The organism is Microcoleus sp. Aus8_D2 (genome assembly GCF_036702665.1).
In the GTDB taxonomy this organism is placed as follows: domain Bacteria; phylum Cyanobacteriota; class Cyanobacteriia; order Cyanobacteriales; family Microcoleaceae; genus Microcoleus.
Genome location: NZ_JAUBUN010000008.1, coordinates 52,680 through 110,350 on the forward strand (window position 1 = coordinate 52,680; position 57,671 = coordinate 110,350).

Annotated in this window: 45 protein-coding genes, 1 tRNA gene and 1 pseudogene (1 of these 47 only partly in view); 26 read left to right on the forward strand and 21 right to left on the reverse strand. The window is 46.0% G+C overall.

Annotated elements, in window-relative coordinates:
* Nucleotides 1–142: 142 nt before the first annotated feature.
* Entirely contained in the window at nt 143–574 is a 432-nt protein-coding gene (locus QUB64_RS08645) for a VOC family protein (RefSeq protein ID WP_333268393.1), read from the reverse strand.
* Between the two features lie 11 nt (nt 575–585).
* On the opposite strand from QUB64_RS08645, the gene QUB64_RS08650 reads away from it, so the two are divergent.
* On the forward strand, nt 586–1,461 hold the full coding sequence (locus QUB64_RS08650; RefSeq protein WP_333268395.1) for a DUF92 domain-containing protein: 876 nt from the start codon (nt 586–588) through the stop codon (nt 1,459–1,461).
* 226 nt (nt 1,462–1,687) lie between these two features.
* On the opposite strand, the gene QUB64_RS08655 is transcribed toward QUB64_RS08650, so the two are convergent.
* The 5 genes from QUB64_RS08655 to QUB64_RS08675 all read right to left on the reverse strand — a co-directional run bounded on the left by QUB64_RS08655 (nt 1,688) and on the right by QUB64_RS08675 (nt 6,719).
* On the reverse strand, nt 1,688–1,888 hold the full coding sequence (locus QUB64_RS08655; protein ID WP_333268397.1) for a hypothetical protein: 201 nt from the start codon (nt 1,886–1,888) through the stop codon (nt 1,688–1,690).
* Nucleotides 1,889–1,905: 17 nt separating this feature from the next.
* Nucleotides 1,906–2,811: a heterocyst differentiation master regulator HetR gene (gene hetR / locus QUB64_RS08660; protein WP_333268688.1), complete on the reverse strand. Its 906-nt coding sequence runs from the start codon at nt 2,809–2,811 to the stop codon at nt 1,906–1,908.
* A gap of 870 nt (nt 2,812–3,681) precedes the next feature.
* A complete protein-coding gene (locus tag QUB64_RS08665) occupies nt 3,682–3,909 on the reverse strand; it encodes a hypothetical protein (RefSeq protein ID WP_333268399.1) in 228 nt (75 codons plus the stop codon).
* A 544-nt stretch (nt 3,910–4,453) separates the two neighbouring features.
* Nucleotides 4,454–4,681, reverse strand: coding sequence for a heterocyst-inhibiting protein PatX (gene patX / locus QUB64_RS08670; protein ID WP_333268401.1), 228 nt, complete (start codon nt 4,679–4,681; stop codon nt 4,454–4,456).
* Between the two features lie 94 nt (nt 4,682–4,775).
* Nucleotides 4,776–6,719 carry an FAD-dependent oxidoreductase gene (locus QUB64_RS08675; protein ID WP_333268403.1) on the reverse strand — a complete coding sequence of 648 codons (1,944 nt, stop codon included), beginning with the start codon at nt 6,717–6,719 and terminating at the stop codon, nt 4,776–4,778.
* A gap of 455 nt (nt 6,720–7,174) precedes the next feature.
* On the opposite strand from QUB64_RS08675, the gene cysC reads away from it, so the two are divergent.
* The 3 genes from cysC to QUB64_RS08690 all read left to right on the forward strand — a co-directional run bounded on the left by cysC (nt 7,175) and on the right by QUB64_RS08690 (nt 12,042).
* Nucleotides 7,175–7,699: an adenylyl-sulfate kinase gene (gene cysC, locus QUB64_RS08680; RefSeq protein WP_333268405.1), complete on the forward strand. Its 525-nt coding sequence runs from the start codon at nt 7,175–7,177 to the stop codon at nt 7,697–7,699.
* Nucleotides 7,700–7,762: 63 nt separating this feature from the next.
* A complete protein-coding gene (locus tag QUB64_RS08685) occupies nt 7,763–9,571 on the forward strand; it encodes an SLBB domain-containing protein (protein ID WP_333268406.1) in 1,809 nt (602 codons plus the stop codon).
* Between the two features lie 143 nt (nt 9,572–9,714).
* Nucleotides 9,715–12,042, forward strand: a complete 2,328-nt coding sequence (locus tag QUB64_RS08690; RefSeq protein WP_333268408.1) for a GumC family protein — start codon at nt 9,715–9,717, stop codon at nt 12,040–12,042.
* A gap of 210 nt (nt 12,043–12,252) precedes the next feature.
* On the opposite strand, the gene QUB64_RS08695 is transcribed toward QUB64_RS08690, so the two are convergent.
* Genes QUB64_RS08695 through QUB64_RS08705 form a run of 3 tightly spaced genes read right to left on the reverse strand, consistent with a single transcriptional unit; the run spans nt 12,253 to nt 16,078 of the window.
* Nucleotides 12,253–14,865, reverse strand: a complete 2,613-nt coding sequence (locus QUB64_RS08695) for an ABC transporter substrate-binding protein (RefSeq protein WP_333268410.1) — start codon at nt 14,863–14,865, stop codon at nt 12,253–12,255.
* Between the two features lie 56 nt (nt 14,866–14,921).
* Nucleotides 14,922–15,539 carry an AAA-like domain-containing protein gene (locus QUB64_RS08700; RefSeq protein ID WP_333268690.1) on the reverse strand — a complete coding sequence of 206 codons (618 nt, stop codon included), beginning with the start codon at nt 15,537–15,539 and terminating at the stop codon, nt 14,922–14,924.
* Between the two features lie 26 nt (nt 15,540–15,565).
* On the reverse strand, nt 15,566–16,078 hold the full coding sequence (locus QUB64_RS08705) for a hypothetical protein (RefSeq protein ID WP_333268412.1): 513 nt from the start codon (nt 16,076–16,078) through the stop codon (nt 15,566–15,568).
* Nucleotides 16,079–16,894: 816 nt separating this feature from the next.
* On the opposite strand from QUB64_RS08705, the gene QUB64_RS08710 reads away from it, so the two are divergent.
* The 11 genes from QUB64_RS08710 (at nt 16,895) to QUB64_RS08760 (ending at nt 31,572) form a co-directional block, all read left to right on the forward strand.
* The gene (locus tag QUB64_RS08710; protein WP_333268414.1) at nt 16,895–18,262 is read left to right on the forward strand and encodes an NAD-dependent succinate-semialdehyde dehydrogenase; all 1,368 of its coding nucleotides are present in this window, start codon (nt 16,895–16,897) and stop codon (nt 18,260–18,262) included.
* 143 nt (nt 18,263–18,405) lie between these two features.
* The gene (locus QUB64_RS08715; RefSeq protein WP_333268416.1) at nt 18,406–20,043 is read left to right on the forward strand and encodes an acetolactate synthase large subunit; all 1,638 of its coding nucleotides are present in this window, start codon (nt 18,406–18,408) and stop codon (nt 20,041–20,043) included.
* Nucleotides 20,044–20,624: 581 nt separating this feature from the next.
* Nucleotides 20,625–20,762: a 50S ribosomal protein L34 gene (rpmH, locus tag QUB64_RS08720; RefSeq protein ID WP_193974120.1), complete on the forward strand. Its 138-nt coding sequence runs from the start codon at nt 20,625–20,627 to the stop codon at nt 20,760–20,762.
* Between the two features lie 42 nt (nt 20,763–20,804).
* The gene (rnpA, locus tag QUB64_RS08725) at nt 20,805–21,209 is read left to right on the forward strand and encodes a ribonuclease P protein component (RefSeq protein WP_333268418.1); all 405 of its coding nucleotides are present in this window, start codon (nt 20,805–20,807) and stop codon (nt 21,207–21,209) included.
* The gene (locus QUB64_RS08730) at nt 21,181–21,573 is read left to right on the forward strand and encodes a PH domain-containing protein (protein ID WP_333268420.1); all 393 of its coding nucleotides are present in this window, start codon (nt 21,181–21,183) and stop codon (nt 21,571–21,573) included. Before rnpA ends, QUB64_RS08730 begins: the two co-directional genes overlap by 29 nt.
* 338 nt (nt 21,574–21,911) lie before the next feature.
* Nucleotides 21,912–23,060, forward strand: coding sequence for a membrane protein insertase YidC (yidC, locus tag QUB64_RS08735; protein ID WP_333268422.1), 1,149 nt, complete (start codon nt 21,912–21,914; stop codon nt 23,058–23,060).
* An 8-nt stretch (nt 23,061–23,068) separates the two neighbouring features.
* Complete coding sequence (locus QUB64_RS08740) at nt 23,069–23,542, forward strand: Jag family protein (RefSeq protein WP_333268425.1); 474 nt, start codon at nt 23,069–23,071, stop codon at nt 23,540–23,542.
* A gap of 106 nt (nt 23,543–23,648) precedes the next feature.
* Entirely contained in the window at nt 23,649–24,164 is a 516-nt protein-coding gene (locus QUB64_RS08745; RefSeq protein ID WP_333268427.1) for a YceD family protein, read from the forward strand.
* Between the two features lie 352 nt (nt 24,165–24,516).
* The gene (locus QUB64_RS08750; protein WP_333268428.1) at nt 24,517–26,025 is read left to right on the forward strand and encodes an AAA family ATPase; all 1,509 of its coding nucleotides are present in this window, start codon (nt 24,517–24,519) and stop codon (nt 26,023–26,025) included.
* A 253-nt stretch (nt 26,026–26,278) separates the two neighbouring features.
* Nucleotides 26,279–26,740 carry an SH3 domain-containing protein gene (locus QUB64_RS08755; RefSeq protein WP_333268430.1) on the forward strand — a complete coding sequence of 154 codons (462 nt, stop codon included), beginning with the start codon at nt 26,279–26,281 and terminating at the stop codon, nt 26,738–26,740.
* A gap of 500 nt (nt 26,741–27,240) precedes the next feature.
* Nucleotides 27,241–31,572 (forward strand): amino acid adenylation domain-containing protein, encoded by a 4,332-nt coding sequence (locus QUB64_RS08760; RefSeq protein ID WP_333268432.1) that lies wholly within the window; start codon nt 27,241–27,243, stop codon nt 31,570–31,572.
* A gap of 455 nt (nt 31,573–32,027) precedes the next feature.
* Here QUB64_RS08760 and QUB64_RS08765 read toward each other — a convergent pair whose 3' ends face one another.
* Nucleotides 32,028–32,798: an SGNH/GDSL hydrolase family protein gene (locus tag QUB64_RS08765; RefSeq protein ID WP_333268434.1), complete on the reverse strand. Its 771-nt coding sequence runs from the start codon at nt 32,796–32,798 to the stop codon at nt 32,028–32,030.
* 584 nt (nt 32,799–33,382) lie between these two features.
* On the opposite strand from QUB64_RS08765, the gene QUB64_RS08770 reads away from it, so the two are divergent.
* Together QUB64_RS08770 and QUB64_RS08775 are read left to right on the forward strand one after the other, a co-directional pair.
* The gene (locus tag QUB64_RS08770; protein WP_333268712.1) at nt 33,383–33,610 is read left to right on the forward strand and encodes a hypothetical protein; all 228 of its coding nucleotides are present in this window, start codon (nt 33,383–33,385) and stop codon (nt 33,608–33,610) included.
* Between the two features lie 384 nt (nt 33,611–33,994).
* Entirely contained in the window at nt 33,995–35,569 is a 1,575-nt protein-coding gene (locus tag QUB64_RS08775) for a peptidoglycan-binding domain-containing protein (protein WP_333268436.1), read from the forward strand.
* A 296-nt stretch (nt 35,570–35,865) separates the two neighbouring features.
* Here the strand turns inward: QUB64_RS08775 and QUB64_RS08780 are convergent, their stop codons facing one another.
* The 3 genes and pseudogenes from QUB64_RS08780 to lipA form a co-directional block, all read right to left on the reverse strand.
* Nucleotides 35,866–36,393 carry a transcriptional repressor gene (locus QUB64_RS08780; RefSeq protein WP_333268438.1) on the reverse strand — a complete coding sequence of 176 codons (528 nt, stop codon included), beginning with the start codon at nt 36,391–36,393 and terminating at the stop codon, nt 35,866–35,868.
* Nucleotides 36,394–36,878: 485 nt separating this feature from the next.
* On the reverse strand, nt 36,879–38,147 hold the full coding sequence (sigC, locus tag QUB64_RS08785) for an RNA polymerase sigma factor SigC (protein ID WP_333268440.1): 1,269 nt from the start codon (nt 38,145–38,147) through the stop codon (nt 36,879–36,881).
* A 1,029-nt stretch (nt 38,148–39,176) separates the two neighbouring features.
* Nucleotides 39,177–40,049 (reverse strand): annotated as a pseudogene (gene lipA / locus QUB64_RS08790) (lipoyl synthase); the annotation flags it as partial.
* A 103-nt stretch (nt 40,050–40,152) separates the two neighbouring features.
* Between lipA and QUB64_RS08795 the strand changes: the two are divergent.
* A tRNA-Pro gene (locus QUB64_RS08795) sits at nt 40,153–40,226 on the forward strand.
* Between the two features lie 423 nt (nt 40,227–40,649).
* Entirely contained in the window at nt 40,650–41,771 is a 1,122-nt protein-coding gene (locus QUB64_RS08800) for an EAL domain-containing protein (RefSeq protein WP_333268443.1), read from the forward strand.
* 230 nt (nt 41,772–42,001) lie between these two features.
* Here the strand turns inward: QUB64_RS08800 and QUB64_RS08805 are convergent, their stop codons facing one another.
* From QUB64_RS08805 to QUB64_RS08815, 3 genes are all read right to left on the reverse strand, one after another.
* Entirely contained in the window at nt 42,002–42,877 is an 876-nt protein-coding gene (locus tag QUB64_RS08805) for an SDR family oxidoreductase (RefSeq protein ID WP_333268445.1), read from the reverse strand.
* 192 nt (nt 42,878–43,069) lie between these two features.
* Nucleotides 43,070–43,855, reverse strand: a complete 786-nt coding sequence (gene xth, locus QUB64_RS08810) for an exodeoxyribonuclease III (RefSeq protein WP_333268448.1) — start codon at nt 43,853–43,855, stop codon at nt 43,070–43,072.
* A gap of 275 nt (nt 43,856–44,130) precedes the next feature.
* Entirely contained in the window at nt 44,131–45,507 is a 1,377-nt protein-coding gene (locus QUB64_RS08815; RefSeq protein ID WP_333268450.1) for an ATP-binding protein, read from the reverse strand.
* Between the two features lie 215 nt (nt 45,508–45,722).
* On the opposite strand from QUB64_RS08815, the gene QUB64_RS08820 reads away from it, so the two are divergent.
* Nucleotides 45,723–47,216, forward strand: coding sequence for an SHOCT domain-containing protein (locus tag QUB64_RS08820; RefSeq protein ID WP_333268452.1), 1,494 nt, complete (start codon nt 45,723–45,725; stop codon nt 47,214–47,216).
* A 174-nt stretch (nt 47,217–47,390) separates the two neighbouring features.
* Here the strand turns inward: QUB64_RS08820 and QUB64_RS08825 are convergent, their stop codons facing one another.
* From QUB64_RS08825 to QUB64_RS08845, 5 genes are all read right to left on the reverse strand, one after another.
* The gene (locus tag QUB64_RS08825; protein WP_333268454.1) at nt 47,391–47,747 is read right to left on the reverse strand and encodes a hypothetical protein; all 357 of its coding nucleotides are present in this window, start codon (nt 47,745–47,747) and stop codon (nt 47,391–47,393) included.
* Nucleotides 47,748–47,761: 14 nt separating this feature from the next.
* On the reverse strand, nt 47,762–48,160 hold the full coding sequence (locus tag QUB64_RS08830) for a hypothetical protein (protein ID WP_333268456.1): 399 nt from the start codon (nt 48,158–48,160) through the stop codon (nt 47,762–47,764).
* Nucleotides 48,161–48,289: 129 nt separating this feature from the next.
* The gene (locus QUB64_RS08835) at nt 48,290–48,607 is read right to left on the reverse strand and encodes a helix-turn-helix domain-containing transcriptional regulator (protein ID WP_333268459.1); all 318 of its coding nucleotides are present in this window, start codon (nt 48,605–48,607) and stop codon (nt 48,290–48,292) included.
* A 367-nt stretch (nt 48,608–48,974) separates the two neighbouring features.
* Complete coding sequence (locus QUB64_RS08840) at nt 48,975–50,657, reverse strand: HlyD family secretion protein (protein WP_333268461.1); 1,683 nt, start codon at nt 50,655–50,657, stop codon at nt 48,975–48,977.
* 166 nt (nt 50,658–50,823) lie between these two features.
* On the reverse strand, nt 50,824–51,294 hold the full coding sequence (locus tag QUB64_RS08845; protein WP_333268463.1) for a MarR family winged helix-turn-helix transcriptional regulator: 471 nt from the start codon (nt 51,292–51,294) through the stop codon (nt 50,824–50,826).
* A 423-nt stretch (nt 51,295–51,717) separates the two neighbouring features.
* Between QUB64_RS08845 and QUB64_RS08850 the strand changes: the two genes are divergently transcribed.
* From QUB64_RS08850 to QUB64_RS08875, 6 genes are all read left to right on the forward strand, one after another.
* Nucleotides 51,718–52,380, forward strand: coding sequence for a class I SAM-dependent methyltransferase (locus tag QUB64_RS08850; protein ID WP_333268465.1), 663 nt, complete (start codon nt 51,718–51,720; stop codon nt 52,378–52,380).
* Between the two features lie 125 nt (nt 52,381–52,505).
* Nucleotides 52,506–52,634 carry a DUF433 domain-containing protein gene (locus QUB64_RS08855; RefSeq protein ID WP_333268467.1) on the forward strand — a complete coding sequence of 43 codons (129 nt, stop codon included), beginning with the start codon at nt 52,506–52,508 and terminating at the stop codon, nt 52,632–52,634.
* Nucleotides 52,635–52,786: 152 nt separating this feature from the next.
* Entirely contained in the window at nt 52,787–53,497 is a 711-nt protein-coding gene (locus QUB64_RS08860; RefSeq protein ID WP_333268469.1) for a M15 family metallopeptidase, read from the forward strand.
* A gap of 342 nt (nt 53,498–53,839) precedes the next feature.
* The gene (locus QUB64_RS08865) at nt 53,840–54,913 is read left to right on the forward strand and encodes a glucose-1-phosphate thymidylyltransferase (protein WP_333268470.1); all 1,074 of its coding nucleotides are present in this window, start codon (nt 53,840–53,842) and stop codon (nt 54,911–54,913) included.
* Between the two features lie 171 nt (nt 54,914–55,084).
* On the forward strand, nt 55,085–55,615 hold the full coding sequence (locus QUB64_RS08870; RefSeq protein WP_333268473.1) for a hypothetical protein: 531 nt from the start codon (nt 55,085–55,087) through the stop codon (nt 55,613–55,615).
* A 155-nt stretch (nt 55,616–55,770) separates the two neighbouring features.
* Nucleotides 55,771–57,671 carry the 5' portion of a glycosyltransferase gene (locus QUB64_RS08875; protein WP_333268475.1) on the forward strand. It continues 229 nt past the right edge of the window, so only the first 1,901 of its 2,130 coding nucleotides appear in the window; it begins with the start codon at nt 55,771–55,773; its stop codon lies beyond the right edge, outside the window.

Below are 57,671 nucleotides of genomic sequence, written 5' to 3' on the forward strand. Positions count from 1 at the left end.
ATCTGAGGACTAAAGTCCTCACTACGAACCTAACCTATTTTGATGACAGGTTTGTAGTGAGGACTTTAGTCCTTTTCAAGAAAAGAGATTGATTCTCACTTATCGAAAAAATAACTCTATGCTGACGCACCCTACCAGGCGACTAAACTGCATCGCCGACTTCAGCGTATTCGCTGCGCCCAAAAATTGCCTCAGCTTCGCAGTAATACTTGAACTCCAGTATATTGTGGAAAGGGTCTTCTAAGAAGAAAGTGCGGTGCTCTGTGGGCAAACCGACAAATCGCCTTCTCGGTTCTTGATAGAAATTCAAGTTGTTTTGCTGGGCTTTTTCTAACAACCCTTCCCAATCTGCTTCGTCGGTAAAAATCAACCCAAAATGCCGGGGATAGATGCCTCGCTGAGGTGTCAAAGGTTCGCGGCTGACGTGGGCGACTATTTGATGGCCGCACATACGCATAATCGCCGAATTCGGTGATTCGCGACCTAATTCGCAGCCGAGCCCGTCTACGTAGAAGGCTTTGGTTTGCGCAATATCTGTCACGGGGAAGGCAAGATGAAATAAGACTTGGCTCATGGAGGTACTAGATGCAAAATTCAGAATTGTTCTTTAATTATTTATCTTGGTCTAATCCTTGGTTGGTGGCGATCGCCCTGAATACATTTTTACTCGCGATCGCCACCCTTGCTCCCAAAAAATTGCTTACTCCGGCTGGACAACTCCACGGTTGGCTGCTGGGTGTCATCATCTGGGGCTGTTTGGGATGGCGAGGCTATGCTGTGGTCATGTTCTACTTTCTTGTCGGATCGGGAGTTACCCGCATCGGGAAAGCCCAAAAAGAAGCAGAAGGGATTGCTGAAAAGCGATCGGGCGCAAGAGGCCCGGAAAATGTCTGGGGTTCGGCTTTAACGGCTACTCTTTGTGCTGTGGCAGTTTTGGCATTATCTATTTTCGGAGACACAGGCGGTATTTTCGGAGACACAGGCGGTATTTTCGGAGACACAGGCGGTATTTTCGGAGACACAGGCAAGATGCCTGTGCCACAAGATTTAATTTCCCTGTTGTTGCTGGGTTATGCGGCGAGTTTCTGCACCAAACTTTCCGATACCTGTGCTAGCGAAATCGGCAAAGCTTACGGCAAGCATACGTTTTTGATTACTACGTTGCAGCCTGTACCTAGGGGTACCGAAGGGGCCGTCAGTTTGGAAGGAACGATCGCAGGTATTGTCGGCTCGATTCTGATGGCGCTTGTGAGTTGGGCTGTCGGTGTAATTGACTTGACAGGAATTGTTTTTTGTGTTATTTCAGCTTTTATTGCTACGAACATCGAGAGCGTGATTGGCGCGACGGTGCAATCAAAGTTTGAGTGGCTGACGAACGAGGTAGTGAATTTTTTTAATACACTCATCGGAGCGATCGCAGCGATCGTCCTAGCCTCCGCTTGGAGAGCTTTTTTAGCTTAGTCCAGCTTGGACGCAATCTCACCCAAGAAACCGGGTTTTGCACGATAATTCAAGGAATTAACGCAAGATTTTCGTACAAAACCCGGTTTCTGCGCCCAGAAATATTAGTTATTAATCGTTAGTCATTAGTTTCAAGCGATCGACCAATCACCAATGACCAATCACCAATGACGGCAGGACCAATGACCAATGACGGCAGGACCAATGACCAATGACCAATGACCAATTACCAATGACGGCAGGACCAATGACCAATGACCAATGACCAATGCCCAATGCCCAATGCCCAATGACCTGTTTGAACAATGACCAATGACCAATGACGGCAGGCCCAATGCCCAATGACCAATGCCCAATGACCAATGCCCAATGACCAATGACCAATGACCAATGACGGCAGGCCCAATGACCAATAACCAATAACCAATGACTACTGACTACTGACTAATCGTCGTCTTGCGGCCCAAAAACCATTTGTACAATCATCGTTGGTTCGCCCCGCTTGTGATAGCGATCGGCCCAATGGCGAATAATTTCATCTAATTCCTCAACAGCTTGGTCGAGCCGTTCCGGCGGAATATCCAAAGTTTCCATAACTCGCATCACCTTCGGTTGTTTTTCCGCCCAATCCTTCATCAGCCGGAAATATCTAGCCGTATCCTCGACCATCGTAAATGTCCGCTCTTCCTGCTCTGCTGGAGAGTAAGTAGCGCGGGTGAGGGCATAAAAAGGCATTCCCCAAGGAGAATCGATCCGAGTCACCGTTCCGGAATATATCAAGCGGCGCTTGATGTGTTCTGCTAGAGCTTCGCTCAAAGGCATTCGCCTTTCCGGAGACATATCTTCTTGCGATCGCCTGTGCAGAAACTCGATCAATTCCATAAACTGAAAAGAATTGATCAGTTGAGCGTCAGGCGGATTTGGAGGAATCTTGCCTTCGAGATATTTTTTTTCATCCGCTGTCAAGCTGTTTCCCGGAATGCGAGGGCGTCCCGGAAGCCAAGCATACTGTTCCAGCCAGACATAAGGAAACTGAATCAAATATCTAGGTTCTTGGGAACCCAACATTTTCAGCAATTTTCCCGTAGTCAGAGCTTCCCGGACTTCCTCAACAATCACTTTCACCCGTTTAGGCTCAATGTGATGCAAGTGTCCGGTCATCCGCAGGTTGTTGTCCTGCTCCATATAGGTCATATAAATGGCACACTTAGCCGCCGTTGCGGCCGCGTCTAGAAACGCCCCGTGCCTGTGTCCACTGGTTCTCATGGCGCTAAACGCCAGATATAGCATGATCTGATCCATTGCACTAGGGCTAAGGCTTTTGACCAGATCTAAAGAGTCATTTTTCATCACAATCTCCGAAATAGTAAAACTTGGAGGCATCTTTTCATCCTCCATTAAAAAAATATTGCGAGACCGCCGAATCAAGCATAGCCGACTGTCGCCGGAAAGCTTGGCAGCTACCCTAATATTCAGGCCAGTTAATTTTCCTGAGGTAACAGGGGCATTGGCCCAAAGGCGATCGACACCGAATAAGTGGTTCTTATTGGCTAATTTAAGTCGAGTTGTGCACCCTCTGCACTCTGGGTGTACTTATATATCAGTTAGTTATCGCACGTTAATTATAGTGCAGCCGTTGAAAATTCAACCCCACCTGCGGGGGGAGAACGTAAATAAGTATTGCGATCGGAGGAATTTGAGGCGTCTCCGAGCCGATCGTTCTTGAATACTCCTGGACGGCGAAACCCGGTTTGATGGACTAAAATACGGTGTGGAGGGCCTGGGATATCGGTTGAAAAACCCGGACAATCAGAGTCATGCGGGTAATTCCTGTTTAATTAAAGCGTTTTCAAGACAAAACCGCCACATACTAGAGTCTATCTCTAGGTAGATGGCGGTTCCAGGTTTATATACTAACATTTATTACACCCAAAAAATCTTTTCAGGAGTATCAACAAAAAGTGCAGTTGCCGTTTAACCTGAAAAACTAGAATCCCAGAAAATATGAGCGATCGACACGGGCGGCCTCGAAACCAGCCTCGAAACAAGTCAGTCGATTTTCCATTTGAGATTTTCCATTTGAGATTTACTTGTAGCATTGAATCAGGGAGCAGGAACAGGAGTCTAAAATTTGGGGATCGACCAGCGATCGCTCGCGTCGGAAACTTGTATCCGTTTTTGGGTGCGCTCATTTGCGAAACTAGCTTTCTGGGAATGCGATTAAAATTGTTGTAGTGAGCCAGTGTGAGTGCCAGGCTCCCTAAAATCATGCCGTCCGTTGCCAGGGCTGGGAGGGCGATCTCGTCTTTGTTGAGTTTGGGCTGCCAACATATATTGAGCGGTGGCAGTTTCTAGTTGTTCGACTGGGGATTGTATGGAGAGAGCGGCGCTGGCACTCAAGGTAACGCCCAACAGGCTCAGTAAAGCAATTGCAGTGTAGGTTTGCATGGGTAGTATCCGTGTCAGTGTCTATTTAGAGATACGGACTTTCCCCTTGCTAATCAGGATAGATTTCCCTGAAATTGCCAGACTATCCAAAAAACATGATGCGAGAATTATTTAACTTTTCCAATGGTGTCACCCACCGTAAATTTTAGTTGCCTAACTTGACAGGGTGAAAAGTATCTCAAGCCTTGAACATACAAAACCGCCAAATATCGCAAGAGTAAATCTCGCGATAGATGGCGGTTGAAGCTTGATCCGATCATTTTTTACACACAAAAAATATCTATCATGACTGTCAGTCGATTTTCCATTTTTCGATTTGAGATTTTAGATTCACTCCACAGATTAATCAGGGAGCAGGAACTAGGGTCTAAAATTTGGGGATCGACCTGGACGGCTTACGTGGCAAGGTACCCGTTGATTGCAGGTCAACAAGCAGTGCAGTTGCCAGACGAACCTGACTTTCCTAGAATCCCAGAAAATCAGATCGATCGACACGGGCGGTCGAAACCAACTCATTTGCGGAACTCCCTTTTGTCCCATGCCATTAAAATGCTGGTATCAGATGTGTGTAAAGATCGGGCTGAATGAACTCTCTGCGTCCGCTGCCTCTTTCTGGAGAACGATCGCCTTTGTGTTGTTGAGTTGGCGCTAAGAAAATATAATCAGCGGTGGCAGCCAGCAGTTCGACTAGGCTTTCAAAAGCACTCTGGGCGCTGGCACTCAAGGTAACGCCCAACAGGCTCAGTAAAGCAATTACAGTGTAGGTGTGCATGGGTAGTATCCGTGTCAGTGTCTATTACCTGATACAGACTTGCCCCCAGAGATCAGGATAAATGTCTGGGAATTTCGGAACTTTGCAAAAAACCTCACCCATTCCATGCTACTGCTCCAGCCAGGAGCCAACCACCGGCAAAATTCAGGCTACCCCATACCGTCAGAGGCTTTTCGGTTTCGCAACTCTCTAAAAATCTGTCGGTTTCCGAGTCCAAAGTCACGAGTTGCCAAGTTTGACCGGCTAAGGATGCGGGACTTGTCAGCGTGAGTGTCCAGTCTTGTGCGCCCTGACGGCGGAAAATTCCCGAAAATGGGCTTTGGGTATTTGCTGTTTTACTGCTGGGATTTACACAGAAACCGGGTTCAAATGTCAAGGTTCTGGGTTCAAATACAGGGCTTTTCTGGAGAAACCGGGTTTTTCGATCGCTTTTGACTGACAAAGCACATTCGCCGCTGGCGGGATATGCTTGAGGTCGATCGAGATAATAGCGCTGCCAATGTAACCAATCCGATCGCTCCGGTGTCAAATTAAATAAAGGAACAACTGCGGCCCTCGCCTCAGAATCTTGCAGCAAAGCTTCCTGCAAAACTCTGACAGACAAATCGCGCGGCCCACATCCTGCTTCCGCGCACAAAGCCGCCGCCATCCCCGCCGCCTGTCCGATATTCATCACAACAGGCTGCAAGCGAGTTGCACCGTTGGCGATGTGAGAGACAGAAATATTTTTTTCGCAAACCAGCAATCCGTCTGCACTCTCCGGAATTAGCGCACTGTAAGGAATTGTAAACGGACTCCCAGTCCAGCGGCCGCCCCAGCGGATGGATTTGGGCTGCAAGGGAATGTCGCCACTGGGATAATGGTGGTCATTTGCATAGTTGCCGATCGCAATTGTCTCGCAAATTCCCTGAGAATTTATCGGCAACTTCGCTACTCTGCCGCCGACAATCGGTAAAATATCTTGTTCTGTGACTGTACTTATTCCTCGCAAACGGCGGCTTTCTCGGTAGTACGGGTGCAAGGCGAAGGCAGAAGTCCGAGGGAAGTTCGGCAACGAGCAATGTACGGGATGTAACGGATGGAAGTCAGAAGGAAAAAGGGGAGAATTTTGTGGATTTTCTGTGTGTGAAATGGGGAAAATGTTCTCTGCTAAGCCGTAGCGGGGGCCGAGTTGGGTTTGAATGAAGCGGGCGAAACTTTGGCTGTGCCAGAGACTTTCTTGGAGGAATTCTTGTCGAGATGCTGTCGATCCAATTAGTCGATCGACCTTTTCACCATAATCATTACCACGAATCGGCCAATTAATCATCAACAATCCCCCAGGCAGTCTGCCGTAATTGAGAAATTGCTCAGGAGTGTAATCTTTCCAAGCGCCGGAAAATCGATCGGGATTGTCAACAGGCGGCGCAGGAATTTCTGGCGCCACCGCACCTTCCCCAAAATCCTGCATGACAACCACCCAAGTCGGAGCTTGCACCGAATACCTTTGTGTGAGATCGTTAGAGGATCTCGGCGCGCTGGGTTCTCCCCACTCAGCTTGGAATTCCCAACCCCAGCGGTGCGGCACCTCCGCTAAAGCCAGCAAATCTCCCAATTCCGTTGCATCCAAAGTGATTTTCGCCGCCACCGTAAAATCTGCAAACCGAACGCCAGAAATTCTGTTGCCTTCGCATAGCACATCTTGGGCTGTTTGTCCAGAAATCCACTGCAAATTCGGTAAACACTTAACCCAAGCAGCAAAAATTTCAGCACCGATGCGGGGATCGTAAGTAAAAAAACTGACCCAGCCCCAATCCAAACCTCCCGGCTGTCGCTGCTGGAGTTCCCGGAGAAACGCGCCCCACAAACCCGTCTGAAATGCTGCTAATTCGTTGCCGTCGGGGGCACAAACACCTGCTGTCGTCAGCATTCCTCCCAGCCAGGGGAATTCGCTGACTAAAATAGTTTTGGCACCTCGGCGGGCTGCTTGCACGGCTGCTGCGGTGCCGCCGGTGCCGCCACCGACTATCAAAACATCTGCTTTCAAAACGGAAGACATAGGCAATAGGATTTTAGATTTTAGATTTTAGATTGCTAAAGGCTCAGTCTGGTGCTACGGGATAGATGTCTGGTGTTGGCGATCGCAAATTAAATTTTAATGTGTAAAGACTTGACAAATAATATATCGGTAATTACGTAGCGAATGCACATTTTTGTTACTGCAAGAGAGCGCCAGCGATCGCAAATTTTGATTTCTCCTTTGTGGCGCGCAAATATTGCCCATATGACCCACAAAAAACGGCTACCGTGCCCCCTACGGCTTTATGGATGCTCCCAAAATTTTAGACTCCTGTTCAAGTTCCTAGATTCACTGCGCTGCAAGTCAATCTAAAATCTCAAATCGAAAAATGGAAAATAGACTGACATCCCGAATCACGATAATATACAAAAGGGGAACCGCATCTATAAAGTTTGAGAGCGTATAATTTTCCAGTTACTTATTAAGGGCTGAAAATGGAAAAAGGTTTTATTTTGTGGTTCACCGGGCTGAGTGGTTCCGGCAAGACAACTATCAGCAAAGCTCTCGAACCCGAATTGAAGGGCCGAGGCTGCAAAGTTGAAATATTGGATGGAGATGTCGTTCGCACCCACTTGTCAAAAGGCTTGGGATTTAGCAAAGAAGACCGAGATACTAATATTCGGCGGATTGGATTTGTCGCGAACCTACTTAGCCGCAATGGAGTTGTGGCAATTACGGCAGCTATTAGCCCCTACAGAGCAATTCGCGACGAAATTAGAGTAATGGAGCCAAATTTTGTAGAGGTGTATGTCAAAGCACCGTTAGAAGTGTGCGAAGCGCGCGATGTCAAAGGGCTGTACGCTAAGGCCAGAGCAGGAGAAATTAAGGGTTTTACGGGCATTGACGATGCTTATGAAGAACCGCTCAATCCTGAGATTATTTGTTACACAGAGCGAGAAAGTGTGGCAGAAAGCGTTAAAAAAGTTCTGAGTAAGTTAGAACAGTTGGGTTACATTTGATGTTGGCGGGGTAGAAACAGGATAGGGCAAAAAGCGATGGTGGTGAAAAGTTCTTCGCGGGGCGTGCAACTCGAGCAAAAACCTCTCCCTTGGGCCCCCTTTGCGGAGAGTCCAAGGCGAGAAGTTATCCCTTCTCCTTGCAGGAAAGGGGCTGAGGGTGAGGTTTTCAGCAAAAGCTGCAAGCTGGGTTATTACGTAAGTAATGCCGTCAAAAATTTAATTGTCCAAAGTTTAACAGTGTCAGTGCTGGCGGCGGCTGTGGGTTCATCTCCGGCGGCGGGCCAGTTTTTGCCTCCTCCTCCTCCTGCTTCTCCTGCTTCTCCTGCTTCTCCTGCTTCTCCTGCTTCTTATCCTCCTCTTCCTCCTCTTCCTTCTTCTCCTCCTCTTCCTTCTTTTCCTCCTCCTCCTCCGGCTTCGGGTGCTCCGATTCCCGTACCGGTACCGGCAGCGCCCGGATTTCCGTTAGTTCCGGCAAGTGCACCTTCGAGTGTACGATCGGAAGTTTACACTTTGGGCGCGGGCGATCGCATTCAAATGGACATCTTCAACGTCCCAGAATACAGCGGCCCCAACGGTCAACACCAAATACAGGCCGACGGTTCCCTGAGTTTGCCGTTAATTGGCAGCCTGGGAGTGGCAGGAATGACCTTAGAACAAGCTTCTAATGCTGTCAAGGAGCGATACGGCAAATACCTCAAACGTCCTTGGATTACGCTGAAACTGCTGGCTGCGCGTCCTTTGCAAATTGCGATCGCCGGCGAAATCAACCGCCCCGGAGCCTATACAATATCTTCAGCAGCAGGCCCCGGAGGCACATCAGAGCAAATCGGCACTCAAATGCCGACAATATCGCGGGCGCTGCGACTAGCTGGCGGAATTACCCAGTCAGCAGACGTGCGGCAAATCAAAATCCGCCGCCCCCAGCGCAACGCACCGGAACAAATTATTAGTGTGGATTTGTGGGAATTATTGCAAAACGGCGATTTGCGCGCCGATATGACTTTGCGCGACGGCGACACGATATTTATTCCCACTGTAACTAGCCTCAACCGCCAAGAAGCACCCACTTTAGCAGTAGCTAACATTACCGGGCAAAGCACTCAACCAATTAATATTGCTGTAGTGGGCGAAGTAACTCGACCCGGTACTTATACTCTGGCCAAAGAGCTTCAAAGTAGGTTACAAGAGAATGAATCGGGTGCAGATTCTGGTTTGTTTGCTGCTAAGGAAACTCCCGGTGGAGGGGAAAATGTTTTGCAGCAAACTGTAACCAGAGCAATTAAAATGGCGGGCGGCATTACGCCGGTAGCTGATATCAGACAAATACAAGTTCGCCGCCAGACGCGGGCGGGCACGGAACAAATTATTAATGTGAATTTGTGGCAACTTTTGGAAGCGGGAGATGTATCCCAAGATTTAGCGCTGCAACAGGGAGATACGGTAATTGTTCCCAAAGCCGAAAATCTGGCCGATGCACTCGAAGGCACACAAGTTGCTAATTCTAATTTTTCACCGGATTCGATTAAGGTGAGTCTGGTGGGAGAAGTCGTGAAACCGGGGGCTTTTGCTTTAGTGCCCAACACTACTTTAAATCAAGCGCTGGTAGCAGCGGGAGGTTTTAATAAATCGCGCGCAGAAATGGATTCGGTGGATTTAATTCGCCTCAATCCTAACGGCACTGTTTCGCGGCTAACTGTTAAGGTGAATTTTTCTGCAACCGCCAATGAGGAAACTAATCCCAAACTGCAAAATAATGATGTAATTATGGTAAGGCGATCGGGCCGCGCTGCGTTCTCGGATAATGTAGGCGGGACTCTCGCTCCTTTAAGCCCACTGTTGGGAATATTCCGGTTGTTCAATATTTTTCGGTGATTTGAATAGACTAGCGCTAAGGCCTCATCAACCCGGTTTATACAAAAAATTTCGGTTGGGTAACGAGATATCTAGTCAGAAACCGGGTTGATGAAACTGCGCCAGCCGTACAGACGTTTAAACTAATAAGTTGTAGCAATCAAATGAAACCAGGTAAAAAATCTCAAATAGCAGTGTTTAATCACAATAAAAAACTCGTTGGACAGCAAAAGTTATCTTCCGTGCTTTATGAAGAAGAGCAATTTTTTGGGAGGAACCAAACAGAGGAAGAACAGTTAAGTTTTTGGGAAGTTTGCCGCAGTCGCTCCATCTTAGTCATCGGCGTAGCAGCGGCAGTGACAACCGGGGTTTTTGCTTGGACGCTGAATCAAAAAAGCGAGTACGAAGGGCGTTTTCAATTATTAGTAGAACCGGCTGTTACGCAAAACACTTTAGCAAAAGTCTACTCCGGCGAGCTGAAACTGCAACCAGCGACTCCCGCGACGCCAGAAAGTCCAGGTTTTGACTACGAATCGCAAATTCAAGTTTTGCAAAGCCCGCAAGTAATGTCGCCGATTATTAAACAGTTGCAGGCGAAATATCCCGAAATAAATTACAACTATCTTTTGAACCAAAAAGCCGATAATTTGCCGTTTTCTCAGGGAACCAGGCTGTCAATCAATCGGTTCAAAAATACCAAAATCATCGAAGTTAGATATCGGGATTACGATCCGAAAAAAATTCAGTTTGTTTTGGAAAAAGTTGCACTAGGTTACCGCAACTACAGCGTGCAAGATACCAAAACTCAAATTAGCCAGAGTCTGGATTTTGTGAAATCGAAAATTCCCAACCAGCAAAAGCGCCAACAAGTTCTGCAAACAGAAATTCAAAAGTTGCGCCAGCAGTACAATTTCATCGATCCGCAAATTCAAACCCAACAACTGGCGCAGCAAATCAGCCAACTTCAAGCGCAAAGATTGGACGCGCAAACGCAGCTAAACCAGCAGAGATTGCTCTATGCAAACTTGCAAAATCAGCTCGGATTAACCCAGCAACAAGCGCTGATGGCCTCGGCTCTGAGTCAAGCTCCCCGCTATCAAGGAATGCTGACTCAATTGCAGCAATTGGAAGGGCAAATTGCGATTAATTCGGCGACTTTTACAGACCAAACTCCACAAATGCAATTGTTGCGAGATCAGCGCAAGAATCTGATTCCTTTGTTGAATAAAGAAGCCCAACAGGTTCTGGGAACAGATTTAGCTAAGGTGAATTCGCAAGTGCTGGCTTTTCAAGATCCGGTGCGGATTAAGTTAATCGAGCAGTTGATCGGTACTGCTAATTTAATTCAGGTGCTGGGCGTGCGGAATCAGGTTTTGGAACAAGCTGCTAAGCAGTTGAATCAATACTCTCAAGGATTCCCGGTGATTTTGCGGCGCTATGGAGATTTGCAACGGGAGGCGGAGTTGACTAATAATACACTAAATAGTTTGTTGGCCAAACAGCAAGCTTTGCAACTTGAAGCTGTGGGTAAAAAAGAGGTGGCTTGGGAAGTTATTGCTAAGCCGGAAATTCCGCGCTACAAAAATGGCGAGTTGATGGCTGTTGCTCCGATTATGCCTTTGAATTTGGCTTTGGGAGGATTGGCTGGTTTGCTGTTTGGTATGCTGGTGGCGCAGTTGGCGGAACGGTTTAATAATAAAACTGTGTTCAACTCTCCGGAGGATGTCAAACATTCGATTCGGCTACCTTTGTTGGGGGTGATTCCTGCTAGCGATAAAATTTTGAGACTGCCACCTGCGGAGACAACTACTATTGATGTGGGAAGTTCGCCGGTGCCGACGGATGCTTTTCAAGAGGCTTTTCGATCGCTCAATGCTAATATTCGGCTGTTAAACGTTGATACTCCGATAAATTCTTGCGTAATTACGTCTTGTCAAGTAGCTGACGGCAAGTCTACTGTAGCCGTAAATCTGGCGCGGGCGGCGGCGGCAATGGGCCAGCAAGTGCTGTTGGTGGATGCGGATTTGCGGAGGCCGCAGGTGCACGAAATGCTCGGTTTGCCCAACTGGCAAGGGTTGCACAATGTGATTGCTGAGGATTTGGATGTGGAAGAGGTGATTTTGCGATCGCCCCGCGATGAAAATCTGTTTGTGTTAACATCCGGCCCGGTTCCTCCCGATCCCACAAAGGTGCTTTCTTCGAGAAAAATGCAGCATTTAATGGCAGCTTTGGCAAGTCATTTTGACTTAGTTATTTACGATACTCCGCCGCTGTTGGGTTTGGCAGATGCGAATTTGTTGGCGGCTCATACTAGCGGATTGATGCTGGTTGTCGGGCTGAATCAAACAGAGCGGGAGGCGCTGTTGTTGGCTTTTGAGGATTTAAAAATGGCGGGGATTCCGCTGTTGGGAATGGTGGCTAATAACGATAAGGGCAGCAGGTATTACTATCAGTCTTACGTGCAGAATTATATAGAGGAAAAATCGGTTTGAGGTAGGGGAATAGCTAATTCTCGTAGCGTGCGTCGCTGCGAGATTTTCGCTCTTTTTTGGGATTTTTGATGGCGACGCACCTTATGCCTAATTCTTGCAAGGTGCGTCGCTGCGAGATGTTCGCTCTTTTTGGGGATTTTTGATGGCGGCGCACCCTACGGCTATACTAGGGATTGCTTCCAGGTTTTTGACAATTGCTTTAGTTCTTTACTATTTCACCAGCTCAAATTTACCTTTAACTACGTTGACTAGAACTGGTTCTTGCCCTTGGCGCTCACCGTCTTTAAACCGGAGTGGATTTCCTGAAGTTTCATTTGCTGTAAGATTAATAGATTTGAGGTTTTCCAACACAGTTTGGCGGGAGAGATTGTTAGACACAGACAGAGCTTTAATGAAAGCTTGAGTTGCATCATAACTGGTTGCTGTAGTCCAGCTAACCCGGCCTTCCCATATTTTCTCAGCAGCTTTAGCAAATTTTTTTGAATTGGGTTCATCTCGAAACCAAGGTACAGCTATAACCAAACCTTCAACAGCCTTTCCGGCTTTTAAAATCTCTGGAGCGTACAAAACATCCGCTCCCAGTAGTTGTAGCCTTTTGGTTCCAGCATTGTTTAGGTTGTTTGCGGCGCGGGCAATTCCCATAACCACAGGAATTTTCTTTGTGTTTGGCAGTAATACAACTGCATTAGCTTGCTTACTCTGATCGTAGATTTTTGCAACTTCGCCATCAGGATTCAGTCCAGAGGTGGTCAAATCTATCGGATCTCCTACAACTGTTCCACCTTGGTTCTTAAATGAAGTTTGAAACGCCGTGGTTATACTATCACTATATGGATCGTTACTGCTCTTGAAAATAACAACTCTCTTGTAGTTCTTGCTTATGGCATAACTCGCTAACTTTTCACCAGTTTTTTGGTCATTTGGTACGGTTCGGAAAAAAACTTTATTCTTCAGTGAAGTACTGGTGCTACTAGGAGAGATTGTCGCTATATTACCTTTTTCATACTCAAGCAGTGCAGCTTCCGTAGTTTCACTGGTGTGGTTTCCAATTACTCCCATAATGCTTTGGTCTTTGATTAGTCGCCGAGCAACTTGTTCAGCTTGTTTGGTTTCATTGCCATCCTTAGCGATTACAATCTTCAATAACCGACCTTTCGCTCCACCTGAACTGTTGAAAGTATCTTGTGCCTGTGCAACTCCTCGCAACATTTCCGCAGCAGTTTCGTCTTCCTTATCCAGAGGTAGAACTACTGCAAGAGTTACTGGGTTACCATATTTCAAGGCTTGGGAATTATTAAAATATATTCGTGATTCTGGATCGTTAGGATTAGCTTTTTTAGCTTGTTCAAAAAAATCAATAGCCTTAGAATAATCATTTTTTTTGAAAGCTTCAATACCTAGATCTCGATCGGGATTTGGATTTGCAGGAAACAGAGTTCTGTTACCGTGGCTAAATAATTGTTGCTCCAACTGATCGATATGCCATAAATACGCGCCGACTCCCGAAACAACAGCCAGCAAGCTTGCAGCAATCGTTGAGATCAAGTTGCGCTGGTTCCTTCGTCTTTCCAATTCTAGGCTTGCCGTTATAAAAACATTGTCTTCTGGGCTCAAGGTTTTACCCTTACTCCATAGGAGTGCCTCATTTAATTTTTTTCCTCGCAACAGTTTGGATGGGAGTTGGTCATTAGCAAGCCATTCCGTTATTTCCTGTTGGTAAGGTCGCTTATTTTGTAGCTGATTTTCAACCCATTCAAGATTAAAAATAAGCTCGTAAATCCGATTGTAAACTTTTAACTTGCCATTCTGTTTAACAACTAACCCTGATAACACCAATTCTTGTTGTTCATAACTGTCGTCAGCTTTGATTTCTCCCTTTTGTAAAATTTGCTGATATAGCCCCAGCAATCGAGTTACACTTTGCGGACTGGAGAGGGAGTTAAAAATGCGATCGCGTATAGTCGTAAAATGCTCCTGGTGATTCTGGGATTCCCAATTTTGAACAATTCGCTGTTGCACCAACTGTTCTACCTCTGATGCCTCCATATCGTTTGTTATAAGTTTGCAAAGTTTTTGGGTAAGAAAAGGTTGCCCACCCGTCCAATCTAAGACTGCTTGCAGCACCGCATGGGGATTGCTAACTTTCCGCTGTAATTCCTGAATCAAGGGTTTAGCTTCATGCAGATGAAAGCCGTTAAGCTCGATGTTCTTACCAATATTAAACGGCGTCTTGTTTGGATCGCGGATCAAATCTGAGGGAATGGCTACCCCTAACAGCGCAAAAGTTATACGGTTGAATTCTGGTTTGCGAGCGCGTCGGTTATAGCAACTTCGGATCAAAGCAAAGAAATCATCTAGCTTGCCCTTCAGACTGGGACTGAGAACACAGTTTATCTCATCTACAAAAATGACAACTTTTTTTGGCAGAGTCACCAATTTATCTTCAATAAACTTGTTCAATTGCTGCATCGGCGACCGAAATTCATGACACTTACACCAGGTGTCTAAATCAAAATTATCTAAATTTATATCCTGCTCTATAATATCCTTCACCAGACACTCAATCACTGATCGATACCATTGCTCTTTAGAAATATCCGTGCCGATCTCAGTAAGGTCAATCGCAATACAAGCAAACCCTTCTGTCCTCAACCGTTCCATTGTTCTCACCATCAAACTGGATTTGCCCGTTTGCCGCGAATTCAGGACATAACAATATTCCCCATTATTCAAAGCTTTGTACAAGCTTTCATCTGCTTCCCGCTCGACGTAGGTAGAGGAATCAGCAGGTAAAGTTCCTCCGACGCAGTATTGAGACATCATCAATTAATTCTCCACTAATAAAATACTATGGACACAAGTCGTGCAAAAACAAAGTATTATTGTCCCGCTTCTGGCTCAGGAAAGTAAATCACGTCCCCTACATTGAATGGCGGATCGGTTCTGATATCTTGAGAATGCACAATCACCAACCGCAATTTTTTCAAAGTATCGTTGTTCCTGAGATTCTGTTTCCAAGAGCGCAGCAATCCAAAAAAGTTGTTGGCGATCGCTTGCTTTTCAAGAATCAACTCCACGTTATACAAGACTAAAACAAGGGCAGTTTTGATCTGTGCGTCTGCTAACAGGTGTGTTTCAAAGTAGTTAATACATTTGATGTTGCTGAATATTACTCTCTGCCAACAATCAGCTAGTGTATTGTTTAGCTGAAGTTGCGATGTAATTTCAGTACATAACCACTTCAACAATTGCTCCGAATTGGTAAACACATCTTTGTTTGCCTGCTGAAAGTCCACGCTCACTGTGTGATATCTTTCAGGAATTTCTTTATTCATAATCTGCTTTATTAAAGAGGTTTTGTCCGTTTGTGGGGAAATCTTCACACAGATTAATGCCCTTGGCTGCTTAATCACTCGATAAATTTTCGAGCGTAAAATTGGTGGTTTTGGGCTGATTAAGTTCTCTGGTTCATCGCTACTCGGATCGGGATCTGATATTTCTGGTGAAACTGGTAGTTGTGGTTCTACTTTTTTTTTTCATCTATTGCTTTCTTAAATAGTTGTCTCATTCGCTCAAATACCCTTCTCAACAAGATTTCTGTATCTAGTTCCAGCTCATAATTCATAATGAAAGGTACAAGAGGTAGAGCGGCTTTCAGCTTAGCTGCCACAGGTGTCTTCGGTTCATTCAGCTTGTAGAGAATCTCCTGCAATTTCTGCATCAACTCATCGGGATACTTGGTACTAGATTGGTTCACAATTCGTTCAATTTTCGGTACAACCTCAACGAGCGCATAACTGGCGTCCACTTCTGCTACTTCTACTTCACAAGTACGTACCTCTTCCGCAAGCAGTTCCCAATACTCAGCCTTACACTGGCGAAGTTCTGGTAGAACTTCTTCCCGAATTCTTAGCTCTATAGCGTTTTTTGCAAAAAATTCGTCCGTCATGGCAAGACGTTTTTTCACCTTGCCAAGTGTCTCGTATCGCAATTCTAAGGCTTTTTCTAAATCAGCTAATCTTTGGCTTGGGGGCATTCGAGTCTAACTCCTATAAAATTAATGAGATATCTTAGTCAACTTGACCATTACTAGAAGCAATAGCTGCCGATCCCCTTGTTTTTTGTTACGAGCATCTTTCAGTATTATCACTGAGCCTCATAACTCATCCGGAATATTTAGAAGGTTTTTAGCTAATATTCCTCTGACACTGGGTTCTGCCCGATCGCATCCATGCCGATTTGAGATTTGAGAATTACTCACGTCGCAATCCTTCCCCCGACTGACGATGCGAAGGAATGAATCTGGGGGCTTTGTACCCTGGATGCTTTCAGTCAGCAACGCCTGCGCTCCATTCTGCGATCGGATTTCGCGATCGACATCAGTTTTATTCGTTACCAGGCTCTGCCTGGTAACGCAGATGGGGAGGCTCTGCCTCCATTGTCCCAGGCGAGGCAGAGCCTCGCTTATATGGGTTCCCAGGCTCTGCCTGGGAACGAGTTGCCACTTCGATCGCAAATATAAACTTTAAAAACAAAATTTCTTAAGATTTGCCATTGAGTCCCTGCACTATAATTAAAAGTTTATATGGGTTCCCAGGCAGAGTCGGGGAACCAGTTGTCACTTCGATCGCAAATATAAACTTTAAAAACAAATTTTCTTAAGATTTGCAATTGATTCCCTGCACTATAATTAGACGTAGAGAGATTTAAACAAATCCCGGCACTTGCAAGTTAGCAAGGGCAAAAAGTATGGCTGGTAAATCCAAATTTTCTAATACATCGATACAGCAACTCCCGAGCTAGCTTCAAAACTATAAGGGAGTTTTGTGTTTTTTGAAAAGGAGATCGAATAATGGCTATTGCTACTATCAACCCGACAACGGGAGAAACGCTGCAAACTTTCGAGCCGATCGCAGATGAAGCAATAGAAGCTAAGCTGGAATTAGCACAGCAAGCTTTTAACAAATACCGCCACCTGCCCTTTGAGCAGCGAGCCATCTGGATGCAGAAAGCTGCCGATATCTTGGAGCGCGATCGCGAAATTTACGCGGAAATGATGACGCTGGAAATGGGCAAAACGCTCAAATCGGCGATCGGCGAAGTAGAAAAATGCGCCTTAGTTTGCCGCTATTACGCCAAAAATGCCGCTCAATTTATGGCAGACGTACCGGCAACAACCGACGCTAGCAGCAGCTTTGTCCGTTACCAACCATTGGGCGCTATTTTAGCCGTCATGCCCTGGAATTTCCCATTTTGGCAAGTTTTCCGGTTTGCGGGGCCGGCGCTGATGGCGGGCAACGTCGGCTTGCTCAAACACGCTTCCAACGTGCCGCAGTGCGCTCTAAAAATTGAAGAGATTTTCGCCGAAGCAGGGTTTCCCGAAGGAGTTTTTCAAACCTTGTTAGTGGGCGCCGACAAAGTACCTAAAATCGTTGCGGACGATCGCGTCAAAGCAGCAACTCTCACCGGTAGCGAACCAGCGGGCGAAAGTTTAGCAGCAAATGCGGGGAAAAACTTGAAAAAAGTAGTGCTGGAATTGGGAGGAAGCGACCCATTTATTGTGATGTCCAGCGCCGATTTACCAGCAGCTTTATCCACAGCAGTCACATCGCGGATGCTGAATAACGGTCAATCTTGCATCGCAGCAAAACGCTTTATTTTAGCAGAAGAAATCGCCGACGAATTCATCAAAGGATTTGTCGAAAAATTCGAGCAATTAAAAGTAGGCGATCCGATGTTGCCAGAAACCGATATCGGCCCTTTGGCTACCCCGACAATTCTCAAAGATTTGGACAATCAAGTGCAAGCTTGCATCAAATCGGGAGCAAAACTTCTCACAGGCGGCCGCCCCTTGTCAGAGAAAGCCGGCAATTTCTACTTGCCAACTATTCTGGCAGATATTCCCCCGGATGCAGAGGCGCGCCAACAAGAGTTTTTCGGCCCGGTAGCCTTAGTATTCCGGGTTGCGGGCATCGATGAGGCGATCGCCCTCGCAAACAGCACATCCTTTGGCTTGGGTGCCGCTGCTTGGACTACAGTAAGAGAAGAGAGCGATCGGTTTATTTCCGAACTAGAAGCAGGCGCCGTATTCATCAACGGTTTAGTAAAATCCGACCCCAGATTGCCCTTTGGCGGCATCAAACGCTCCGGTTACGGACGCGAATTAAGCATCCAAGGAATTCACGAATTTGTCAACATTAAAACAGTGTGGGTAAAATAAGTAAAACTCGATACACTGCTCGTAAAAATCATCAATTAATCTGCGTTAATCCGCGTTCATCTGCGGTTTAAAAAAATTAATTGAGTATTTTTACGAGAAATTGACCCCGAAAAAAAACACACTTACCGAGGAAAAAAACGGAAATGAACACAGCTCAACTCTTGGTCAAATGTTTAGAAAACGAAGGCGTAGAATACGTCTTCGGACTTCCCGGAGAAGAAAATTTAGAAGTTCTAGAAGCCCTAAGAAACTCTTCAATTAAATTTATTACTACTCGCCACGAACAAGGCGCAGCCTTCATGGCCGACGTTTACGGCCGCCTCACCGGCAAAGCCGGCGTTTGCTTGTCCACCTTAGGGCCGGGCGCAACTAACTTAATGACAGGAGTTGCTGACGCCAACTTAGACGGTGCTCCTCTCATAGCAATTACCGGACAAGTCGGCACAGACAGAATGCACATAGAATCGCACCAATATTTAGATTTGGTCGCTATGTTTGCGCCAGTTACTAAATGGAACGCTCAAATTGTTCGCCCCGGGACTACGCCAGAAATCGTCCGCAAAGCCTTTAAAGTTGCTCAAAGCGAAAAGCCGGGAGCAGTTCACATTGACTTACCAGAAAACATCGCAGCAATGCCTGTGGAAGGAGAGCCACTCACTAAAGACAACCGCGAAAAAACTTTTGGTGCTTACCAAAGTCTCAATAAAGCCGCGGTGGCAATTTCCAAGGCAAAAAGTCCTTTGTTGTTAATCGGAAATGGAGCTATTAGGGCTAATGCTAGCGAAGCGGTGACAGAATTTGCAACTCGATTGAATATTCCAGCAGCTAATACTTTCATGGGCAAAGGTGTAATTCCTTACACTCATCCTTTGGCACTTTGGACAACGGGATTACAAAAACGGGATTACATTAGCTGTGCTTTTGAAGAAACGGATTTAGTGATTGCTGTTGGCTACGATTTGATTGAATATTCCCCGAAAAAGTGGAATCCTGACGGCAAAATTCCGATTATTCACATTGGAGCTCGGCCAGCAGAAATTGACAGCAGTTACATTCCGATTGTAGAAGTTGTGGGGGATATTTCTGATTCGCTGAATGAAATTTTGCAGCGTGCCGATCGCATGGAGAAAACTGACCCTTTTGCTAAGCAGTTGCGGGCGGATATTCGCGCTGGGTACGAACAATATGCAAACGATGATGGTTTCCCGATCAAGCCGCAAAAAATCATTTACGATTTGCGGCAAGTCATGGGCCCGGAAGATATTGTCATATCTGATGTGGGAGCTCACAAAATGTGGATCGCGCGGCACTATCATTGCGATCGCCCGAATACCTGTTTGATCTCCAACGGATTTGCAGCGATGGGTATTGCGATTCCGGGGGCGGTGGCTGCAAAACTCGTTTATCCCGATCGCAAAGTAGTAGCAGCCACCGGCGACGGCGGTTTTATGATGAACTCTCAAGAGTTAGAAACTGCGTTGCGCGTCGGTACTAATTTTGTCACTCTCATCTTTAATGACGGCGGCTACGGGTTAATTGAATGGAAGCAGGAAGATCACTTTGGTCATTCACATTTCGTCAAATTTGGCAATCCCGATTTTGTAAAATATGCCGAAAGTATGGGTTTAAAAGGCTATCGCGTGGAATCCGCCACCGATTTTATTCCTATCCTGAAGGAAGCCCTGGCTCAAGATGTCCCCTGCGTGATTGACTGCCCGGTAGACTATCGGGAAAATGCTCGTTTCAGTCAATTATCTGGGGATATGAGTTGCCATATCTAAGGAATGAGAATTAAATAACTTCCACAAGTTTGTGGGGTGGGCGGGAGATCCCGCCCTTTTTGGACGGGCTCCCCCGCCCATCCCACATAACAATTAAAATTGTAAGTTATTTAATTCGCGATTCTAAGTTAGGAAACGAGCATTTTTGTGTTCGCGTAAATCAACGTAGTTCACTTACCTGAAATCCGCTGTATTTCGGGTAAGGGACACTCTTCGATAATTAATTGAGAACCGCTATAGCGTCGGCTTCTTAATTTATACCAAGCGTGGAAAATCAATGCAACAATATTGGTAGGGTGTGGAGCCATCGCTCTTACCCAAAAAAAGACAGAAAATAAGCTAGAGCGACGCAAAGCGAGCGACAATATTTGGGTAAATAACCTCAATTAAGAGTGTTGTAGCAAAAAAAAAATTTTTGGAATTAAATAAAATAGTTGTCCTTGCCCTTCCCTAAAAACAACAAGATTAAAACATCGTCATATCAAAAATTGAAAAAATCTTGCCAATAAAACAACTCTATGGTATAATAGAAGATTGTGAATATTAATCAAAAGTAAAGTAACAAGCCCGGAGAAATCGAAATGACACAGCAAACCCTGCACGGAACCAGCCGCAAAAGAAAAAGAACATCCGGTTTTCGCGCCAGAATGCGCACCGTAAACGGTCGATTGGTAATCAAGGCCCGCCGCAGCAAAGGTCGCCACCGCCTCGCAGTCTAGCACTGCATTCAGGTTGAGAAGCCTCAACGATCGCCCAACGCCATGTTGCCTCCTACAAACCGACTCAAGCACCGAAAAGACTTCAGCGCCGTTTACCGCAAGGGAATGCGCCGCAACGGAGCTCATTTCAGCTTAAGAGCTCTGCGCAAACCCAAAAGCGTCGAATTAAGCAAACCGACAGCCGAGAAATCCTTGCAGCCGACTCGCACAGGCATTTCTATCAGCTTGAAAGTCAGCAAGCGCGCCGTAGTCCGCAACCGGATCAAGCGCCAGATTCGCGCTGCTTTGCGACAGCTATTGCCCAGATTAAAATTCGGCTGGGATTTAGTAATTGTCGTGCGTCCGATCGCACAAGAGTGCAATTATGCAGAAATTCTGCAAGAATTAGAGCAGTTGTTGGTAGAAGCCGAGGTACTAGATGGGAATTCGAGAGGAAGTATATTATGAAGGCGGCCCCGCGCTTGGAGACTTGATTATCAACTTACTCCTGGGGCTGACTGTCGTGGGAATCCCCCTTGCAGTAGGATCAATTGTCCGGGCTCTGTGGCTGCGCTACCGGATCACCAGCCGCCGAGTGTCGGTAACTAGCGGTTGGATGGGCCGCGATCGCATAGACGTTATCTACTCAGATATAGTCAAAATCGTCACAGTACCTCGCGGTTTCGGGAGTTACGGAGACATGGTGCTGACCATGAAAAATGGCAGCCGTTTGGAACTGCGATCGATTCCGAAATTTCGAGCCATGTATGACTACATTAACGAAAAACTGCCCGCAGCAGCTCAAAAAGCTAACGCGGCAAAAGCTAAATAACCGAACCGCTTTCACCCTGATTTGAGGGCGAAGTCAGTCGATTTGAGATTTGAGATTTGAGATTTGAGATTTACTCCACAGATGAATCTGGGAGGTTGAACAGGAGTCTAAAATTTTTCGATCTCCACGACGAGAGTCGGGGGGCTTGTGTCCGTTTTTTGGGTGAAGTCTGTGCGATTAGTGGCAAATTCATTACCAAAAACCTGGTAGCGGGCGGTCGATCGACGGGCAATGTCCTAAGATAGAGACAAAAGCCTAAAAGTTGAGACGGCCCGCATTCAGCGGGTAAAAATAGTTCTCAACAGCAAACAAAGAGCACCTAAATTAACTCAAAGCGAATGGATTTTGGTATCTCGTTTCTCTCCAACAACCTAATGCTGCCGATCCTAGATTTTTTCTACGGGATCGTGCCAAGCTACGGTTTAGCGATCGTAGCCCTGACGCTCGTGATTCGCTTTGCTCTCTATCCTCTAAATGCAGGATCTCTTCGCAATATGCGGCGCATGAAAGTAGCGCAGCCGTTGATGAAAGAGCGAGTAGATCAAATTCAAAAACTGTATAAAGAAAATCCTGCCAAACAGCAGGAGGAAATGAGCAAAGTATACAAAGAATTCGGCAATCCTCTAGCAGGATGTTTCCCGCTGGTGCTGCAAATGCCGGTGCTGTTTGCACTGTTTGCAACGCTCAGGGGTTCGCCGTTTTCTGACGTAAATTACAGCGTCAACGTCCAAGTTTTGCCCAAAGAACAAATCGAAACTGTTCAACCGCAAGCCTTTGCTACGCCGCCACAAAATATTTACGTGACGGGTACATTTCACGCTCCAGTTGTGGGATTGATTCCCAGCGGCGACAAACTCGCAGTCGGCGATACAACCAAGGTTGAATTTAAGACCCCAGACGGCAAATCTCTCCAAGCCCTAGCGGCAGAAAATAAGAGCGAAATAGACTTTGTTCCCAGTTGGAAAGTCATCAAAGGCGAAGAATTCGTCAAGGTAGACGAACAGGGCAACATCGTGGCTTTAGCGCCCGGTGAAGCCACAGTTCAAGGCACAATCCCCGGATTGGCTACTAACAAAGGATTCCTGTTTATCGAAGCTCTAGGCCGCGTCGGCGCGATCGACCCAGACGGTACCATCCACTGGGATATTTTGGTGATGATCCTCGGCTTCGGTATCAGTTTGTATATCAACCAAACTCTGTCGGGACAAGCCCAAGGGCCAAACGACAACCCTCAACAGGCTACAGTCAACAAACTGACGCCAGTTATATTTTCGGGGATGTTTTTGTTCTTCCCGCTGCCCGCAGGCGTGTTGATGTATATGCTGATTGCTAACATCTTCCAAACAGTTCAATCGTTTATTTTGTCCAGAGAACCGCTGCCCGAAAACCTCCAAAAAATCGTGGACGAAGCAGAGGCGAAAACCAAAAAAGAACAGGGATTAGATGCACTTCCCTTCGAGCCGGGCCGTTCTAAGAAAAAGGCTTGATTGTTAAAATGAAAGACTCTGAAATGCAGCGCGGACAGCAATGGTTAGAAGAACTGTTAAAACTGTCCGCAATTCCCTCAAACGTGGTAAGCCAACAGCAAGAAGATTGCTATTGGATGACAATAGATGAAAGCAATCTGACTCCAGAACAAGTAGCCATATTAATCGGGCCAAACGGTAATGTACTAGATGCAATTCAGTATCTCTGCAACACAGTTGCGAACATCGCTCACGAATCAGATGAACCGATTGCTTATACAGTCGAACTGAACGGCTATCGCATCCGCCGACAAGCAGAACTGCGATCGATGGCAGAGTACGCAGCAGAGCAAGCGCGATCGACGGGAGGTGAAGTTGAACTCAAATCGCTGTCTTCGGCAGAACGCCGTCAAGTCCACAGCTTTTTGAGCGAATGTGAGGATATAGAAACTTACAGTCAAGGACAAGATGCCGATCGGCGTTTGGTAGTGCGGCTGCGCTGACGGTGAAAAAGGAAAAAGGAAAAAGGAAAAAGCGAAAAAATAGCTATTCCTTTTGACTTTTAACTTTTACCTTGAAACGAAGATAATAAAACGGCGAAAGATGATTATGGAGACAATTTATATCCCTCATCTACTCACAAAAACCGAGCGGAAAGAGGTCATTGATTTTGAAGAATTTATCCCCGATTTAGAAACTCTTACTCCGGTGCGGGGGCGACTGCAAGTTAGTCACAAAGGGAATTTTATTGAGGTGAAGGCGAAAGCAGAAACAATTGTGACTCTCACCTGCCACCGATGCCTGAAACAATACAATCACCGTTTGAAAATTCAATCAGCGGAAATAATTTGGCTGGAAGAAAAGCCGAGTCAGCTTGATGCAACTTCAGGAGAATTTGAAGTTGATTTAGAAGATTTGGTGGAAAATTTGTCGCCTACGGGTTCTTTCTCTCCCAGCGATTGGGTTTACCAACAAATGTGTTTGGAACTGCCACACAAACAGCTATGCGATACTGAATGTCCGGGAATAGATTTAAATGAGGATGCAGAAGAGACCGAAAGCCCAGAGACAGTCTCTGACAGTCGCTGGGCATCTCTGGCAGCACTTAAACGGCAATTGCCTTAGTCAATAGTCAATAGGCAGTAGGCAGTAGGCAGTAGGCAGTAGGCAGTAGGCAGTAGCTAATACCAATTTAAAAAAGTATTGCTACAATCCTGAATCTTATTCTTATACCAATTTAAAAGTCCCAGCTACCCGCGCCGGATACGGCTCCATGCCGTGTCCCTACAGATATCATCATCGCGCCTACAACAATCTATATGTAGCCACACTTTTCAGAATTGGCAGAACAACGAATAACTGTGCAATAACCAGGGCAAAAAAATCACACCAGTTAACTAATGACTGCTGACAACTGACTGCTGACAACTGACTACTGGCTACTGACAACTGACAACTGACAACTGACAACTGACAAATGACTATTTTTAGCGACGAGTTTGAACTGCTGCTACGATCGCGCTACCCCCTAATCTACATTCCCACCCGGGAAGAAGAGCGCGTCGAAGTGGCGATCGCCCAATGCGCCAAAAAACAAGGTTCTCGCGCCGTCTACATCTGGGATTTTGTTGACGGCTACCAAGGCAATCCCAACGATGCGGGTTTTGGCAAGCGCAACCCGCTACAAGCTTTAGAATTTCTCGAAAAATTGCCCGCCTCCGCACCAGCAATCTTTATTTTGCGAGACTTTCAGCGATTTTTAGAAGATGTCTCGATTTCCCGGAAACTGCGAAATTTGGCGAGACTCCTCAAATCTGTGCCCAAAAATATAGTCATCGTATCTCCGATAACTTCGATCCCCGAAGATCTCAGCGAAGTCATCACAGTTTTGGAGTTTCCCCTGCCTGCGGCGGCGGAAATCAAAATTGAGGTGGAAAGACTGTTAGGGGCTACCGGACAAGCCATAGAGGGGCGTTTGCTGGACGAATTGGTGCGCTCATGTCAAGGTCTGTCGATCGAACGAATCCGCCGAGTTTTGGCAAAGGCGATCGCCACCAGAGGCGAACTGCATCCCGACGACGCCGAACTGATTTTAGAAGAAAAACGCCAAACCATCCGCCAAACTCAAATTCTCGATTTTTACCCAGCCCGCGAAAACATCTCCGATATCGGCGGTTTGGACAATCTCAAGGAATGGCTGCTGCGGCGCGGCGGTGCTTTTTCCGATCGCGCCCGCCAATACGGTTTGCCGCATCCCAGAGGCTTATTGTTAGTCGGAATTCAAGGCACCGGCAAATCCTTAACTGCAAAGGCGATCGCCCACCACTGGCATTTGCCTCTACTGCGATTGGATGTCGGGCGCTTGTTTGCCGGATTAGTCGGGGAATCGGAATCGCGCACCAGACAAATGATTCAGCTAGCGGAAGCCTTGGCGCCCTGCGTGCTGTGGATTGACGAAATTGACAAAGCTTTTTCGGGATTAGACGGTAAAGGCGATTCGGGGACAACCAGCCGCGTGTTCGGAACTTTTATTACTTGGTTGGGCGAAAAAACTTCGCCGGTTTTTGTCGTCGCAACCGCCAACAACATCCAGTCTTTGCCGCCGGAAATGCTGAGAAAAGGCAGGTTTGACGAGATATTTTTTGTGGGTTTGCCCAGTCAGGAGGAACGGCGGGCGATTTTTGAGGTACATTTGTTGCGGTTGCGATCGCACAGCATCAAAAACTACGATCTAGAGCGCTTGGCCTACGAAACTCCCGATTTTTCAGGAGCCGAAATCGAGCAAACTTTGATTGAAGCCATGCACATTGGGTTTAGCCAAAATCGAGACTTTACCACAGATGATATTTTAGAGTCAGCTAGTCAGATGGTGCCATTAGCCCGAACGGCGAGCGAGCAAATCCAATTTCTCCAAGATTGGGCTGCGGCGGGGAAAGCTCGCCTTGCTTCCAGATACGGCAGTTTGAGCCGCCGGATTCAGGGATAGTCGATCGAAGACATTGTGCAGATAGTCAGTATTCGGCATTTACCCGAATCTGAAGTTGTCTTCCCAGAGTCTATCCCACCCAGATCAAATTTTTCCATTCCCGATTCCCAATTCTCGATTTCCCGATTCTTTATTCTTTCGATCAACTTTCAACTCTTCCTTGTTCCTTCGGTTAACTGTCAAGTGTCAACCCTTCTCTAAGCAAACTGTCAACTGTCAACTGTCAACTGTCAACTGTCAACTCTTCCTTCATATGAACAGTGTGTATAGCATTTTCAAGTTTTTAGTGGGTTTTCTGCTGGCGATCGTCCTCATGGCAGGTGCTAGCGTGGCCGCTGCACTTTACTTTGCCGCTAAGCTAACTACTGTGCCTGAAAGACCTGTTTTTTCCAACGACAAAACAGCAGCTCAGATTGCCGGCGCTGGGGCGAAGTCAACAGCCAAGGCCAGCCCTGTTTCTACCTCTAGCGATGCCCCGTCTCCGAAACCGCTGGAACCGGGAGCTTACCGAGCTCTAGTTACTCAGCCGATCGGCTTAATTCTCCGGGATAGCGGCAACCGAGACTCGAACCGCATTGGCGGTGTTGGTTACAAGGAAAAAGTCGTGGTTTTGGAAGATTCGCCGGATAAAGAGTGGCAGCGAATTCGGGTTGAGGATGGCAATCGCGAAGGTTGGGTCAAGGGCGGAAATACCGAAAAAGTTGAAGGCGAATAGAACCAGCGCAGTCCAGATCAAAGAGTTAACGGTTGAACAGTGTAGCGTTTGGCAGGATAGAAATGTTGTGACTGCAATGATACGCTCAACTCGCTCATCCACGGCGTTTTATAAGCATCGCAGACTTCTCGGACGATGAAATGAGACGGCAATGCCTCAAAGTCTTAATTACCTGTGCAGATCGATCGACCCAATTGCGAGAGCAGGATAGTACAGCCCTACCCCTGACAGGTGTAGGTTTTTCCCTAGTAAAAAGGAGCAAATCTAGACAGTTGAACAGTTTTAGGCTTTTGCCTTGCGAAAATCTCAAACTCTTATGGGATAAGGCTTTTACCAAAAAACCTACATCTGTCAGCAGCCCTCCCCCCTCGCAAAATCGGGACGCTTCCCCTGGCTATCAGTCTTGTGAGAGATAGATGTCTCGACAGATATATGTCTGGAGAGATAGATTATTAATACTGGGTGCAGCGACATTTGACACAACTTTTGGAGTATAAAAAATGACCAAAAACGTATCAGTAGTAATTCCCTCCTATAACAGCGCCCAATTTTTGCCGGAAGCAATTGAGAGCGTACTTGAACAAAGCTACCCTCATTTTGAGGTCATTGTAGTAGACGATGGCTCTACTGATGAGACGAAAGAAATCTGCGATCGCTACCCGACAGTAAAATACTTCTATCAAAACAACCGAGGTCATGCTACTGCACGCAATACTGGTCTGCGGATTAGTACGGGAGAGTATCTTCTCTTCCTGGATAGTGATGACTGCCTTTTGCCTGAAGCGATTGAGATTGGAGTCAAGCATCTCAACGCCATGCCAGAGATGGGCTTGGTATTTGGTCGTTATTTCTTCTATTCCATTCAACCCGATGGCTCATACAAAGTAGAAGAGAAATATGAGAATCAGCCTGAAGTTGCTAATTATGAAACCCTTTTGGCTATCCGCCATAGGGTTCAATGCGGTTGTATTATGTTTCGCCGTGCTGCCCTCGATACTGTCGCCATTGAGTCTATCGGTGCATTTGACCCAAGTGTATTAGCGACCGAAGATTACAATTTATGTCTGCGAATTGCCCGTAATTTTCCTATCTATTTCCACGGTCAAGTCGTTTCTCAATATCGCTACACTGGCAATAACATATCCAGTAAATCGACCTACTTTCTGATCCATGCAATCCGAGATCATTATCAGCAATGGAGTTACGTTCAACAAACTGAAAAAGAAGAATATATAGTTGCCTATGAGCAGGGAAAAAAACACTGGACTAAGCTTTTTGGCAATCGATTGCCTTACGAAATCCTGAAATATATAGCAGCTAAAGAATGGGTCGCAGCCTTGGGGATTCTGAGATTAATCTTGTATTACGATCCCAAATTGCAATGTATCGATCGGGCAATCTACGAAACATCCTATAAAACTCTGATGTCAGAGCTACGAAAGCTCCCCCTTCAAGAATCCTTAGCCTATTGGAAAAAACAACTTGCTGGAGCCCCTCCTTTATTACCCCTACCCACTGACCGACCGCGCCCCCCAGAGCAATCCTTTCGGGAAGCTTCTCTGTCTTTTGGCATTTCTGGGGAAATCACGACTGCCTTAGGTCTATTGGGCGGGCAGGAAGGGGTCACTCTCTCAACAACCCTGTTAGCCGCCTTTAATATTTTGCTGTATCGCTATACAGGTACGGAAGACGTGATTGTTGGCTCCCCCTTTGTGAGCCGTGTGAATTCAGAAAATTTTGTGAATGCTGTCCCCCTCCGTACAGATATGTCCGGCAATCCCACCTTCCCAGAGTTTCTGGGACGAGTGCGGAAAGTCGTTTTGTTAGGCCAAGCCTATCAAGATGTGCCCTATTGTTTGTTGGTCGATGAATTTTGTCCCGAGATCGACTCGAGCTATTCTCCTCTGTTTCAAGTGACCTTTGTCTTTGAGGAAAATATTCCCTTCCAAAGAATTGATCTGTCAAGATTAACAGCAAGTCCTTGGGTGATTGAAAATAACGAAGGGAAGTTTGACTTAACTTTGTACTTAAAACCAACCAGCGAAGGATTGGAGGGGAGTTGGTCTTACAGCAGGGATTTGTTTGATGCAGAAACCATTGAACGAATGAACGAGCATTTCCAGATTTTGTTGGCAGGGATTGTGGCTCATCCAGAACAACCGATTTCTGCATTGCCGTTGTTGCCAGAGAAAGAGAAAAATCTGTTGCTTGTGGAATGGAATCAGACCCAAACAGATGAGTCACAATATCGATGCCTCCACCACTTAGTGACTCAACAAGCAGAAGCAACTCCAGAGAAAATTGCGGTTTCCTTTGAAGGTCAAACATTGACTTACCAAGAACTCCATCAACGGTCTAATCAACTGGCCCACTATTTACAAAAACAAGGGGTAAAACCAGATGATTTAGTCGGCATTTGTGTTGAGCGTTCTCTGGAAATGCTGGTGGGATTATTAGGTGTGCTGAAGGCGGGCGGAGCCTATGTTCCCATAGACCCCAACTACCCGGACGATCGCGTGGAATACATGATCGAGAATTCCCAAGCCAAAGTATTGTTAACACAACAGCAGCTTGTCAAGAACCTGCCTGCTAAAGAAGCAAAAAAATCATTGGTCATCTGTTTGGATGCGGATTGGTCTCTCATTGCCCAAGAGAGTCAGGAAACACCGATCGCCAGCGTTACGCCAGAAAATATGGCCTACGTCATTTACACGTCTGGTTCTACGGGTAAGCCCAAAGGCGTGCAAGTTCTTCACCGCGGGGCAGTCAATTTTTTACGTTCGATGCGCGAGCAACCGGGAATCAGTGCGACGGATATTTTGCTGTCTGTCACCACCCTCTCTTTTGATATTGCCGTCTTAGAACTGTACTTACCCCTGACTGTGGGAGCGCAGGTTGTCATCCTGAGTCGGGAAGCTGCCATGGATGGCAGAAAGTTATTAAAGACGATCGTTGACTTAGGGATTACGATCCTGCAAGCAACCCCAGCGACTTGGCGATTATTGCTGGAATCGGGCTGGGAAGGTCAGTCCCCGATGAAAATGCTCTCCGGTGGGGAAGCCATGCCCAAAGAATTGGCTGCCCAATTGTTAACCAAAGGTACGGAACTTTGGAATATGTACGGGCCGACAGAAACAACAGTTTGGTCAACGGTTTATCAAGTCAAAGATGCCCAACAACGAATTTTAATTGGTAAGCCGATCGCCAACACCGATATCTACATCTTAGATCCTCTGTTACAACCCGTTCCCGTTGGGGTGGCTGGGGAATTACATATTGGTGGTTCAGGATTAGCCCGAGGCTATTTGCAACGTGACGATTTAACGACAGAGAGATTTATTCCTAATCCCTTTCGGGAAACCGAACGAATCTACAAGACGGGGGACTTAGCGCGTTATTTGCCAGATGGAAATATTGAGTGTTTGGGTCGCCTAGATTTTCAAGTCAAAATTCGCGGTTTTCGCATCGAACTCGGTGAAATCGAGTCGGTTTTAGTCAAACATCCCAATGTGCAGCAGGCGGTGGTCATCGTCAGGGAAGATGTTCCTGGCGACAAGCGTCTAGTGGCTTATATTGTCGCCCTCAACAATCAGAACCCCACCATCCAAGAACTGCGAAGTCTGCTCAAGGAGTATGTACCAGAATATATGGTGCCGTCTATGTTCGTTTTCTTGGAAGCTCTACCTCTAACACCTAATGGTAAGGTCGATCGTAAAGCTCTACCTGTACCTCAACAATCTGGCAAACAACCAATCACACCCGCCTCTCCAAAGGCTATAGATCCGCCCGCCGCTAAAACTCAAGCAAAGCAAGAACAGCAAGGAGAATTGGGTACTCCCCAGGATGATTTGGAACTTCAACTCATCAATATTTGGGAAAAAGTATTGAATATTTCACCCATCAGTACGACAGATAATTTCTTCGAGTTGGGAGGACATTCCCTATTAGCGATATCCCTAATGCGTGAAATAGAGGAAACCTACAAGCAAGAGCTACCTTTACCTATCATTTTCCAATCGCCAACGATTCAGCAGTTGGCTAACACCCTTCGCGAACAAGAATGCTTGCCTTCTTCGCAGGCTTTAGTCACGATTCAGCAAGGCAGTTCCAAACTACCTTTATTCTTCATTTACGGCATATTCCTTTACTATGATTTGTCAAGACACCTCGGCGAAGACCAGACCTGTTATGGAGTCTATCTCAACGAGGAAGTCAGTATGTTCCAAAGGGAGGAACGTGACAAACCGTCAACGCAAGTGAGTGTTGCAGATTTGGCAACTCGCTACCTCAAAGAAATACAAACACTTCAGCCGACAGGCCCTTACCTCCTAGCGGGTGAGTCATTGGGTGGCTTAGTAGCCTTTGAAATGGCACATCAACTTCGTTTACAGGGTGAGGAAGTAGCTTTACTGTGCCTTTTGGATAGTGCGATTCCAGGGAAACACCAACTGTCATTGAGTCAGAAGCTGGCTTTTCATGCCAAAAATCTGCGCCAAGAAGGGCTTTCCTATGTTTTCCAAAAGCTACAATTGAAGACTAAATCGACTTCTAACATTAATCATGATAATGATTATGTAGATCCTCGATTAGAGTTTCGGGATTACGCTTTCAACAATTACAGGCCACAGCCTTATCCAGGCCGGGCCATTTTGTTCCGGGCGATGGATGAAAGTCACTTTAGCACTTTGGAAAACTGGAATGAACTGTTGCTTGGAGGATTAGACATATATGATATCCCTGGAAATCATTTAAGTATCCTTCAAAAACCCAATGTCCATCTGTTGGCGGAAAAAATGAGAGTGCATATCGATCGAGCCTTAGCAAAACTTTAGGCTGCGATCAGAGCTGCTATCAGCCTCTGGTATGCAGCAGCTCATACCATTTCTCTATTAAGCTGCGCTTAATAGAGAAAGTGGCGATCGCATCTTTAGGATCGCGAATTAAATAATTTACACAAGTTTGTGGGATGGGCGGGGGATCCCGTCCTGAAAGGGCGGGCTACAAGAGCCCATCCCACAAGAACCATCACGCATTGTAAGTTATTTAATTCTCATTCCTTAGCTGGATAGGACGATCGCCTCTGGCGTACTTGTGGTGATAACGTAAGCTTATACTCCAATACGGTTCACTTAACACTATTTATGGCCCGGAGATCCCCCTCGCATCCCCCTCTCCCTTGGGGGACGAAAGAGAGCTTTCTTGTCCCCCCCCGCATCTCCCGGGGGGTGCGGGGGCGATCTGTCGATCGTGAACTGTATAAGCTTATAATCTAGCAGTATCAAGGGTTTCATTTGTCTCGCCCGGCTTTCAAGTTGGTTGTCACCCCCAGTATTTTTAATAAGGCTCCTCGATATGTTTTTCTACCTTCAGAGTTTAGATGCACGCCATCTTTTGTTGCATTTTCTTTTAAGACTGTCCCTTCATAAAGGGGCTGAAGTTCTTTTTCTACTATCACAACTTTTTCTGTCGCTGCCACTTGACTCGTCAAGGCTCTAATTTTTTCCACTCTTTCCAAAGGGCCCGCTAGTGTGAGATCGTGGCTGGCTGCAACCGTTGAGTAAAATGAAGGGATTAACAGCACTTTTTTGGCGTTCATTTTTGTTCTAATAATGCTGATGATTTGCTGCATATTGTGAACAAATTCTGCATCCGTCGTTCGATAAATCGCATCATTAGTACCGAGGGCAATAATGGCTTTATTACATTTAACTTGAGCAGCAGTTAATTGTTTTAGCTGTTCAAGCTGAGAAATTGTTGACATACCGGGCAAGGCAAAATTAAAAGTATCATTACCCATGGTATTCCCCAGCCCATAGGTAATAGAATCGCCAAAAAAGCAAGTATCAATTTTAGTTTGTTTAGTCAGTTCGAGTTGATACTTAACTTCATCCTCCCACCAAGGGTTATCACTGAGGGTGTCTGTGGGTAATGCGATATAAGTTTCATTAAACATGATGAGGATTCTACCTAAATACCCCGTCTTGATCGCCCATCCTAAAATCCCTGTTAAGACAATGACATTCAATAGCAGTGAAATGGTCGCGAGCATTTTTTTCATACAGGTATCATCCTGGAAACTAACCGAACTTATCAATCAATACGCTACCAGAACGTAATTCATAATTATCATCAGTTGATCTGATCGCGAATTACGAATTAAGCGATCGCAGTCCTCCATCTTGTTTGAGATGAATCGGCTGAAACCATTGTATAGCTCAATCAGGTTCAGTTAAGAGATTCCAACAGATAAAACCCATCAAAAGTAGACACGCTCGATTGCTTCGTTCCTCTCGAAGGACAAGGCTAAGTGAACCGTATTGTTGTATATAGCGGTTCTCAGAAAGATGAGGTACGACTGGGCTCCGTGGCCTCCGTGGCCTCCGTGGCCTCCGTGGCCTCCGTGGCCTCCGTGGGCTATCCTCACCACGCGATCGAACCGCTATAGCTTGGCTTTCAAGTTGCTTGTCACCCCGTCAGCAACAGACAAAAGGTTTCAATAGCTAAAACTCAACAGAAAAACTCATGAATAACATAAGTTTAAATTATGTGATTAATGAGAGTATGTTAAGAAACTTAGCAAAATTTTAAGCTTAGTTGCAAAGCGTAGGTTTTTGTCACCGCAGCAGAGGCAAGAGTGGTAGCTTGGATCGCATATCTAAGTTTTCGGCTTCACAGCTATCAACCATAAAAAATATGTACGACAAACGTCCCGATCGAGATTTGGCGACTGCTGCTGTAACTGCGGCTTTAGGAGCTGGGGTGGTCACTTCTTTTGCTGTCAGCAGAGGGCAAAACCCGCTGGTAGCCCTGGGAATTACTGTTTTTGCAGCGGGAGTAGCTTTGATTTGCGATCGGTTCGGCTTAATTTAAGTTAAATCCCATTTTTACAGAATAGTTAACCAATAAAATCCCCGCCCTGTTTGCAACTAGCAAGGGTGGGGATTTGATTGTCGATCGTCCACAACCAATATTTTATCTAAAACAAAATTACTTTTTAGCCAATCATACCCAAAAACTGGTCATTTTTCCCTCATCAAGGCTAAGATTGGGCTGCAAACTATTTTCCTGACATTCGCGTCTGTAGAAACAGCGATGCTATCTTGGTTGTTGCCTGTAATTATTTTTGAAGACAATTTTTTTTTCAGAAACGGGTGCTTCGCGCAAACAGGTAAAAATTAGCCTTGATAGAGCAGCAGCCTAAAGCTCAGCTTGAGTTGGCTCGTACACCCAGCCACAATTTCACACTAAAAATTTATGGAATCCCTCGCCTACCTCGAACTTGCTCTTGTTTGCGAAGCACCCGCACCAGAGTCGAAAATTTTTGATACACCCAAGTGGCAAAACCTATCTAGTCAGACTTATGTGCGTTTGCTGTCTCTGGCTTTGATGCTGTCGGTTTTGAGTGCAGCCAGTTCGGCTTTTGCTCAAATAGATCCGGGAAATCCCAATTTGCGAGCTGTTCAAGACAGATTGCGGGATCTTGGCTATTTTCCCAGATCTTCTACCGGTCAGCTCGGCCCAGTTACTCAACAAGCTCTGACTAACTTTCAACGAGACTATCAACTGTCGCTGACTGGTAGGCCCGATCGATCTACTGTGATAGCGCTCAACAGTTTAGACGAGGACGATCGACCTTTTAAAACTACTTATGCAAACTATAGCGAGCTGCGCTTTGGAGACAGGGGGGCAGAGGTGGCGGCTCTCCAACGCAGGTTGCAGCAGCTAGGCTACTTCAACGCAAATCCTACAGGGAGTTTTCGCGGAGTTACTCTCAATGCGGTGAGATACTTCCAGCGAATTAATCGACTGCGGGTGACAGGAGTTGCTGATAGGCAAACTTTAGCTTTGCTGTTTGGCTCCATTAAGCCGATTCCCCCCGTTAAGCCCCCGGAGACTATTTCGGGAAATGGCGGTTGTAAGGGGCTGCGGTTCGGCGACAGAGGGGCGACGGTAGACTTAATCCAGCGGCAGTTAAAAGCTTTGGGTTATTTTGAAGGCGACGTTGACGGCAAGTTTCGCGAACGCACTCTCTACGCTGTGACTCGTTTTCAGCAAGATTACAATCTGGTTTCTGACGGCTGCGCTGACACTGCTACTTTGATTGCTATCGATGCCAAAATGAGGGCAGCTCAAATTACTTCAATTCCCGGGGAAAATGACCAGCAGAGTAATGCCGGAGATTTTCTGGAGTTGGGCGACAGAGGCCCAGAAGTAGAATTTGTGCAGCGGCGGCTGCAACAATTGGGTTATTACAGGAGCCAGATTCACGGTTGGTTCGATCGACCAACTCAAGCAGCTTTGATCCGGTTTCAGCAAGATAGCGGGCTGTCCGGGACTGGAAGGGTCGATCGCAGCACTCGATCGGCTTTGCGGCAAGGGAGCAGACAGGCTGCAAAGGCACAGCAGCCTGTCGCAACGGGTATGCGGCGGGGCGATACTGGGCCTGGTGTCCGACAGCTTCAGTCTGCGCTCAGAAGTCTGGGGAAAAACCCCGGCCCGGTGAATGGAGTCTTTGGAGCAGAGACTGAGTGGGCGGTGCTGTCGTTTCAGCAGGAACACAATTTGTCCCCGGCGACGGGTATTGCCACTCCGGAGACTTTGGCTGCGCTCCAAAACGGATTAGCTGGGCGAGTTGCCGTTCCGGCTGTGCCGATTAGCAGTGTCAATTCTCGATCGAGCATTCAACAATTACAAACGCGGTTGCAAAGCCTCGGCTTTTACACCGGCTCAATCAGCGGAGTTTTGGATGCTGGAACGAAAGACGCTCTCGATCGAGCTCAGCGCAGTTACGGGGTGAGCAGGGACGATTTGTTGAGCCAAACTTTTTAGCATCCGACTTGCGGATGCGACATCAAATAAATCTGGTTTCTGGTTCCCGATGGAGATCTATGTGTCCCCCAGAAACTCGGTTTCGGCGCCAGTGCGATCGCACTGGCGCCGAAAATTTTTGCTAAAAATTAGATCTCTTGCAAAAATAGCTAGGAACGGGCTCTTATAGCCCGTTCCACAAAACAACTTTTTCTGTGGAACGGGCTATAAGAGCCCGTTCCAAAATTTGATCGAAAAGACTTTTGCAAGAGATCTATTGTAACAAACCGTACTTGAAATGCGAAAATACTGTATTGTCACTCGATTGCATCAGGAGCACTGTTACCATTCGGGGCGATCGACCTCGGACAAGACCAATTGCTGGAAACCAAAGACGGCCATCCCATCCGCAAAGCTTCGTGACACACCGTATGAATCGTTAGCTGGCAGTCTAGCAGGTGCAACCCAGACTTTTCAGCTTGTTTCATGCCAATTTTCAAAATCGAATCGTTGTTAAATTCGATCGTTCTGTTGCACTGAACGCAGACTAGATGGTGGTGGTGGTGCGGGTAAGGCTGGTTTATTTCATAGTGTTTGTGACCTTCGGCTAGTTCGAGTTCGCGGAGCAGGCTCATCCTTGCCATTAACTTTAAAGTTCGGTAAATGGTGGACAAGCTAATGTTTTCGCCGCGATTTTTTAACAAAGTGTACAAATCCTCGGCGCTCAGGTGGTTGCCTTTCGGGAGGTTCTGAAACACGTGCAAGATGGTTTCCCGTTGGGGAGTCATCCGCCAGCCTTTGTCATTGAGTTCGGCTTTAAATGAGGACGCGGTGTAAAGTGCCATAGTGACCCTCTCAAGAAAGTCTGCCTATTGACAATAATACACAACGATGGAGATATTTTGCAAATATCGGAGCTTATTGAAAAAAGCTTGAGAGAAAAATTTAGTTTTTGATAAATTTTGACTGTACACAGGCCATAAAGCCTGAGACAGAGGACAGATAAATTGTGTAGAAGTCATATTTTTACTCCTGCTTTCTGTCTTCTGCCTTCTGCCTAGATCCAGAAACGGACATTACCAATACATTGACATACTCCCGAACTTTGACGAATGGGGATTCTGGATTCAAACGGAAAAAGCAAGCATAGCCTGTGTAATATTGTCGAGCATCCCAGGTTGATGCCTCAACCTATAGGATTTTTGGGGATTATAGAGTTGAGACCGGATTTTTAGATCTCGGGCATCAACAATACATAGCCTATGATGAAAGCCGTCCTTAGAGGACAGGACTTTAAACCCTATTTGTCAGTAAATGCACACCCGCTAATTTAAGTCAGAGACTCCAGATAGTCGCGCACGCGGTTGCGACGCTTGGGTTGGCGGAGTTTTTGCAAAGCTTTGGCTTCAATTTGGCGGACTCGTTCGCGGGACAAGTCGAGAGCGCGACCGATTTCTGCCAAGGAGTAGGGGTGTCCGTCGCCCAAACCAAAGCGCATCAGAATTACATCCCGTTCGCGGCTAGTCAAATCTGCCAACAATTGTTGCAAGTCGCGGTGCAGAGCTTCTCGCATCAGCATTTCTTCTGGCGAGATGCTGTCGGTTTCGAGTAAGTCGCCCAACTCTGTATCTTTTTCATTGCCCACTTTAGTTTCCAGAGAAACAGAGCGAGGAACTCGCAGCAATACTTCCCGAACTTGAGCGGCAGTCATGTCCAATTCGACGCCGATATCTTCGATCGTAGCTGTGCGACCTTTTTCTTGAGAAATTTTGCGCTGGGCTTTCTTGATTTTGTTAAGTTTTTCGGTGATGTGGACGGGGAGGCGGATGGTGCGGCTTTGAGTCGCTATAGCCCGCGTGATTCCCTGGCGAATCCACCAGTAGGCGTATGTGCTAAACCGATAGCCCCGTGTCGGGTCGAACTTTTCGACCGCTCGTTCCAGTCCGAGAGTACCTTCTTGTATTAAATCCAGCAATTCTAAACCGCGATTTTGATATTTTTTCGCCACCGAAACCACCAGGCGCAAATTCGCCTTAATCATGTGGTCTTTAGCTTCGACGCCTTCCGTTTGAATTCTTTCGATCGCCTCCACCGTCATCTCTGCTAACTCTGCCCACTGGCGCTTCCCTTCGGACATAATTCGCTTGAGTTCTGGCACGTCACTGACGCCGGCGGTTAATGCCCAGCGTTCCAGGGAAGGTTTGTGTCCCAATTGTGCAGACAGGCGATCGCGCACTTCTATTAAATGCACGAAGCTTTGAATCAGCCCTTCTTCCTGGGAAGCGACGGTGTTGCGCAATTCCAGCAATTTGATATAGCGCTGAACTTTTTGAGCTTCGGAGACTTCTTCGTCTCTACCCAAGAGACGTACCCGACCGATTTCTTGTAAGTAGAGGCGCACTAAATCTGTAGTGCGGCGGCTGGCATTTTTTTGCAATTTGGATGCTGTGTCTGCATCTTCAGTCTCTGCTGAGTCTTGGTCGATCGGCTCGTCTCCAGCTTCTTCAGCATCTTCATCCAACACATCTACATCTTGCAAGGGATTGACTCGCAGTTGTTCGTCGAATTCAGCTTGAGCGTAAAAAGAGGTGGCTGGCATAGTGATTTTCTCAGTGGCTCCGGGTGAAAAGATGCTACGCTTAGCGGTTATTTATAATTATGATGCCCATTTCGTTAAGACGAAGCATCACCGCTATTTGTTTCTTTACTAACTTTTCTGACTTTTCTGCTGTTGTGCGATCGAACTTTGGTTCCCCCACTTGTTTTACCAAGATTCGGGAAAACGCTAAGAACTTTCTGATGTAACAGTTTGAAGGCCCTAAAAGTGCGTTGTACTTCTTTGTTTATATAGCTAGTATAGATAGTGACTGGCTAAAAACAAGTGACCTTCGTCAGAAGTTAAGTTAATCTTCATCACCAATAACCTGGTTCCCGATCACTTCGGAAAAATAGGGAATTTTTTAATAAAACTTTATATAATTCGGCGCTCTAGATTAAATACCCACAGCTCAGAGGAAGCTAAATCCCTTGCACCCTATGAGCTTCATAGTTTTTACGGTCTCCGTTATCGAGTGGGCGGTTAAGGGGAAAACCGGGTTTCCTGAGAAAAAATCTCGATTTAAACCCATGAATTTGAGGAAAAAACCCGGTTTCTCGATGTATTTGGCGTAGGTAGCGAGTGTGAGGGGGCGATCGATACTACAGCTTTTTTGCTTTTGCCTGGGGTTTCCCACTTAACTTCGCCGAATATGAACAGCATCAAAAACCTGGTCTTTTGCACTCGCCCTGGCACAGAAAGCGTAGATTTTTCCTCGCTGTTACCCATTATTGCAAAGTTAAAACTGGTGTTGGATTTGTCAATCAGTAATATTACTTAAAAAACGTTTTTTTGAGAACTGTCAAATTCGCAATGTGGGGGTGCCCATAAGTATGACCCTCCGGACGTTAGCAAAGCTGGCAGCATGGTAAGCCTAAATTTCAGTTTTCCACCCAAAATAGGAGTCAACTATCAGTATAATTGCTGATGGACAAATCCAACGCGCGGCTTAACTGGTCACCAATACTGTTAATGGATCGAGCCTGATTGAGAATGGTTTTCTCTGACGCAAGTTCCGTTAAAGTTAAATTGCTAGCGGGGGTAAAGTTTCATCAATTCCCTCACCTGTTCGGCGTGATAGGAACTGCGAGTTAAGGGAGAAGCGACAACTTGCAAGAATCCCACAGATTCGCCAAACTCTCTCCAAGCATCAAACTGTTCCGGCGGCACAAAATTTTCAACGTTCAAGTGCTTTTGAGTCGGTTGCAGGTACTGTCCCAGGGTCAAAATATCGCAGCCGACAGCGCGCAAGTCCTGCATCGCCTCCCGAATTTCCGCATCTGTTTCCCCCAGTCCCACCATGATGCCGGATTTGGTGTAAACGCCCGGTGCGAGTTCGCGACTGCGCTGCAACAGTTCCAGGGTGCGATCGTACTTTCCTTGCGGCCGCACCTTGCGGTAAAGTCGCTTTACGGTTTCGGTATTGTGATTGAGTACCTCGGGCCCGGCTGCGAGAATAATTTCCAAAGCTTGCCAGTTGCCACACAAATCGGGAATCAAAACTTCTATAGTTGTATCCGGCATGAGCGATCGTACCGATCGAATGCACTCGACAAACTGAGATGCGCCCCCATCCGGCAAATCATCGCGGTTGACAGACGTAATCACAACGTGATTGAGTTTGAGCCGCTGCACCGCCTGCGCCAGTCTTCCTGGTTCCGTCGGATCTAAAGCTTGGGGCTTTTTCTCAAAATCGATATCGCAGTAAGGACAGGCGCGGGTACAAGCCGGGCCCATAATCAAAAATGTAGCAGTACCTGCGTTGAAGCATTCGCCGATATTAGGACACGAAGCCTCTTCGCAAACCGTATTCAGGGATAAATCCCGCAAAATTTCTTTGACGTTGCCGACGCGCTCCCATTGGGGGGCTTTTACTCGCAACCACTGGGGCTTAACTGTCACGCCTGTCTCCGCCTGAGTAGTGTTTTACAAAAGATTCTAAAATCATTATATAGGAGCTTGCTAAGTTTTGACCTGAGTGATATCGTGAAAATATATTGACTAAATTCGGGATGTAGCGCAGCTTGGTAGCGCACCTCGTTCGGGACGAGGGGGTCGCAGGTTCAAATCCTGTCATCCCGATTTTTAAATTAAATGGGATATTTAGCCTTCTTAGGGTTTGATTTACCCTGATTATATTCGTTTGGGCTGATTTTCCGCTCCAACTAACTTCACTTTACAAAAAAAAAAGCAACTTTAGCCGCTGTCTTGGCGCAATTAGAGAGTAAGACGTAAAGAATCAGAGCAGTAGAAAGCATTGAGCCAGTCCTTGGCAGATCCCTCTGTTGCGATCTAGAACTATATTTAATTACAGGTAGTGGCTGAAGACTGAGAAATTTTGCCCGGGTTGAAAAAGACCGGCCAGCTAAAATAATAAAATAATTTTTAAATAAAAGTATCTCAAAATTTACATCTTGAGATAGATGTATGAATAGTTGAATGAGCTTATAATTTATCTTAAACGCTAGTCGGTGTAAAATAATTCTGAAATCGGAGGAAATTCTCGTGCAACGAAGTCGCAAAACCTTCGGCTCCTGCTCTCGCTGCGAAACAGTACCCGAAAAATTAGAGGGCAGCGGAGGTTTATACCTGTGGTTTCCAGTATCGCACACATTGAACAAGATTATTTCTGCACTGGTGAAGGCAAAACTTGAATTCCTGGTTTTAGAAGAGAGCAAGTGTTTGCACGTTGCGCTTGAAGGAATAGCGAAAGAAAAGTTTAGCACTCTAGCATCATCGACGCTGACAAGTCAAGAGTTGAAAGAGACAAAAGTTTTGTGGATGCGAGAAGTTGAACAGCCACAATTTAGCGATTTTTATCGCAGCACTACCTTAGACTCTTTTATTAACTTCACCAAGGCGGATTGGCTGTTAGATTTATTGTCAGAAGAACGAATTACTACACATTTTCAGCCGATTGTTCATACCTCAGATACTTCTAAAATTTTTGCCCACGAAGCGCTACTTCGAGGAATTGACGAGGAAGGAAACTTAATTCCTCCGGGTAGGATTTTTGCTCAAGCTGAATCAGCAGGTATAATTTTTCAACTAGATGCCTTAGCCCGGACTCGCGCTATTCGAGAAGCCAAAGTACACGAGATTAAAGAACTGCTTTTTATTAATTTTTCTCCTACTTCTGTTTACGATCCGGCTACGTGCCTGCGAATGACTGTGCAGGCTATTGATGAAGCGGGAATTCCTCACAGCAATATTGTTTTTGAAGTGGCGGAATCTCAACATCCTCCCGATATGGATCACTTGATTAAGATTCTGAGGTTTTACCGAGAAGCGGGATTTTTAATTGCAATGGATGATTTTGGCAGCGGTTCTTCTAATTTAAATTTGATGCACCAACTGCATCCCGATTTTCTGAAGTTGGATATGCAATTAATTCGGAACGTCCATCAAGATTCTTATAAAGCACTTATTACTGAAAAAATGTTGGAAGTTGCCACTCAATTAGAGATTAAAACAGTTGCTGAAGGTGTGGAAACTGTCGAGGAGTTAGAGTGGGTGCGGGAACGGGGAGCCAATTTTGTTCAAGGTTATTTGATTGCTAAGCCCACTTCTCCGCCGATCGCAGTTACGAGCTATATTGGTGTGGAACCTGTCCCTATTTCTGCTTAAAATGCTGTTTGCTCCTTTGCTTGTTTGCTCGTTCCCTGGCTCTGCCGGGGAACGCATATCCGGAGGCTCTGCCTCCATTAAAACGAGACATTTTTGAGGCAGAGCCTCTAGATATTCATTACCAGGCAGAGCCTGGTAACGAGCTAAACGAGCCAAACGAGACAATTTTGAGGCAGAGCCTCTAGATATTCATTACCAGGCAGAGCCTGGTAACGAGAAATCAGAAAATATTAAACGCTCAAATTGCGCCGCAAAAAGCTTTCTAGGGATTCCATTCTCATGCCGTAGATTGATTCCAATTTTTGCACTTCTTCGGGAGTGCAGAAAAACTCGTTACCCAGCAATACCCGCAAAGTTCCTAAGCCTTTTTGAGCTTGAGGATTCAACAAACCCAAGGCATTTCGCAATCCATCAAATACCATCAGCGGCGGGTTAATTACAACGGGTTCGCGCTTGAACAAGCGTCCGAAAATGCGGGCAATGTTGTCTCGGGTGAGAACATCGGGGCCGCCGACTGGTAAAATTTGGTTGCGCGCGCCTTCGACTGTTGGCGAGTCTGCTGCAATCTTTGCCAAGTCGTCCGTACTCACAACAGATGTGCGGTTTTTACCGTCGCCAATCAGCAGGTAAAGTCCGGTTTCTCGAAATCTTTCTGCGAGGGGCAGCAAACTGGAGGCGAAACCGGCCGATCGCAAAATGGTATAATTTAATCCGCTGTTTTGCAGGTATTTTTCGACTTCTCGCTTGGCTTTGAATACTGCTGAATCTTCGTATCCGCGATCGACTCCCAGGACAGAAAGAAAGACAAAGTGCTGGACTCCGGCTTCTTTGGCGCAGTCGATCAGTTCTATGTTAGCGCGGTAGTGTACTGCTTGTACGTCGCCGCCGGTGCCGTGGGTGCTGATGATGTACTGCACTCCTTGGCAAGCTTTTTTGATATCTTTGTCTTGTTTTAAGTCGCCGATAAAGATTTGGGCGCCTCGGTTTTCTAGTTCTGAGTACCGAGAAGCGAGGCGAACAAATGCGCGGACAGGTTTGTCTTGCTGTCTGATTTCTCGTACTATTCGGCGGCCTAGGGCGCCTGTTGCTCCAGTTACTAAGAACATGATTTTTGGTTGTTGGTTGTTAGAGGAGAAGAAAGTTCGGCAACGAGCGGTGTACGGGATGTAACGGATGGAAGAAGCAATTTTCTCCAAGGGGTTTTAGAAACCCGGTTTCTTGAATTTCTAGTTGTTCAACCTAAGATTTATCGTAGAAACCGGGTTTCTTTTGCCTTAGTTTTATTTATAACTCACAATTCAAATTTCGACAATTACGGGGGTGTGGTCGCTGGGTTTGATTAATTTTCTGGGAGCAATATCTATTGTACAACTTTTTGCTTTTTCGTATAGGGAAGGGCTGAGATAATGATGGTCTATTCTCCAGCCGTTGTTGCGGGGAAATGCGGCGGCGCGATAGTCCCACCAGCTATAATGTCCGCCTTCTGATGTGAATTTGCGAAAGGGGTCGCTCAATCCTAATGCGGTGATTTCTGTTAATGCTTGGCGTTCGGGTATTGATAGGCCAACGGAGTTTGCAGCAGCTTTGGGATTGTAAATATCTCGATCGTCCGGCACGATATTGAAGTCGCCGCAAATGCACAGGTTGGGCGATTTGTCTAGTGCTATTTTGAGGTATTCTTGCAGCAGTTTGAGCCAATGTAGCTTGTATTGATACTTCTCGGAACCCACCTCGGAACCGTTGGGAACGTAGACGGAGATGATGCAAAGATCGTCCGTAACCCCGGCTATGAGGCGTTTTTGTTCGTCGAAGCTGCCGGCGGTTTCGGTGCCGAGAATGGGCGCAAATCCGGCGCTGAGTTGTGACAGGGGCGATCGGCTAAAAATAGCGACGCCGTTGTAGGATTTTTGGCCGGAAATGTAACAGTTGTAGCCGATGTCGAGGAAGGGTTGCAGGGGAAAGTCTTTGTCTGTAACTTTGGTTTCTTGCAAGCAGAGAACGTCTACTGGGTTGGTTTGCAACCAGTTAGTAACGTGTTCGAGGCGGGTGCGAATTGAGTTGACGTTCCAGGTGGCGATTTTCATTATAGTAATTAATAGATTAGTCGATTTTAGATTTTAGATTTACTTATCGGAGCGCGATCGGGATGGTGGTGAGTGATGGTCGCGAGCGGGGCGCTCTATAGTATAGTACAGTTTGAGGCTGGAAAGTTCGGATGTGCGATCGCACTAATAAATTGCATCATTTTCACGCATCCTGTAGGGGCGGGTTCGCCAAAAGCTTTAAAGGGTACAGACAAGTTAAATAAACCCGCCCCCACCCCACTGACGGGTTTCAGGAGAATGAAATATCACTGGTATTAATGCTGGTTTTTCACATACTCCATCAATACAGGCTGGAGTGTGAAAAGCGTTTTCTCACCTTGTTTCACTTTTTCAATTAATAAACGCCGTCCCAAGGATTGCACAGCTTGCAATAATGCTGATGGGGATAATTCGAGATTTGCTGAAATTTTTGATATTTCAACTGGTGCGGCTTCACTAGCTAGCCAGGATATCACTTGTTTTTCTGGTTCGGTTAGGCGATCGCACTGCTGGTGCAGCAGAGATTCTAAATCACCTAAAAATAGGGTATCATAGGAGAGAAACTCGGAAACGCTGCCGCCGAATAAATCTTGAATCATAGTTGCAACTATATTTAACCATAGGGGATTGCCTCGGTAAAGGTCAATCAGTTGTGACCATTTATCCTCTTCAGCTAATCTTTTCTCTCTGAATATTTCCCCTGCTTCCGGGCCCAAACCGTTGAGTTGCAGCGATTTACAGGGGCGGTTTTCGCCTTCTAGGGCGGCAATTTCTCTGGGTTTTTCCCAACTGAGGAGAATTAAGCAACTGTTGTGGGATGATTCTGCTAGTTGTTTGAAGAATTTGCCGTAATTTTCATAGCCTGGTTGGTAGTGACCTGCGAGTTGTCTGCTGCTGAAAATCGTTTGTACGTCATCGAGGATTAGGAGACAGCGGGATGAACGCAAATGCTCAATAAGTGAGGGTGATTCGATTTCTTGTTGTTGGGATACGAATTGAATTAAGTTTGTTTGTATGGTTTGCAGGGGTGGATAATTGCGGAGGCTGCGGTAAATAATATAATCAAATTCGTGTTGAATTTGTGGGATTAGTTGGAGAGTTAGGGCGGTTTTGCCGATACCGGATAAGCCGTATATGGTGATGAGGCGGGTGCAGTTTTCCAAAATCCACTGTTTGAGGGTGGTGAGTTCGGATGTGCGATTATAGAATAGGTTGGGTTCTGGTGCATCAGCTAAATCTAAATGTAATTTAGGTTCGGAATTGCTTGTTTTTTCGTTAAATTTATCTTTGTCTTGCGGTTCAGGTTGTGAGACTTCTGGGGAGTGCACATTTTCAGCCGAGATGTTGCCAATATGGATGCAGCCATTCCCGACGAGTGAGACAATATTAGAAGCTTGTAAATTTTCCAGTTTAGCTCTAAAATTGGCTTTACATAATTGCTCATCATCTAATGCACTTGAGAGAATTTTCCACAATTTGAAGCCAACTTCTTTAACATATTTTTCTGAACGGTGGTGTTCCTGTGCAATTTCTTTATATTTTTGATTGTTCCAAGCGCCGCGCAGTATAGCTTTTTGCAGACTATCTAAGTGTTTTCCTGTAGTAGTTAAAGCTAGATGGTCTGTAAATTTTAAGGCTTCTTCAACGTCCATCAGTCACGTATATGCAAGGGGTTGACCTGATTGTAACCCAACTAAATATGACTTTTTTAGTAGCAACCAACTAAATGTGACTTTTTATGACCTAGTGGGGATGGAAAAAACTACTAAATATGACTTTATATGGCTTGAAAATTTTGGGCAATTAGGAAATAATTTATACTTAAAGCAGAAAATGTTAGGCTCAGCGCTAGTTGCATATACCTGTTATGACACAACCGAATATTTTGGAACTCGCCAAACAGGGAGATGCAAAGGCGATCGCGCTTCTGCTGAACCGCCAGCTACAAGCCAAGGGCATCACCGCCGCAGCTTCTCTTAAGGATGGTTGTTTACAGGTGATGCTGGAAGCCCCAGAAGCGCCCAGCCAGCAAGTCTTGGCCCCGTGGGTGAGTAAGTCGATCGCTGGTTTGGGCGCTGCATCGATAGAGAAAGTGAAGGTTTACGGGCGACAGACGGGCGCGAAGGTGCCGGCGTGGAGTCAAGAGTTTGAAGTGGCGGGGCAAAAGTTGCCTGTTGCGGATGTAACACAGCAGCCGGCAAGTTCTAGTGAAAATACGGAGTCAAATCAGCTTAGTTTGAAGGAACGGGCTAAGCTTGGGGATGTGGAGGCGATCGCATCTCTGTTAAATCTGCCGTTGCAAAATAAGGGGATTAGTGCGACTGCGAGTTTGCAAGATGGTTGTTTACAGGTGATGCTGGAGTCGGGCGGGGTTCCTGATGAGGAGGTTTCTATCAGGATTGTTCGCAGGGAGCTGACGAATTTGAAGGCGGGGGCGATCATCGCATCTGTGAAGGTTTACGGGCAGCAGGCGGGTGAGGATTTTCCGGCTTGGAATCGAGAGTTTGAGATAGTGGTACAAACTCAGCCTGTAAAGCAGAATAATAATGTTAGGTCAAACAAGCAGAACAACACAATTACAAATGACCTAGCAACCCCAATATCCGTTTGTCTTTTGATATTATCTACTATCCTTTTGTTCATAAATTGGTTTTGGGCAATTATTATATTTAGTTTAGCTTGTTGTGCTGCTACCCAAATACCAGCGCAACCTCTTGCAAACGCTCAATCTATAGATCAGTTGAAAAGCTCCGATGATTTAGTAAAAGATCCAAGATCAAAAGTTCATCTCAAAGCTGAAAGTTATACAGCTATTAAACAAAAAGGTCTTATAGGTGTAAATGAGCAAGTTGTATTCTATCAAACAGCCACTTACAAAGGTGGAGTTCGAGGTTATCCCAATGCTTCTCAAAATCCTGGATTTGCATTTGTTCTCGATTATTCCTTTGCATTTTATGACAATCAAGTTTTATGCAAATTAGCTTATGAACGTATAATTGAAGCCAAACTCGATTTCTTTCAGATGGGTGGTGTGCGTGGCTTCCTAGCGTCGGGTGATGTAGGACGACAGCTTCAACAAACAAAGAATACTTTAGAATTATGTTACTTAGATGATGAAAATACAGAACGGAGTGCAAGATTTCAGATTCACGGAGCTATGACTATAGCAGGGGAAGCTGAAAAAGCTATGGAATTTCTCAATTATCTTCTTGAATTTAAGGGAGAGTTTACAAGCAAGTCAGCTAATGATCAATCCGATCCTATTTCTAAGTTAGAAAAATTGAAAAATCTAAGAGCTCAAGGATTAATTACTGAGTCTGAATTTGACGATAAAAAGCGAAAATTACTTGACTTGTTATAAAGATTTTTTTTTTATAAAAAGTTATTACCACCTGTAATCAAGCTTTTTATCAAGCGCGATCGCCCTTCCTTATTTCATCTCATCCCTAAAGTGCGATCGCCCTTTCTCTCCCTCTTTTCTGCAAAAGCGCGATCGCCCTTCCTTATTTCAACTCATCCCCAAGCGCGATCGCCTTTACTCAGGCAAAGTCAAAATAGTTGTAGCTTCAGCTAAGAGTTTACACTTAACTTTATTATTTTCCCCTTCAATCAAACAATGAGCTAAATTATCTGGCAAGGAATCATGCCGGACAATAAAACCTAAAGAACGGGCATATCCTGCTACCAAAACACCCAATTTAGTAGTATCAGGATTTCTGGCACGAGCTAAAACTTCCTGCGGAGTTGTTAGCCTAGCTAACTCAACTGAGATACTATCATCAGGTTTTCCTCTAACCTGAAAAGCAACTGATTTTACAGTATCATCCTCATAAAGATGTACATTAGGAATCCGACGATAAAGGATATCGTTATCTGCAATTTCTTCTAGCATTCCCCTACCCTGACTTATGGAATTAAAACCTGAGACACCACATTCAAGACCTCAGACAATGATACCTGGTTTTTCTCCTCAAACTTTCTCTCGCTTCCTGCACCCTCGATTAGCAAATAGCTGAAATCCATATCAGGTTTAATTTCCACTTCTAGTTGCCCGTGCGGCCCTCGCCATTCCATTTGTAGGCTACCATCCGCAATTGGTGCGATATCTGATGGTAAAAGTCGATCGCCAACTAAAGCTGAAAGAGCATATTTAACATCAATGAGAAGTTGACAGGCTTTCACAAAAGCAACGGGCGAAACTGGCAATGCACCATAAGAATCCCAGTCAGATTCCAGTTTAGTAAGTTGCGTTAAACGCTCTAATATTGAATCTAAGGAAACATCAGTTAATGTTGCTTGAGACATGGCTTTTATACGATAATATTTTCTATTATACTATAGCTATTGGTGACAATATAGAAATAGAGTCAGGTCTGATAGTCAAAGCGCGTGTAGCCAGCGGCAAGCATCCCCCCTAAATCCTTCATTAATTACTTATTTTACTCTAACAGCCAACTGCAACCCCAGTTGATCTAGTAGAGTTATCAAAGAATAAATTTCCTCGCCCCCACTCCCAGACAACATCCGATCGAGCTTCTCATATATAAGTTTAGCTTCTGTCGATAACTTATTCATCTGTAAATAAGCATCCACCACATCTTTAAGTCCTGCTCGCAGCAATTCAGGTTCGGGGCCTTCTGACTCCAATTCCAACATAGCCTCGATATAGCCAGCAGCACTTTCGGGGGTTTTTAGAGAAGAAATCAAGTATTCATGGTAGCTTCTACTTGTTGGCACTTTGAGTTCTTTCATAATCTCTCCAGTATTTTTTAGCTTGGCTAATATCTTGCTCGCTTAGTGCTTTTATCACCACCAGATATAGCAGTTGACAGTTGACAGTTGACAGTTGACAGTTACATAGTACGAGCATCAAACCGTTTATGCTAAAGGGTCATAGGCTCTATTCATGCTCTTATTTATGTCCTCACCGGTAGTGGCGGTTGCTATAGCAGTAACACAATTGTTAACCCGACTTGTTCAAAATAAACCCGATAGCCAGGGCCATAATCAATGCAGTGCACACCCTACAGACAGAGGTTCTGCGAAGGTTTTTAGGCTTAGGCTGGGACACAGGGTGCGCCGTGCACACCCTATATGAGGTGCTGTGTAAATCCTGACTTTATTTCAGTTCAACGTTTACAGTAGCAGACATCCCCGGTGCAATCCGCGATTCATAACCTTTAATGCTTTCGGCATCAAACACAACTTTCACCGGAATCCGCTGCACGACTTTGGTAAAGTTGCCCGTGGCATTGTCGGGAGGCAATAGGGAGAATTGAGCGCCAGAAGCTGGGGAGAAACTATCGAGATGGCCTTCAAATTTGCGGCTACCAAAAGCATCTAATTTGATTTCTACTTTTTGGCCTGGTTTCATGTTTGCTAATTGCGTTTCTTTGAAGTTGGCAATTACCCATAAATCGTTGCTTACGATCGCCATTAACGGAGTTCCCGACTGCACCCGCTGCCCCACTTCAACGGATTTGCGCCCGATTTGTCCGGCGGCTGGTGCGGTGATATTCGTGTAGGAAAGTTGCAGTTGAGCGTCTTTAACCGCAGCTTCCGATTGGGCGATCGCAGCCTTAGCAGCATCATACTGCGATCGACTGACTTTAGTTTGCTCGCCCGTAGCTTGAGCCTGTTGCAATCCGCCCTTGGATGCAGCCAGCTTGGCTTCAGCGGTGCTGATTCCTTCCTGCGCTACGGCGACTTTAGCTTGGGCGCTGGCGACGCCGACTTTGGCTTGCGCGACTTGGGCTTCGGCTTGTTTTACCACTTCTTGAGCTTGGGCTACTGCTGCTTGGGCTTCGGTTACGCCTTCTTTGGCTTGGGCTAACCTGGCTCTAGCTTGGGCAATTCCTTGTTGGGCTGCGGTGGTTTGGCCTTGGGCGACTTCGTAGGCTGCTTTGGATGCGTCTAATTGCTGGCGGGCGATCGCACCTTCTTGCTGCAAACTTTCATACCGTTTATAATCAGCTTGCGTTTTCACGAGATTAGCTTGCGCTTGCACTAATTGAGCTTGCGCTGCGGCAATTCCGGCTTCAGCTTCCGTCACTTTGGCTTGGGCTTGGGGAATTCCGGCTTCAGCTTGGGCAACTTTGGCTTGCGCTGCGGGGACGCCGGCTTCGGCTTCGGCGACAGCAGCTTCTGCTGCGGGTACCCCTTGTTGCGCTTCTCTAATAGCTGCTTGGGCGGTGGAAATGCCAGCGTTGGCGGTGCTGATATCTCCTTGGGCTTGGGCTGTTTTACCTTGGCTGGTTTGAGAGGCTAGGGAAATATTGGCTGCGGCTGCTTCGGCTTGGCGGCGGGCGTTTTCTAAGGCTGCTTGCGATTGTTGCAGTTTAACTTGGTAGTCGCGGGGGTCAAGTTTAATCAGCAGTTGTCCGGGTTTTACTTGTTGGTTGTCTTCTACTAAGACTTCGCCGACAGTACCGTTGATGCGGCTGCTGACTTGGTGGATGTGTCCGGCTACTGTGGCGTTGTCGGTTTCTTGGTGGATGGAGGCGTATTGCCAGTAATTGTATCCAAAGCTGCCGGCGGCGATCGCCCCGATGCCCAGCGCTGCTAAAATCAGGGCTTTCGGAGCTTTTTTCTTCGGGGTTTCCGGCGCCGGCAGGGGTGCTTGGATTTCTGTTTCTGGGCTGGTTTTGACTTCGGCGGGGGCGCTGACTTCTGTCTCTGGCGCGGGGATTACTGGTAGGCTTTTTGCTATGGTGTCGTCGATCGGCTTTTCTAAGAGGGCTACTGCTTTGCCTTTGCCGTTACCGTTGAATTCTGCGGGGTTGATTTCGTTTGTGCCTTTCATGGTATTTGACTCCTGATACTTTAGTAAGATGTCGTTTGTTTAGGGTACGTACTTTTTATTTAGTAAGACTGCTGTTTTTAAGGATGCGTAGTATTTTGCGGTTATTAGTAATGTAGTGGAGGTAGATGTTGCTGCGCTTCACTCGAAAGAGCTATTTGTTGTCGGTTTAGGACAGATTGACGATCGCCCGATCGATCAATTGGGAAAACAGTTCGCGATCGGCTTCTGGAATGCCTTCGACGGCTCGATCGCGGATTTCAGCTACCAGCGGCGGCAGTACCTCTTGCAGTGCCGTACCGGAGTCTGTCAGCCAAATGCGCCAAATCCGGCGATCGCGACAATCTCTCTCGCGGCGGACTAAACCTCTTTCTTCCATGCGATCGAGCACGCCTGTCAGCGTCCCGCCTACCTGTTGCAGTTTGTCGCCAATGCTAGAAGTTGGCAAACCGTCTTCTTGCCACAAGCAGCACAGCACCAGCCAGTGAAAAGGTGTCAGCCCAAAGGGTTCCAGTGCTTCTTGCAGCCTGCGAGTTCCTAGCTGCCCCAGCAGTTTGATGCGGTAGCCCAGGCTGTGGGGGGCGAGAACGTCGTGCCACTGAGCTAGATATTTGCGATCGACAGTGGATGTAGTAACCATAGGTTTATTACTTAGCGTTCGTATTATTAGTGTAAGAGGTTTTTAGGGATCTGTCAAGGTGCGATCGCAGGGTTTGTTTCAAACCGAATGCTACGCTCAAACCGAGAAGCAGCCAGGGGTTTAAACCCCCCTCTTATAGCTCAAGTCGGTTGAAACCGACTAAAAAACTCAAGCTGAATTCAATTTTTTAGTCCACTTTTAGTGGACTTGAGCTGTGAGCCAGGGGTTTAAACCCTTGGCGGACTCGCGGACTCGCGGGCACACTCGCAGACTGTGGCACTGTCGGGGATGTGTAGCTTTCAATAGTATTATCGATCGCACCCTCAACCACCCTAGTGCCGGATGTCCTTCTGGAGAAGTGTGTTTACAATTCTTAATTGTTCTTAAACTAGAAAGAGTAAATCTCATTGGCGATCGGAATTTATGTTGCTTCCAGCCGACAAACGTACCAAGTTAGACGACACAGACGACCTTTTGTTCTATTCCTATCCCCGGTTTGTGACGCACGTAGACGAGGGATTTATCCAGCAACTAACCGATTTGTATCGGGAACGGCTGAAACCGAATACTCGGATTTTCGATATGATGAGCAGTTGGGTGTCTCACTTGCCTGATGAGATGGAATTTGCCCATGTTGAAGGGCACGGCATGAACGAAGAGGAGTTGGCAAAAAATCCCCGACTGAATCATTATTTCGTGCAGAATTTGAACGCAAATCCCAAATTGCCGCTGCCGGATGCAGAGTTTGACGCGGTTGTCAACTGCGTTTCGGTACAATATTTGCAATACGCGGATGCGATTTTTGCGGAGATTCACCGGATTTTGAAGCCGGGGGGCGTCGCAATTATCAGTTTTTCCAACCGGATGTTTTATCAAAAAGCAATTGCGGCTTGGCGGGAAGGTTCGGAGGGCGATCGGGTAAAATTAGTCCAGGGTTACTTTGATTCGGTCAAAGGAGCGAACATACCCGGATTTAGCAAGCCGGAAGTAATTGCTAAACAGTCTAGCTTGCCGAGTTTTATGCAAATGCTGGGGATGGGAGGCGGCGATCCATTTTATGCAGTAGTTGCTTACCGCCAAAGTTAGAATTTTTAAGGTTTGTAGTGAGGACTTTAGTCCGCTGATTTTTTGGAGGACTAAAGTCCTTACTACAAACCTAGCCAGAGTTACGCTCTTTCGGTTACAATATATTTAACAGTGGCTCCTAAAACATGGACAACCAACTTTTGCAGCGCATCACACTCGACCCGAATATCTGTCACGAAAAACCATGTATTCGCGTTCTCCGATATCCAGTAGAGTTGATTCTTGAATTACTTAGTTCTGGCATGAATTTTTAATAAATCATAGACGATTATGACGATTTAGAACATGAGGATATTCTATCTGCTATAGTGTTTGTAGTGAGGACTTTAGTCCTCATCAATATCTGAGGACTAAAGTCCTCACTACAATTTTTTCTACAGTAATAAAGTCTGGAAAAAACCTTGATATGAAGCCATATCAGCAAATAGCTATCGACGAATGTGGCGAACCTTTAGTGCCAATTCCACCAGAACATTTTGCCTTTGAAATTCCGCACCCTTATCAAAAGCTGGGTGCTCCCTATCACAACAGCAAAGTAGATTCGCCCTACTATTTGCGGCAAGGAGTTGTAGATAGTTTGCTCTCCGCTAAAACGCAACTACAGCAAAATTATCCAAATTGGAAAATTCTGATATTTGACGCTTACCGGCCCGTGGAAGTGCAGCAATTTATGGTGGATTATACTTTCAATCAAATTGCCGTAGCTCAAGGCTGCGAATTTCCGGTTTCCGAAGACAAACGGCAAGTAATTATAGAACACGTATATCAATTTTGGGCCGTACCGAGCATGGATCTGGCGACGCCTCCCCCTCACAGTACGGGTGCGGCTTTAGATGTCACTTTGGTGGATGAAAATCAGCGGCAAATTGATATGGGTTCTGGGATTGATGAAATATCGGAACGTTCTTATCCAAATCATTATGCAAATAGCGATGAGCCGCAAAAACAGGAATATCACCGTCGCAGGCAAATATTAAAAGAGGCGATGGTAGCTGCTGGTTTTCAGCAGCATCCTAACGAATGGTGGCATTTTTGTCAGGGCGATCAGATGTGGGCTTGGTTGACAAATCAAAACAATAGTGGTAGTCAAGTTGTGGCCCGATACGGCCGCTATTAAACCATTGGAGATTGGAGATTGGAGATTGGAGATGACTGAATGTTCGATCGCCATAAATCATTTGGATAGCAACCGCCAAGATACTGAGAACGTCCTAAATTGCTGACACCCTGGCTTTTATTAAGCCTTCCTTCCTTCTTCCTTCTTACTTCGGTCAAGTGTCAACTGTCAACTATCAACTGCTTTCTGAGTCAACTGTCAACTATCAACTGTCAACTGTCAACTGTTCCAGGGAGGCTATTGCCAGCGGGGTAGCGGTGCTTTAAGATTAACGATAGCGAACAAGTGCTGGCAAATTCAGCCAGCACCGCAAACCCTAAAGGATAACTCAGAGTTCACCCAATGAAAGCACTCATCCTCTCTGGCGGCAAAGGAACACGCTTGCGTCCCCTCACCTATACGGGTGCTAAGCAGTTGGTTCCTGTGGCAAATAAACCGATACTGTGGTACGGAATTGAAGGCATTGTGGCGGCTGGGATTACGGATATTGGGATTGTTATTAGTCCCGAAACCGGGGAAGAGGTGAAGGCGAAAACAGGAGACGGCTCTCGATTCGGTGCAAAAATTACTTATATTTTGCAATCAGAACCGGCGGGACTTGCTCACGCGGTGAAAGTTGCCAGACCATTTTTGGGCGATTCTCCGTTTATCATGTATTTAGGAGATAACTTAATTCAGAGCCAGCTCGATCCGTTTTTAGAGAACTTTAATCAGCAAAAACTAGACGCTCTAATTTTGCTGCGTCCAGTTCCAAACCCGTCTGCTTTTGGTGTTGCTAAAGTAGATGAAAACGGGCGAGTTTTGCAGTTAGTAGAAAAACCTAAGGTTCCGCCGTCTAATTTAGCATTGGTGGGGATTTACTTTTTTGCTCCTAGCATTCACGAGGCGATCGATCAAATTCAACCTTCGCCTCGGGGAGAACTCGAAATTACCGATGCCATCCAACAGCTCATCAATCAGCAAAAACAGGTAGAAGCCTGCAATTTAGAGGGTTGGTGGCTGGATACAGGTAAAAAAGACGATTTGCTGAGTGCAAACCAAATCATTTTAGATAGCTGTGTCGTAGCTTCAACGGAATTAAAAGTAGACGCTAAAAGTCAAATAATCGGGCGAGTGCAAGTAGGTGAAGGCACGGAAATCATTAATTCTACAGTTCGCGGCCCTGTGGTAATTGGGGAAAATTGCCGCATTGAAAATTGCTTTATCGGGCCTTACAGCAGTATTGCCGATCGCGTGACGATGATTGATGCTGACATCGAACACAGTGTAATATTGCAAGCGGCGAAAATAGTTGGCATTCACCAGCGGATTGTGGACAGCGTGATCGGACAGCGAGCGCAACTTACTAACGCCCCGCCGCGTCCGAAAGCTCTGCGGTTTATGATCGGTGATGACAGTCAAATCGAGCTAGTTTAAATTGACATTGGCACTATTTTCCCAAGGGCAATTTACGGGATAACGCGCAGCTTGTAGGGCGCGCCACAAGCACCCATTGACGGAAAGAAAATTCACTAGATGCGGCGCAGCGCGCGCTTTACAGTCACGGGATGGTGCTTGTAGCGCACCATAATAAAAGGAGGGGGAAGATTGCAGTACGAAGAAATACCAACTCAACAAATCATCGATAAATTGCGGCAAACTTTGGAGCCGCGAATTGGTATTGCTGAGCTGCCGCTGTCGGGAAGAGAAAATAGTCGAGCCCGAGATGAAGATGACGAAGATATCGCGCTGTTGAAGAGCGGTTTCGATATTTACAACGTCCCAATTACATCTTACCAAAGGCGCCTCGGTTCTGCGGTCATCGCCGTGAGAAAAATAGTCCGCAAATTACTCAGACCGGTACTGGAACGACAAGTTATTTATAATTTTGCCAATACCCGCGTCGTGCAAACGTTGAGCATACAATTACAAAAATTGCAAGAAAATCAACAAACTCTCGAAAAAAAAGTTACTTCGGAATTCAGCAGCGGATTTCCCGAAGTTACGGTACAGCTTGAGACTCAACAAAAGGCGATCGCCAGTTTTCAGTCGGAAATAGAGCAAATCAAAGCAGTACAGCAGCAACATACTGCTATTTTAGAGGAGATTGCCGCTCAATTGCTCGATCGACCGCAATAAAATATCAAAAATGACCCGAAATAATTCGATCGCCAGCCCAGGATTCATTCGCAATTTTGCAATCCTTAAATAAAAAAATCCCAATAATTCAATTCTTCAATTATTAAATCCTAAATAATTCAATCTAAAATCTAAAATCCAAAATCCAAAATCGAATGACTTTACTGCCAATATGCTCGTTTATTATAGTCAACTATAACGGGCTGCGCCACACCAAAGATTGCTTAAAATCTATCCAAAAACTTGCGTATCCCGAACAGCTCATCGATTTAATTGTAATTGATAATTGCTCAGCAGACAATTCCGTTACTTCCCTGCGCGAACTGTTTCCCAAAGTTCGGATATTTGTAAATTCTGCCAATAACTTCGCCAAAGCTCTCAACCTCGGCATCAGCGAAGCAAAAGGACAATACATCTGCTTTCTAAATAACGATGCAACTCTTGACAGTCACTGGCTAGAAATATTAATTAAACGCCTAGAAAATGACCAAAAAGTAGGTGCAGCTAGCGGTAAATTGCTGTTCAAAGACGGGCGAATCAACAGCGCCGGAATTCAGCAGTTACCTAATTATTATTGGCAAGATGTCGGCTTTGGCGAAAAAGATGCGGGACAGTACGATACAGAAAGAGAAGTCGAGGGGCTGTGTTGGGCGGCGGTGCTTTTTCGCAGGGAATGTCTGGAAGATGTCGGGCCGATTGATGAAGATTTTGTGATGTATTTTGAAGATGTAGAGTTTGCCAAACGCTGTCACAAACGCGGCTGGAAAATGCTTTACACTCCCGCAGCTATCGCCCATCACGAGTATCGCGGTTCGAGTAAAGGTAGCAAACTCACCGAGTATTTCTGCAACCGCAATCGTTTTTTGTATTTGGCGAAACACGAACCGTTGCAATTAGTTAAAGCAATTCACACTTCTGATTTTTTTAGTAACAAGCAGTACGATTTGCTGTTTGAGAGTTTATTTTTCGCGATTAAAAAACTGCTAGATTATCAGAAACCGGAAATTGTCGCCGCGGTAGTGCCGCAGTTAGCCGAAAAGTTGGCGGTGATTTACAGCCGCAGCCAGATCGATCGCATTTTACCTCGATTGCAGGTGGTGCGGGGCGATCGCAAAATGTCGATCGCAATTTACGATCACGGACTGCATTTTATCGGCGGCGGCCAAAAATACGTCGCTACCGCCGCTTCGCTGCTGCAAAATGAATTTGACATTACCTTCATCACCAACAAACCCGTTGCTGTTTCTGACTTAGAGTCGTGGTACGGGCTGAATCTTTCAGGCTGCAAAATTAAAATTATTCCCTTGCAATTTTACGAGAAACGCGGAATGCAGTGCATCGATTCCAGCATCATCGCCGACGATATGGAAAATCCCTTCGATGAAATTGCCAGAGAAAGCAAAAATTACGATGTTTTTGTCAACGCGAATCAACTAGAAAAAGTAAAACCGCTATCGCCTATCTCAGTATTTTTATGCCACTTTCCCAATACTTTTCGGAACTCTCACTTTGCTGTGGATGACTACACATTTATTATTGCCAACAGTCAATTTACTGTCAAGTGGCTGGAGAAACGTTGGAATTTGCAACCCACTTTTATGCTGTATCCGCCCGTAGAAATGGCAACAGCTAAAGTGCCGAAGGAAAAGATCGTTTTAGCTGTGGGACAGTTTGAAGCTGGAGGAACAAAAAAGCAAATTGAACTAATTGAAGCTTTCCGCAGTTTGCTAGCAGATTATCCCGATGAACTTCAAGGATGGCGGCTGATTTTAGCGGGTAGCAGTGTTCCGAAAAATCCTTATTTAAAGACGGTGCAGAATTTGTTGAAGCAGGATTCAAGGGCGATCGAACTTAAAGTCAATGGTTCCTTAGATGAGGTAAAATCGCTTTATGCTAAATCAAGTATATTTTGGCATGGCTGCGGTTTGGGTGAAGTCAATCCTCAAAGGTTTGAACATTTTGGGATGGCGACTGTGGAAGCAATGCAAAACAGTTGTGCTCCGATCGCGTTTTGTGGCGGTGGACAACCGGAAATTGTCGAACACGGGCGATCGGG

Coding starts and splice junctions, on each gene's coding strand:
- QUB64_RS08645 (WP_333268393.1), bottom strand. CDS start 574: ATGAGCCAAGTCTTATTTCATCTTGCCTTCCCCGTGACAGATATTGCG.
- QUB64_RS08650 (WP_333268395.1), top strand. CDS start 586: ATGCAAAATTCAGAATTGTTCTTTAATTATTTATCTTGGTCTAATCCT.
- hetR (WP_333268688.1), bottom strand. CDS start 2,811: ATGAAAAATGACTCTTTAGATCTGGTCAAAAGCCTTAGCCCTAGTGCA.
- QUB64_RS08665 (WP_333268399.1), bottom strand. CDS start 3,909: ATGCAAACCTACACTGCAATTGCTTTACTGAGCCTGTTGGGCGTTACC.
- patX (WP_333268401.1), bottom strand. CDS start 4,681: ATGCACACCTACACTGTAATTGCTTTACTGAGCCTGTTGGGCGTTACC.
- QUB64_RS08675 (WP_333268403.1), bottom strand. CDS start 6,719: ATGTCTTCCGTTTTGAAAGCAGATGTTTTGATAGTCGGTGGCGGCACC.
- cysC (WP_333268405.1), top strand. CDS start 7,175: ATGGAAAAAGGTTTTATTTTGTGGTTCACCGGGCTGAGTGGTTCCGGC.
- QUB64_RS08690 (WP_333268408.1), top strand. CDS start 9,715: ATGAAACCAGGTAAAAAATCTCAAATAGCAGTGTTTAATCACAATAAA.
- QUB64_RS08695 (WP_333268410.1), bottom strand. CDS start 14,865: ATGATGTCTCAATACTGCGTCGGAGGAACTTTACCTGCTGATTCCTCT.
- QUB64_RS08705 (WP_333268412.1), bottom strand. CDS start 16,078: ATGCCCCCAAGCCAAAGATTAGCTGATTTAGAAAAAGCCTTAGAATTG.
- QUB64_RS08710 (WP_333268414.1), top strand. CDS start 16,895: ATGGCTATTGCTACTATCAACCCGACAACGGGAGAAACGCTGCAAACT.
- QUB64_RS08715 (WP_333268416.1), top strand. CDS start 18,406: ATGAACACAGCTCAACTCTTGGTCAAATGTTTAGAAAACGAAGGCGTA.
- rpmH (WP_193974120.1), top strand. CDS start 20,625: ATGACACAGCAAACCCTGCACGGAACCAGCCGCAAAAGAAAAAGAACA.
- rnpA (WP_333268418.1), top strand. CDS start 20,805: ATGTTGCCTCCTACAAACCGACTCAAGCACCGAAAAGACTTCAGCGCC.
- QUB64_RS08730 (WP_333268420.1), top strand. CDS start 21,181: ATGGGAATTCGAGAGGAAGTATATTATGAAGGCGGCCCCGCGCTTGGA.
- yidC (WP_333268422.1), top strand. CDS start 21,912: ATGGATTTTGGTATCTCGTTTCTCTCCAACAACCTAATGCTGCCGATC.
- QUB64_RS08740 (WP_333268425.1), top strand. CDS start 23,069: ATGAAAGACTCTGAAATGCAGCGCGGACAGCAATGGTTAGAAGAACTG.
- QUB64_RS08745 (WP_333268427.1), top strand. CDS start 23,649: ATGGAGACAATTTATATCCCTCATCTACTCACAAAAACCGAGCGGAAA.
- QUB64_RS08750 (WP_333268428.1), top strand. CDS start 24,517: ATGACTATTTTTAGCGACGAGTTTGAACTGCTGCTACGATCGCGCTAC.
- QUB64_RS08755 (WP_333268430.1), top strand. CDS start 26,279: ATGAACAGTGTGTATAGCATTTTCAAGTTTTTAGTGGGTTTTCTGCTG.
- QUB64_RS08760 (WP_333268432.1), top strand. CDS start 27,241: ATGACCAAAAACGTATCAGTAGTAATTCCCTCCTATAACAGCGCCCAA.
- QUB64_RS08765 (WP_333268434.1), bottom strand. CDS start 32,798: ATGAAAAAAATGCTCGCGACCATTTCACTGCTATTGAATGTCATTGTC.
- QUB64_RS08775 (WP_333268436.1), top strand. CDS start 33,995: ATGGAATCCCTCGCCTACCTCGAACTTGCTCTTGTTTGCGAAGCACCC.
- QUB64_RS08780 (WP_333268438.1), bottom strand. CDS start 36,393: ATGGCACTTTACACCGCGTCCTCATTTAAAGCCGAACTCAATGACAAA.
- sigC (WP_333268440.1), bottom strand. CDS start 38,147: ATGCCAGCCACCTCTTTTTACGCTCAAGCTGAATTCGACGAACAACTG.
- QUB64_RS08805 (WP_333268445.1), bottom strand. CDS start 42,877: ATGTTCTTAGTAACTGGAGCAACAGGCGCCCTAGGCCGCCGAATAGTA.
- xth (WP_333268448.1), bottom strand. CDS start 43,855: ATGAAAATCGCCACCTGGAACGTCAACTCAATTCGCACCCGCCTCGAA.
- QUB64_RS08815 (WP_333268450.1), bottom strand. CDS start 45,507: ATGGACGTTGAAGAAGCCTTAAAATTTACAGACCATCTAGCTTTAACT.
- QUB64_RS08820 (WP_333268452.1), top strand. CDS start 45,723: ATGACACAACCGAATATTTTGGAACTCGCCAAACAGGGAGATGCAAAG.
- QUB64_RS08825 (WP_333268454.1), bottom strand. CDS start 47,747: ATGCTAGAAGAAATTGCAGATAACGATATCCTTTATCGTCGGATTCCT.
- QUB64_RS08830 (WP_333268456.1), bottom strand. CDS start 48,160: ATGTCTCAAGCAACATTAACTGATGTTTCCTTAGATTCAATATTAGAG.
- QUB64_RS08835 (WP_333268459.1), bottom strand. CDS start 48,607: ATGAAAGAACTCAAAGTGCCAACAAGTAGAAGCTACCATGAATACTTG.
- QUB64_RS08840 (WP_333268461.1), bottom strand. CDS start 50,657: ATGAAAGGCACAAACGAAATCAACCCCGCAGAATTCAACGGTAACGGC.
- QUB64_RS08845 (WP_333268463.1), bottom strand. CDS start 51,294: ATGGTTACTACATCCACTGTCGATCGCAAATATCTAGCTCAGTGGCAC.
- QUB64_RS08850 (WP_333268465.1), top strand. CDS start 51,718: ATGTTGCTTCCAGCCGACAAACGTACCAAGTTAGACGACACAGACGAC.
- QUB64_RS08855 (WP_333268467.1), top strand. CDS start 52,506: ATGGACAACCAACTTTTGCAGCGCATCACACTCGACCCGAATATCTGT.
- QUB64_RS08860 (WP_333268469.1), top strand. CDS start 52,787: ATGAAGCCATATCAGCAAATAGCTATCGACGAATGTGGCGAACCTTTA.
- QUB64_RS08865 (WP_333268470.1), top strand. CDS start 53,840: ATGAAAGCACTCATCCTCTCTGGCGGCAAAGGAACACGCTTGCGTCCC.